Source organism: bacterium (assembly GCA_016716565.1).
Taxonomy (GTDB): domain Bacteria; phylum Bacteroidota; class Ignavibacteria; order Ignavibacteriales; family Ignavibacteriaceae; genus IGN2.
This window is the reverse complement of sequence record JADJWC010000001.1, coordinates 1-57,671: the sequence shown is the minus strand read 5'-3', so window position 1 is coordinate 57,671 and position 57,671 is coordinate 1. Positions and strand designations below refer to the sequence as shown.

Below are 57,671 nucleotides of genomic sequence, written 5' to 3'. Positions count from 1 at the left end.
CTTCCCAAAGAAAACAACGGGGCAGACGTGACTTCCGGGAAAAACTATCCTTAAATCTGTTATTTGCTCTTAACATATTCTCTCTCCACTCCGAAAGTAAATATCTGTTTCAAGATTATGGTGCTCTCATTTTTTATAAACTTAATTCTGAAATAATTAAGTCCTTTCACAATGAAGTAATCGGCAGAAATTGGAATCAACAGATTGGATGAACTACCTTCAGATTGATAATACAATTTGTCGTCTATGAATTTTATTTGAATTTTGCCATAGCTGTCCGCATATTCTTTGATCGTGTTTATATCAATGTTATCGTAACTCGCAGATAAACCGTCCAGAGCCCATTGGTATTTATCAATTGCTGTTTGTTCATTCGCAGTTTTCAATAATTTCTGCAAGGCATTTTTATAAGCTGTCGGGAAAGCATTTTCCGGTTCGACTTCAATATCTGGATTAATTCCAATTCCTTCCCAGGCGAGAGGATTTCCCGAATATATTTTTTTCCAGGCCGGAATTTGCAGAACGAAATTTTCATCAATAGCGATATGTTCAACCGGGTTTTCAGCGCCTTTGGTTTTCCTGCCGACGATTACAGTGTTCTTATTGAAATATTTTAAATGAGCGGTGAATGCTTCAGCAGCCGATGCAGTTACCTGAGATGTTAAAACATAAACAGGAATGTCAGTTAACTTACGACCAGTTACCTGTGCCGGTACAACTTCAGAATAAATAGTACTATCCAGTGTAGATTGAGTAGTGTTTAATACCAGCGGTTCTTTATTATCAATGAAGTATGCAAGTAAATAGACAACCATATCACCCCAGCCGCCGCCGTTTTCGCGCAGGTCGATAATCAATGCATTGCAATTGGAAAAATAGTTCATCGTAGCATCCGCAACTTTGGCAGCGTAATCCGTGGAAAAGAAAACACTAAGATTAAGATATCCAACATTGCCGTCCAGTATTTTCAGTTCCTTAAATCCATAGTTATTCCAGATTTCCGTTTTGGCTTCTTCTTCTGTATAGTCTGAACTGTTAGATGTTTCTTCCAGCAATGCTTTTGCCAAACCAGGGTTGTAAATAAGATCGAGATGCTTATCGCTGCTGAATGTTTCGAGATTGTTCGTCACCTGAGTTGCAAAATCGATCGGGGAATTAATCCCATCATAATATCTATCTGAAATTTGTTTATTCAACCCGCCAATTATTTTTTCAGATATTTCCGGAAAGGGATAAATTTTTTCAATTTTCTGTATTACATCAGTGAGGATTTTTACTTTCTCTGCGGAAGTTAACGTTTGTGCGTGAATCTGAACAGACAGGAAAATAAATAACAGGAAGAATGTTTTAAACTTCATAGAATCGACTCCCGGATTTTACCTTTTGTCCTTTTTAATTGAACCTGATAAAATATTCAATGCTAACTTCCCAATTCTTTCAAAAGAAAACAACGCGAGAAAATAATTTTTAACCCACGACTTCAGTCGTGGGAAAGAAACGCAGAACGAATTCCCGCAGAAACCGATTCATCGGTTTACTATACTTAGTCCATACTTCTCAGCAAACCTTGAAAACGGTTGAAACCGTTGAGAAATAATTTGTATTTCACTTTATACCCACGGATAAATCCGTGGGTTATAATTTGTACGTTACAAGTTAAGCAAAGCTAATAACTTCTGTATCTAACTTTCCCATTCTCCCAAAAGAAAACAACAAAAAGAGTGATTTTAATTTGGTGCACAGAATTTTATATTAACTAATAATATAATTATGATAAAGACACTTACAATTTTTTCGATTCTGCTGGTTACCCTGCCGTTATCTGCTCAGCATCAGGCACTGAACTATATGAGCAGAGGAAAATATGATGTGAGTTTTCAGGTTTTATCGTTGTATGATTCAAGCAGAACAACAGCCGATAATAAAAGTTACAGACCTGTTCAGGTGAGTGTCTGGTTCCCCGCACACCTTTCCGGAAAATCTGATCCGTTTACAAATGAAGATTATTTTATATTAAGTGCTGCTGAAACTCAATTTCAGGTTTCAAAATCAATGCAGGACAGCGCCATTATACAATATGAAAATCTTCTGCAGCAAAACGGAGTGAGCAATAAAACAGTCCGTGCCTGGTTCGATCTTCAAATGCTTGCAGATGAAAACGCCGTTCCTTTAAATGAAAAATTTCCATTGATAGTTGTTGCACAGGGTAACTATCACTCTGCTCATCACCAGGCTTTTTTGTGTGAATTCATTGCAAGCAATGGATATGTTGTTGCGACTACACCTTCTCAAACGAGAATATCCGGACCGATGACAGATGATTCGCAGGCTGTTGAAAGTGCTGAAGAACAGGTTAAGGATATGGAATTTGCAATCAGCTCACTTCACAGATTCACCAACATAGATTTTAATAATATCGCTTTAATAGGTCATAGTTTTGGCGGGCGGTCTGTTCTACTGTTACAAATGAAAAATAATAATGTCAGATGTCTGGTAAGTCTGGATGGCGGAATTGGTCTCGGTTCTGCGGTGGAGGACATAAAAAAATCACCCTATTATGATAGCGATAAAATGAATGTACCGCTTCTTCATTTTTATGAGGACACTGATGAATTTATCATTCCCGACTTCAGTTTGATAAATTCGTTTGACAGATCGGAAAGGTTCCTGGTAAAGATAAATGATTTTCATCATTACTATTTTTCGAGCATCGGAGTGGTTTCGGGGCAGCTGGATGGTTTTTCTCCCGACTCACAAAATCTTGCCGACAAATGCAAATTGATCTTTTATTTCACATTGGATTTTGTCGATGCGGTGTTTAAAGATGATGAAGAGGAGCTGATTAAACTGAAAGAAAAATTTTCTTCAGCCGCTGCCGGAAGCGAACTGATAGAATTTCAGCTTAAATAAGGTAAAGACGTCTGCAAGTTTTTCGCTAAAACAAATCTTCATCAAACATCCCAAATCTTCCCAAAGAAAACAACGGGAAAACAAGTTAGCCTAATCATTGTGTTCTATTGTAACAACTACATTTCCTTTTTTGTGACCGGACCCGACATATTTGTGCGCTTCAACAATTTGTTCCATCGGATAGGATCTGTCAATTATTGGTTTCAACTTGCCCGACTCAACAAGTTCTTTTAAGAAAATCAAATCCTTAGAATTATTATCAGGACCGCCACCAATCATTTTTCTGCCGGTTGTTATCGATTGCCATTTCATTTGAATTGTTACCGCAGGCACAGCGACAGCGTGCAGAAGAGTTCCGGTTTTTGTAAGAGATTTTATACAGTCTGAGAATGGAGTTTTACCGGCAACTTCAAAAATCACATCATATAACTCACCGCTTTTTGTAAAATCATCTTTGGTGTAATCAACAATTTTATCCGCACCGAGTGACTTTACCAACTCAATCTTATCAGTTCTGCAAACAGCAGTTACCTCAGCGCAGTAGTATTTCGCAATCTGGACTGCAGAAGTTCCTACGCTCCCCGACGCTCCGGTTATCAGAACTTTTTGTCCTTTTTGAATTTTTGCCTCCCTCATAAAATATAAAGCTGTCAGTCCTCCAAAAGGTATAGCAGCAGCTTCCTCGAAATTTAAATTTGCAGGCTTACCTGCTATTCCCACGAGCTTCCAATCCTCAGAAAGGCATAAGTACTGAGCGTAGCATCCGAATTGATGTCCCATCAATCCGAAAACAGGATCGCCGACTTTATACTTTGTAACATTTTTACCAACCGCTTCAACCACTCCAGAAAAATCCATTCCCAACACAGAATTTCTTGGTTTAGTAAGTCCAAGCGCAAACCGGGCAGGAAGCCAAAATGAAATTGGAACATTAAAACTCCGCACCCTGTAATCTGCAGCTGACACTGTTGTTGCGAAAACTTTTACAAGTATTTCGTTATTACCGGGCGTGGGTTTTTCTATTTCTTTAATTTGAAGAACTTCGGGCGGACCGTATTTAGTAGCCACAATTGCTTTCATAATTCACGTCAATTGATTTTTAATAATGATGAAAAACTAAAAGATAATCGTGGACCTGCAGAAGTTTTAAATCCAACTGCTTCTGCATTATTTAATGTTGATGCAAATTCTTTTTTAGAAACGTGAAATAATTTTGGCTCTACAATTAAGAACTCACCATTCTCTTTAAGAAAACTTTTCAAAGTTGTAAAAAGTTTATTTTTATCCGGGACTTCGTGAACCATATAAAACGCAAGAATAAAATCTACTTTTTCAGGTATAACGATTTTGTCTTCTTCACATTTAATTAATTGAATAATGTTTTCAAGAGATGTGCCCCGTATTTTATTCTTAATCTTTTGCAGCATTCCTTCCTGCAGATCAACTGCATAAACTTTTCCGTTCGCTCCAACCATTTTTGCTAACTCGACAGAAAAGAATCCAGGCCCGCATCCAATATCAAGAACCTTCATTCCTTCTTTAACAAAAGGAGAAAGTATTTTCTGCGGATTCTGCAACCATCTTCTTAATTTATTATCGAGTGAGTTCGCCAGTTCAACAGGGCAAACGCGGTTTTTGTCTTCTCTCATATTATGCTTTTAAAAATGTTTTCTCTTGGTAAACCTCCCAATTCTCTCAAAAGAAAACAACGGGGGGGAAAATAATTTTCATTAAATAAAGTAGGAACACAAAATTTTGTGTCCCTACGAATATGCTGTTAAGATAATAATAAGTCACGGTTTAATTTTGCACATCTTTGTTTGCTAATTGTAAATCGATTGTTTTTGACATTAGACAGAAAATAACCGAAGTTTCGTGAAGAAAATTTAATCGGGGGTTTTATGACGAGCAGAATATTATTATTCATTTGTGTTTCCTTAACAGGCATTTTACTTTTCAATTGTTCGGACGACGCGGAACCGACTCCACTGGAGAATATTTTGTACGGCACATATGACAACATGGGTGCAGACTACCAACCTGACAGTACTTCAAATAATGTCCTTGATGCTTCGTCCCCGGATTCAACATACCTTGTATTATTCCGAAATAAAACATTTATAATGAGGGTGAATTTATACGTAAACTCTCTGGACACATTAATAAGTATACAACAAAGCGGCAATTTTACATTAAAGAACACAAGATATATTGAACCAACGGGATATTTAAGTCCTTCGTACTGGATCGGGCAAATAGAATTTATTCCGGGAAATAATCTGAATTGGGGAGGTGAATTTGTAATGTACCCTCAGCCTCCATATGCTTTAAGGTTTAATGAATTAGTATTCATAGGTATTCCGGATTCCAAAGGGAGGATTGTAGTATATAGTTGGGTAAGGTAATTTTTATGGCTCCACAGTTGAACCATAAAAAAACCATTCCTCTGTTTTGTACTTCCCAATTCTTCCCAAAGAAAACAACGAAAAGGTCCTGCGAATGTTTTTTTATAAAATCGCTAATATTTTCTGTGCATAGTTAATTAATTCCAAATTACTTTTTACCGGTTCTCCGTTTTCCAGATAGATTGTGTCTTCCATTCCAATTCTGCTGTCGTACCCTCTTCTTTTTGCCTCCCGCAAAATATCCCACGAAACGGAATTAAATCCGTGTAATAATCGCGGAACTTCTACTCCGTTTTTATCCAACACTTCTTCTATTTCATTTATGCATTCAATAGCTTCCGGTAAATTTTCCGGTTCGGGCTCAATTAAAATTCTGAAGCAATCCTTGTACAAATCGCTTTCAACAAGTTTTTCAGCTGCTTTCTTTTCATTCAGTCCCGCTTCAATTTTTACTCCTTTCGATATCAGCAATTCAGCTATTTCAATTGCGTCATCTTCTATGATATTGACTGAAATAAAATCCGGGATGTTTTTCCATTCTTTGATATAACTTTTTCTTTTTGCCAGATCAGGTTCTATCCAATCACCTGAACTAATTCCTAATTGTATTTCGGGTGAAATCCCTTTTACCAAAGAAACCAGATTATTTACGTCATCAGGTTTTAAACTTTCATTACCATTTTCATCATAACAATGAATATGAAAAACTTTATGTCCGTTTTCAAATAAGAGTTTAACCTCATTCCCGATTTCATCAAGCGATTGAGGAATAAACTTGTTTTGCTTTTTAGGTCTGGCACCATTCAACGCGATTTTAATCAGCATAGTATCCTTTAAATTAATTTTTATGATTAAACTTCATCATTATTTCGAAAGATAACAATGAGGGGATTGAGATTTGTATAATTAACTTTCATCAACAAGCGATATAATTAAGTTGTCTTTAAATACATAAGTTGATTTTCCATTCATAATCAAAGTCTCTCCGGCTTTTAATCCATTAGGTAAATCTATTGCCAGTATACCGCGAAAGATTATTTCAATATTCAACATATCATCCGATTCAGTGTATGAGATAATTTTTTGTTCTCTTTGCTTAAACATTTTAACTGAATTGTTTGCAAGTTCCCTGAATTCTTCGATTCCTTTTGTACGAGCATTTTCTACACCATTTGAAATGTTCTTAAATTCAATATCAGAATGAAGATATGCCAGCATACTTTCAACATTAAATGAATTATATGCTTTAATAAAGTTTTTTACTATTTCAATTTTTTTCATCTGACTTCCTTTTTCTTTCCCCAAAAACCAACCGAAAATTATAAAAACACGACTGTTCAAAATAATTTTATCATCCGGTTTTGCTTTTAATTTTCAATTCATAATATTTGCACCCTCATTTATTCATTAACAATAGAACGATGGTGATTTATGCTGAATTACATAAAACATATGGGACTAAGGTCGTTCGGTATTGTGCGGATATTTAGTTAATAGTTTAACTCCCTGACTATCCGCTCATCTGGGCGGATTTAATCCATAAAAACAAAAAACAATTTCCTTTTCGCAGGAGTCGAATGACTTTGCATATTGGCAAATCATTTCCAACTGCAAAATGAGATTCTTCTAGTTAAAATATTTTTAAATAATTAATGAATAAAAATGTCAATAACAATAGCAGACACTTATTACTTGAAAGCGCTTAATTTATATCCGTATGATCTGGACCAGGTAATTGAAGCACTTAACTTTGCAATCAGTTATGACAAAGATCATGCTGGCGCACACTGCCTTTTAGGCAATTTGAATATGTACCAGTTAGGTAAAATCAGCGAAGCTGAAAATCACTTTGAAAAGGCATTGGCCAGCGATTTAAATTATGTCGAGACTTATTACTCTTATACCAATTTATTACTTCAGATTGGTGAATATGGAAAAGCGAAAAAGCTGATCAACTATGCATATAAAATTAAGGGTGTTAATGTTTCGAGGTTAAAACATAGTGAAGGATTGATTGCGGAGTTTAAAGGTCACTTACACAAAGCAAAAAAATACATGAAATTTGCTTATGACCGTTCATGCAATAAATTGGAGAGGGACTTCTTAAATGATGAACTCGAAAGGGTGAACTCAAAACTGAAGCCTCCGGATAAATCAAGCGCAAGTAAACGGGAGGGAAAATAATACCTCCCGGCTTTTTTAATGATTACTTTGAAAATGATATGGAAAAATTTGTTCATATAAATCTTGTTGATTCTACCCAATGATATTCTGGAAAACATGCAACAACGCTAAAATTCTTTAAACTTTTCTGACACCAATAATTTTCCCACGACACAATAATTGCCCCAGCTAAAATAATAGTTAAAATAAATTGCTTTCCTAATTGATTAATACTTATCTAAGTTTACTTACGAATTAATATTGTTTGTGTAAAATCTATTTTAGGGAGATAGATTGTGCAGATTTCTGAAAAACAACTTACGACTTATCTTGCTCTGTTTAATACTGCTGCACCTCGCCACGATATTCTACCCTTAACAACCAATCTAAAATCTTCCAGCAGAAACTTTTTAATTGTGAATCAGATATTTCTTATCCATAAGAAAGTTCAATAAAACAATACATACAATTTATAAATCATTTAAAAAAAGGCACCAAAATGAAAAACACAATTTTTGTTTTCATGTTAATCTTAACTTTTGGTCTTATGCAGGCCACTCAAGCTCAGTTTTTAGAAACCATTAAAAAGAAAACTGAAGAGACTGTTAAAAAGGAAATTGAAAAAAAGCCTGAAACAAAAGATGACCAACAGAAAGATTCCGATGAAAAATCCAGTAATGAAAGCAAAGAATCTGAGAAGCAGACCGGAAATAACAAAACAGATGAAACTCAAACCGGTGATGATGATCAGTTTAAAAGCTCAACGCAGTATGATTTTGTTCCCGGCGAGAACGTAATCTTCTTTGATGATTTCAGCCAGGATGCAGTTGGTGATTTTCCGGCTTTATGGACTGCTAACTCTGCCGGAGAAATTAATACTATCAATATTGCAGATGGTCATTGGTTCAACTTAAACAGTACCGATGGAAATTATTTTTATCTAAACGATATAAACTTCCCGAAGAATTTTATAATTGAATTTGATATCGTTCCTAAAAAAACGGGAGGACGAATTGCAGCAGGACTATTGCTTTACGGGGAAAGCAAAAGAAAAGAAATGGATAACAATCCGCATCCCGGTAATGGCGGTATAATGATTTCAATTGAAAAACAAAACTGGAATACCTGGGCGTATAAGGAAGGTGAGAAGGAAAAGATAACAGGGAATTCAAAAGTTAATCCGGTAGTAGCAGAAAAGGTAAATCATGTTATCATCTGGTTCCAGGGAAGAAGAGTAAGAATTTATCACCAGGAGGCCAAAGTACTGGATATGCCAACGAATTTATACGACGGTGTTAAACTCAGCAGACTTTGTTTCAGACTCAGTAGAGGAGCTTCATGCGGATCTTACATCTCCAATCTCAGAATTACCGATGCTGCGCCGGATATGAGAAGTAAGCTCATCACGGAAGGAAAGCTTGTCAGTTACGGAATTTATTTTGATGTGAATAAAGATGTTGTTAAATCAGAATCTTTCGGTACGATAAAACAGATCGCAGATGTTCTTAAAGAAAACGCTGGAGTAAAAATTAAAATCGTCGGACATACAGATTCGGATGGTGATGATAAATCCAATCTCGATTTATCCCAGCGCAGGTCAGCATCAGTTAAAAATGTTCTCGTAAAAGAATTTGGAATTGATGCGGCACGAATTGAAACGGACGGCAAAGGGGAAACCGAACCTGTCGCAAAGAATGACAGCGTAGTTAATAAAGCTCTTAACCGCAGAGTAGAGTTTTTAAAACTGTAGAAAGTTATTCTGAAGAAAAAAATATTTAAAATCTGCCACGGTTGAGCCGTGGCAGTGATTTTTTCTTAAGTTTTGATTCGACCATAACGACTTTAGAATCCAAAGCATGATAATTAAATCCAGCATCCATGGTCTGGTATCTATTTAGCAAACACCAGTCTTGCGCTTTCACCAACGCTTACTTTTATTACATCCCCATCAATAAAATTACCGGCAAGTAATTCCTGTGAAAGAGGATTTACCAGATATTTCTGAATAACTCTTTTCAATGGTCGTGCACCGTAAGTTACATCGTAACCAAGCTGAGCAAGCCAGTCTTTTGCTTCATCGGAAACGGAAAGGACTATCTCTTTTTCCTTCAGCATTTTTTGAACACGAAGAAGTTGTATGTCAACAATCTTTCTTATTTCAGATTTGAGCAACGGTTTGAAGAGAACTATTTCATCTATTCTATTTAAGAATTCCGGGCGGATTGTTTTTCTCAATAGCTCGTGCAATTGCTGGCGAAGCTCACCCATCAATGGTTCAACATTGTTTTCATTAAACAATTCCAGCTTATCCTGAATGTAATGCGAACCGATGTTTGAAGTCATTATAATAATAGTATTCTTGAAGTTGACTGTTCTTCCCTGGTTATCAGTTAATCTTCCGTCATCAAGAACCTGCAGAAGAACATTAAATACATCTGGATGAGCTTTTTCAATTTCATCAAGAAGCACAACCGAATAAGGTCTTCTGCGAACTGATTCGGTCAATTGCCCACCTTCTTCATAGCCAACATATCCGGGAGGGGCACCAATCAATCGGGAAACAGAAAACTTTTCCATATACTCACTCATGTCAATTCGTATCATTGCATGTTCGTCATCAAAAAGAGTTTCTGCGAGTGCACGAGCAAGCTCTGTCTTTCCGACACCTGTAGTTCCAAGAAAAATAAATGAACCAATTGGCCTATTTACATCCTGCAATCCTGAACGTGAACGACGAATTGCATTTGCAACTGCGGTAACTGCTTCATCCTGTCCAACCACACGATGATGAAGTTCATCCTCGAGTCGTAGTAATTTGCTTCGTTCACTCTCAAGCATTTTACTAACTGGAATTCCGGTCCATTTAGAAACTATCTCAGCAATATCTTCTGCATCGACTTCCTCCTTTAACATCTTCTTATCTTTCTGTGCATCGGCAAGTTTTTTGGTTTCTTCTTTCAATTGTTTTTCAAGACTTGTGATTTTTCCATAACGTATCTCAGCAACTTTACCGAGATTACCTTCGCGTTCATATCGCTCTGCTTCAAGTTTCAAGTTTTCAATTTCGCTTTTCATCGAACGTATCTTCTGGATTTTTTCCTTCTCAAGATCCCAGTGCATTTTTAGTTTTGTTCTTTCTTCATTCAGTTCACTCAATTCCTGCTGAAGCTCCTCCAATCTTTTTGCAGATGCTTCATCCTTTTCGCGTTTCAAAGCTTCTCTTTCAATTTCGAGTTGTTTTACTTTTCGTTCAAGAGTATCAAGCTCTTCCGGCATCGAGTCAATTTCAATTCTTAATTTTGATGCTGCTTCGTCGATCAAATCAATTGCTTTATCGGGAAGAAATCTATCGGTGATATATCTTTCTGAAAGCTGAGTTGCCCCCACAATAGCTGCATCAGTAATTCGTACACCATGATGAACTTCGTATCGTTCTTTCAATCCACGTAAAATTGATATGGTATCTTCTTCAGAAGGTTCATCAACCAGAACTGGTTGAAATCTTCTTTCAAGAGCAGCATCTTTTTCGATATGCTTTTTATATTCATCAAGAGTAGTAGCACCGATTGCATGTAACTCACCTCGAGCCAATGCTGGCTTTAAAATATTTGCAGCATCCATCGCTCCTTGTGTTGCACCTGCACCAACAAGTGTATGCAGCTCATCAATAAAAAGAATTATTTCTCCGTTTGATTCCTGGACTTCTTTAATTACCGCTTTTAATCTTTCTTCAAACTGTCCACGGAATTGTGTCCCGGCAATTAAAGCACCCATATCGAGCGCAACGATCCTTTTAGTTTTAAGATTCTCGGGAACGTCACCGGCTACAATACGATGAGCAATCCCTTCTGCAATTGCAGTCTTCCCTACTCCTGGCTCACCAATTAATACCGGATTGTTTTTTGTTCTTCTTGAGAGCACCTGGAGAACTCTACGAATTTCTTCATCTCTTCCTATAACCGGATCGAGTCTTCCCTGCTTTACCAAATCGTTCAAATCTCTTCCATATTTTTCAAGAGATTGGTATGTGTCTTCAGGATTTTGCGAAGTGACTCTTTGAGTTCCTCTTACAGTTTTTAATGCAGATAGAATGTCATTGTAAGTAATTCCATTATCGCGGAGTAATTGTCCTGCTTTCCCTTTATCATTTGAAAGTGAAAGCAGCAAGTGTTCTGTAGAAACATATTCATCTTTAAGATTGCGTGCTTCTTCAGCAGCAGTATCAAAAAGTTTTGCAAGATTCTGACTCATCTGTTGATTGCCCAAACCAGTTCCGCTAACTTTCGGAAAAGCTTCGAGCAGTACGTTAATTTTTAATTTAACTACATTAAAGTTGCCGCCGGTTTTTTTGATTATTGATTCAGCAACGTTTCCGCTTTCCTGAACAATTGATGCAAGAAGATGTTCCGGTTCAACAATCTGATTATTATAGTTCTGTGCAATTTCAATTGCCGTTTGAACAATTTCCTGTGCCTTTACGGTTAGTCTGTTAAAATTAAATGACATGTTCTTTTCCTGTTACTATCTTAATCTTTCCCAAGCCTTGATAATTCTTTAAATAATTTCTTTTCTTTTTCAGATAAATTTTTTGGCATAGTTACATGAACTTTCACAAATAAGTCTCCCCTCTCATTATCTTTTTGTAAACCTAATTTTTTAAGTCTCAATATTTTTTCTGATTCTGTTCCTTCCGGAATATTGATGCTTATTTTTTTCCCATCGAGAGTTTTGATTTCTTCCTTACCGCCTAAAATTGCTGTGTATAAATTCACATCCAGATTATAAAACAGCTCACCGTCCTGTATTTCATAAAATGGATGTTGGAGGACGTGAATATTTAAAAAGAGATCACCTTTAGTGCCTCCTTGTATTGAGGATCTTCCCAATCCTTTTATTCTGAGTTTCTGTCCATCAGAAGTTCCCGGGTTGATTTTTATTTTTAAAGTTTTCCCATCTATGCTGATTTGTCTTTCACTTCCGTTGAAAGCTTCTTCAAATGAAATGTGCAAATCAGCTTCGACATCAATTCCTTTTGGCTGATTTTGAAATCCTTGTGAATCAAATCCAGATTTTGCTTGTCTTCCTCTTCCTCCAAAAAACGATTCGAAGAAATCAGAAAATCCTCCGCCCATTCCACCAAATAAATCGCTAAAGTCTCCCGAGAATTCATAAGTAGTTCCGCCTCCTCTACTTGCACCTCCAAACTGTGAAAAGAAATCCTCAAATCCTCTTCCGGTTGATTGATATTGATTCCAGTTGGCTCCGAGAGTGTCGTACTTTTTTCTCTTTTCCGGATCGCTCAGTACTTCGTGAGCCTCAGTAATCTCTTTAAACTTTTCTTCAGCAGCTTTGTTATTTGGATTTTTATCCGGATGATATTTTAAAGCAAGCTTTCTGAAAGCTTTACTTATCTCTTCCTTAGAAGCTGTTTTTTCAACACCAAGTATATTGTAGTAATCTTTGAATTCCACTTTAACAACAATAAGTTTTTTCTATTACTGTAAAATAAAAAGGGTGACTATAAATCACCCTTTCCATTAACATACGTGATCTTTTCTTAGTTTACTTTTATCTCGATCTCTTTTGGTTTAATTTCTTCTGCTTTTGGAATAGTAATCGTTAGCTGACCATCTTTGAATTCGGCTTTGATCTTGTCTTCCTTAATTTCTTTTGGAAGATTGAAAGATCTGTAATACTTTCCATAAGTTCTTTCAATTCGATGACACTTTGTATCCTTCGATTCCTGTTCCTGAACTCTCTCACCACTGATACTCAGCTGTCCATCAGTAAAAGAAATTTTAACATCATCTTTTTTCATACCTGGAAGATCAGCTTTGATCAAGTAGTTATCTTTATCCTCAAAGATATCTGTTAATGGCATCCATACAGCATTTTCATAACCATTTTCAGAATCTTCTTTTTTTGAAAGACCAAATCGATCGTCAAATGATTTGAACATTCTGTTGAACTCTCTTTCAACATTTAAAAGCTCACGCACGGGATTAAATCTAATGATAGCCATAATATTACTCCTTATTTTGTTTTTGATATTTTATTTTGCATAATTATCTTAAGAGTAAATGAGTATAGACAATAGCCGTACCAACGAATAAGTGCAGGCATAAACATTTATTCTATAAGAAGTTATGGGGTTTTTCAAATGGGATATTGCTTGTCGCCATTTTGGCACAGTTTAAGAAATATAATCAAATATTGAATCAAAAAGCCATGATTATTATGCCATTTCAACGCACGACTTCTACTATATTTTTTATTAAAAGATAGAGTAAATTGTTAATATTCACAAAAATAATTATGTTTGCGCCCGTTTTTCTTAAATCAAATGAATATTCAAGCAAAAGAAGATACAATTATAGCAATTGCTACACCGCCCGGAGTAGGTGCAATTTCGATCGTCAGATTAAGCGGGCCTGATTCATTCAGAGCGGTCGATGCGGTTTTTTCTGGGAAAATAAAACTTGAAGATACAAAATCTCATACGATTCACTACGGTAACATTCTCGATGAGAATGAAATTGTTGATGACGTTCTTGTTTCGGTTTTCAGAGCACCCAATTCGTATACTGGAGAGGATAGTATTGAAATAAATATACATGGTAGCCCCTTTATCTCACAGAGAATAATATCTCTGATCATTAAAAACTCAGATGTTCGTCTTGCTGAACCTGGAGAGTTTACAAAGAGAGCATTTTTAAATGGCAGATTAGATTTAGCTCAAGCTGAAGCAGTTGCCGATCTGATAAACTCAAGATCATCTGTTTCCTTGATGGGGGCCAGATGTCAGTTAAATGGTCTTCTTTCCTTGAAAGTTGCTAATTTGAGAAAAATGTTGGTTGATGTTTCCTCATTTATTGAACTTGAGCTTGATTTTGCAGAAGAACAAATTGAATTCATTAAGAAAAATCAGTTGATTGAAAAAATTAGTGAGATCATTAGAGAAATTGATGAGTTATTAAAGTCCTACTCATATGGAAAGGTAGTTCGAGAAGGAATTAATGTAGTCATTGTTGGAGAACCGAATGTAGGAAAATCCTCACTATTAAATTATTTATTAAAGGAATCAAGAGCTATAGTGAGTAACATTCCTGGAACAACTAGGGATACAATACGCGAGGAAATTTCGATTGATGGTTTTTTATTTAAGCTGCATGACACAGCAGGTATAAGAGAGTCTGACCAAATAATTGAAAAAGAGGGAATTGAAAGGTCCAGAGAAGCAATACGCACTGCGGATTTAATACTATTTTTAGGGGATGTAAATGTTGGATTTTCGAAAACTTTGGAGAAAGTGATTTTCAAATTAAATTCAAATGCCAGTATCATCCGCGTTTTGAATAAAATAGATCTGGAGAATGAAAAGGCTTATACAGGAGATTTCAATATTTCTATCCTAGAGGATGCAGGTGTTTCTAATCTTCTTGAAGGTTTGAAGAATTACGCGAAGCAAGATGGTGTTTATACAGAGAAGGATGCTTTAGTTACAAATATCAGACATCATAATTGTTTATATAGAGCAAAGGAAAATTTGAATAATGCATTGTTAACTTTATCTTCAAATTTAAGCGGTGAATTTTATTCAAGTGATTTAAGAGCAGCGGAAGACGCTCTAGCTGAATTAATCGGGGAGGTCAGAGCAGATGATATTTTAGATAATATTTTTGCAGCCTTTTGTATTGGGAAATGATAGTTTCACGTGAAATTGAAGTCCTGAAGATTTGATAAGTTTCACGTGAAAGTGTTTATAAAACAATAGATTATGAAAAATAACAATTTCGATATTATAGTGATTGGCGGCGGTCACGCTGGTGTTGAAGCAGCTGCTTCTGCTGCTCAAATGGGATGTTCAGTTGCACTGTTCACAATGGATAGAAATGCTCTTGCCCGGATGTCCTGTAATCCAGCCATTGGAGGAACAGCAAAGGGTCATCTGGTTAGAGAAATCGATGCTTTAGGTGGGCTGATGGGTAAAATCGCTGATGAATCAGGCATTCAATTCAGAATGCTGAACAAATCGAAAGGTCCTGCTGTCTGGTCTCCCCGATGCCAATCTGATAGACGACTTTATTCTGAGGTGGCCGTCAGATACATAGGCACAACCAAGAGTATTTTTACTATTGAAGATTCTGTTTCTGAAATAATCATTGAAAATAACCTAACCAGAGGTATCATCACAGGTTCGGGAGAATTCGTCGCTTCAAAAGCTGTCATTCTTTCTGCAGGCACTTTTATGAATGCTATTATGCATACTGGACTCACAGCTACAAGAGGTGGGAGATTCGGCGAAGAGCCATCTCTCGGTATAACTCAGAGTCTTGTCAATATTGGTTTTATTTCTGGTCGATTAAAAACGGGCACACCTCCGAGATTGAGCAAAGGTAGTATCAACTTTGGTGTATTAGAAGAGCAGCGCGGAGATGAAATACCACAGCCGTTTTCACATTTCACTGATTTAAAAAACTTTCCCTCATTGCCCCAAGTAAGCTGTCATATCACTTATACTGATATTAGTGTGCATAAAATATTAGAACGGGGTTTTGATAGATCTCCAATGTTTACTGGTTTGATAAGCGGAGTTGGTCCACGATATTGTCCCTCTATTGAAGATAAAGTTGTTAGATTCGCTGACAAAGAAAAACATCAACTCTTTCTTGAGCCGGAAGGTATTGATAGTGATCAGATTTATGTAAATGGCTTTTCAACTTCACTTCCAGCAGAAATCCAGCTGGAATTATCTTGCTGGTCAGGTTAACGGAACTTCAGGATATGAGGAAGCTGCAGCTCAAGGACTAATTGCTGGAATTAATGCCGCTTTAAAAGTTCAGGGCAGAAAAGAATTCGTACTTAAAAGAAGTGAAGCTTATATAGGTGTGCTAATTGATGATCTTGTAACCAAGTCGACTGATGAACCCTATCGTATGTTCACATCCAGAGCGGAACACAGATTATTATTAAGACAAGATAATGCAGATAGAAGACTAATGAAATATGGGAAAGAATTTGGTCTAGTTGGTAAAGAAGATTCTGAAAAAGTTGGAGATCGTGAAAGAAAAATCTTTTCCGGAATTAAAGCATGTAAAAACTTAAAATTAAATGCAGCAAAGGTTAATGAATTTTTAAATGTCAAAGGATCTTCATTAATCGATTCGACCGAAACTATCGCAAATCTTTGTCGAAGACCGGAACTTTCTCTTCCGGAATTGTTGAGACTTGATGGATTCGATGATCATCAAGATATCAAACCATTGCTTACAGATGAATTGGTTATGCAGCAAGTCGAAATTGATTTGAAGTATGAAGGTTATCTTAAGCGACAGGAGGAAATGATAGCGAAGTTCGAGAAGTATGAAGATCATTTAATTCCTTTAACATTAAACTATTCTGACATAAAGGCTCTGTCAACAGAGAGCAAAGAAAAATTACAGAAGTATAAACCCCGTTCGATAGGTCAAGCCTCACGAATTTCCGGAGTTACACCTTCAGATATTTCTGTTTTATTGATATATTTAAAACGATAATTTTTATTTTTTTTATGGCTGATAAGCAGGACCAGTACCTAAAAGAACTAAATGTATTTTGCTGGGAAAATGGTTTCAACCCGGAACCTACCAGAACAGAACGACTCGCCTACTTCGCTCAGCTCGTCGTTGAGAAAAACAAAAAGATTAATCTTATCTCCAAACGGGATGTTGACTCGATCATTGAAAAACACGTATTCATATCAGCCTACATATCAAAATATCTTCCAGAAAAAGTAACTAAATTTTTAGACATCGGTACTGGGGGTGGATTTCCAGGAATTCCTCTGGCTATAATGCGACCTGATATCAGAGGAGTGTTAGCAGATTCAACTTTAAAGAAGGTTGAAGCTGTAAAAGACTTTATTGATAAACTCAAACTAAGCAATGTAATCTCTGAGAATCACCGTGTTGAAAGCGAGGAGTTTATTTCCAGACATGGTAATTCATTTGACCTGATTGTCAGCCGCGCTACAGTTCCTCTTATAATTCTTTTCAGGTACGCTATTCCGTTAATTAAAGAGAAAGCATTTTTATTTGCGATGAAGGGTGGAGACTTGTCGGAAGAATTTTCAAAAGCAGAATTGAAATATAAATCGTATATAAAAAAATCAACCGTATATGATCTTCACTATAAACCGACAAATATCAGAAATCAAAAAGGGAAGAAATTAGTTCTGCTTGAACTTCAAAAGTAAAATATCAAAGGAGATTCAATTAAAATTTTAACAGGGTTCAATTGATTGAGCCCTTTTTTGTTGTTATATGAAAGCCGAGACCTTAAAAAGATTAAGCACAGAGTCAACTTTTGATAAGCTTAAAAATAAACTTAATCAATCATCTGAAAACATAGTTTTCTGCTCGCAACTTAACGGTGCAGTAAAATCTTTTTTTGCTTTGGAGATTGCTAGAGACGAGAAACAGGTTGTTATACTACAACCCGATTCAAAATCTGCAGAAGAAACATTTGTAGAGTTGAATCTGATTGCTCAAGAAGAACAATTACTTCTTTGGGATGAATTTTCAACTGAAGTCATTCAGGAAAAACTGACTAAAATTTCCCGGATGAAAAAGTTGATTCTTATATCAACTTATGATCTTCTTACGCTTAAGCTTCCAGCACAAGAGCAAGTAAACAAATCAACAATGATTATCCGGACAGGTGGGGAGATCAAGTATGATGAATTGATAGAATATTTGAATTTACTCGATTACCAGCAAGATAAATTTGTTGAGGCACCGGGTGAATTCTCAGTAAGAGGTTCGATAATCGATTTTTGGTCTTATAGTGAAAATAATCCGGTACGATTAGAATTTGACGGAGATTTTTTAGAATCAATTCGTTATTTCGATCCAGAAAGCCAGCGCTCAATTGAGACTACCGAAAGTGTTTCTCTAGCTGGGGCAATAATCAAAACAGAAGAATTAACAGCTGATATTTTTGAATATCTTGATAATCCGGTAATTGTTGCTTCATCATTCGAACTTCAGAATAAAACTTTTAAACCTACCAAAACAGAACAAGCTGATTTAAAAGTATCAGATAAAAAAATCCCTTCTGATGAAGTTTACGAAGGGCAAGACTTTCCGGAATTTGAAAGCCCTTTATCTGAATCGGGCGATGATTCATTCAAAATTGATCTTGATGAACTTCTGCATAAAAAGAATGCTCGCTGGATACTTGAAGAAGAAATTGCCGCTTCACCGAGTCGAATAGATCTCGGCTTTTCTGAGGCACCAACTATCAACTCAAACTATCAGATTCTATTTAATGTTCTAAAGGAATATTCAGGAAAAAATTATGATGTGATTATAACATCAGAAAATGAACTTCAAACATCAAGATTGAAAGAACTTCTTTCAGAGTATAACGAAGAACTTGCAGAACTAATTACCGCTCAGAAAATTAAATTGGATACTTTCCCAATTAAAAAAGGATTTATTCATCACAAGGAAAAAATTCTTCTTCTTACCGATTATCAAATATTTAACAAACCGTACCGCTCAAAGCTTCCTTTAAAAAAGAAATACAGCAAGTCAAAATCCAAAGCAATTGCCTCAATAAAGTACGGAGACTATGTTGTTCACGAGAGCTATGGAATAGGTATGTATGCCGGACTTAAAACAATAAACATCGGCGATGCAAAACAAGAATCAATGAAACTGCTTTATAATGAAGGAGGAGTTGTATATGTAAATCTTAACTATCTCAATCTTGTAAAGAAATATTCATCAAATGAAAATATAAAACCAACTCTGTCAACTCTTGGGACAGGTGAATGGGAACGAAGAAAAACAAAGACGAAAAAGAAAATCAAAGAAGCAGCGAGAGAGTTGATTGAACTTTATGCAAAACGGAAAGCGACTAAAGGTTTTCAATTCAGTTCTGATACTATCTGGCAGAAAGAGCTGGAGGCAGCTTTCTTTTATGAAGATACTCCCGATCAGGAAAAAGTAACAAATGAAGTTAAGTCAGATATGGAAGCACCGAGTCCAATGGACAGACTTGTTTGTGGTGATGTTGGTTTTGGTAAAACAGAAATTGCAGTACGCGCTTCATTCAAAGCTGTGCAAGATGGTAAGCAAGTGGCGCTGCTCGTTCCGACAACAATTCTTGCCGAACAGCATTACAATACTTTTAAAGACAGATTAACTCAATTTCCTGTAAGAGTTGCTGCACTTTCAAGATTTCAAACGAAGAAAGAACAGGAACAAATTATAGAAGATCTCGGACAAGGAAATGTTGATGTTGTAATCGGAACTCATCGGCTTCTGTCGAAAGATATTAAGTTCAAAGATCTCGGGTTGCTGATGATTGACGAGGAACATCGATTTGGCGTTTCAGCTAAAGAAAACTTCGTGAGATTAAAATCAATGTTGATACACTAACGTTAACTGCAACACCAATTCCAAGAACATTAAATTTATCTTTGCTTGGTGCACGCGATCTTTCAATAATTGCGACACCGCCCCCAAACCGGCAGCCTATTTACACAACCGTTTCAACATTCGATATCACAAGAATCAGAGAATGGATTTATAATGAGTTGAAAAGAGGAGGGCAAGTTTACTTTGTTCACGATAGAGTTGAATCAATCGGCAAACTTGCTGATTATCTAAATAAACACATTCCTGACATCAAAACCGGAATTGCGCATGGACAAATGAAATCATCCCAGCTTGAAGAAGTGATTCACGGATTTCTTAGCAGAAAATATGATGTGCTTCTTTCAACAAAAATTATTGAATCAGGACTTGATATTCCAAATGTGAATACCATAATTATTAACAGGGCAGATAGGTTTGGACTTGCGGAACTCCATCAGCTGCGTGGAAGAGTTGGAAGATCAACCCGACAAGCTTATGCTTATTTTATTGTTCCATCTGTAAGTGGAATTACGAAAAAAGCAATGCGCAGGCTTCAGGCTATCGAAGAATACACCGAGATTGGTTCGGGATTTAATTTATCAATGCGTGATCTAGAAATTCGTGGTGCAGGAAATCTTCTTGGCAAAGAGCAGTCAGGTTTTATAAACGAAATCGGTTTTGATCTTTATATTAAAATGATTGATGAAGCAGTCGAGGAATTAAAGTATCAGGAATACCAGGAAATCTTCAAAACACTTCCACAGAAAGAAGACAGAACGGAACCGACAATCGATCCATATTTTGAAATTGGAATTCCGGAAACATATATGCCCGAGCAGATGGACAGGCTTAGTTTCTACACTGCACTATATTCGATTAAGACTTTGGATGAACTAGACGAATTAAAAGAAGAAATGGAAGACCGTTTCGGTCCGGTACCGGAATTGGTTAAAAGACTTTTACAAATAGCAGCCTTGAAATACTATGCATCATTTGCATTGTTTGAAAGAATAATTATGAATCGAAAAAATGTAACTGTTATCCTTCCAAAAGGGGAGAAAGAAGATTATTACAAAATTAAGTTTGTTGAACTAATGAGGTTTATCATCTCAAATCATAAGGACAATATCAAGTTTGAACAGAAAGATGAAACGATGAAGCTGGTTATCAAAAATAATTTTCAATTGCCCGAAAAACTTTTAGAATTTCTCATCGACTTCAGTAAGAACATCGGAAGACTGTTTGAAAATAATAATAAAAAAGAATCCGTTGTAAATTAGTATAATTTGCCTCTCGCATCATTACTTCCTAAGTTTGCTTTCAATTATCGTTTTAATTAATAATGGCCTTTAATAAAGAGAAACCATACAACGAACTTCCGCTTCTTCTACCGGATAGAAAAGTTTGGGAAACATTAGATGTTTACAAAAAGTTAGCTGATGCACGAGCATCGCTTGCTGAGCTTAAAGGCAGACTTCCGATCATTCCTAATCCGCTGATGCTGATAAACACTCTCGTACTGCAGGAAGCAAAAGACAGCTCCACAATTGAAAATATATTCACAACTAACGATGCTCTTTACAAAGCGTTCTCCTCCAATCTAACTAATGATGCATCTACAAAAGAAGTACTGCGTTACCGTGAAGCTATGTGGAACGCATTTACGAAAATGAAAAAATCTTCTGATTATTCTGAGAAGCTTGCCGTTGAGATTTTCAAAACTATTACAGATAAGAAAGAAGAAATCAGGAAAGTTCAGGTTTATATTGGCAGCAGTAATCACGTAGTTTATACTCCGCCGTCACCCGGAAATCATTTGAAAGAAAAATTAACTAACTGGTTTGATATCGCAATCAAAGAAAAGGGAGTTGATCCTCTTATCAAAATGGCAATGCTTCACTATCAGTTTGAAGCTATTCATCCCTTCACCGATGGCAACGGAAGAACAGGAAGAATTCTGAATGTATTATATCTCTGCAAAGAAAAACTTATTGATCTCCCGGTCATCTATTTATCAAAATTCATTCTCGATAATAAAAACAATTACTATAAATTTTTGAGAGAAGTTACCGAAAACAAAAAATGGGAAAGCTGGATTCTTTTCATGCTCGATGCAGTGAATGAAACAGCAAAACTAACTTTGCAAAAAGTGAACGCAATCTACGAAGAGTATCTGTCGGTAATTGAAAAAGTAAAAGATAAAGCTCCCGACATTTATACTCACGAATTGATCGAAGTTATCTTTAACCAGCCGTACTGCAAAATTGCAATACTTGAAGAAAAGAAAATTGCTTCACGGAACACTGCCAGCAAGTATCTCAGAAAATTGGAAGAACTCGGAATTCTTAAGTCCGAAGTAGTTGGCAGAGAGACACTCTACAAAAACATTTTGCTTTTCAACATCTTATCTTCGAAATAAAAGACACAAGTAAAAATTAAATGGATTTGTGCACGTTCAACTGCATATGCACAGCCGTTGTGCACATCTTCGGCTATATGCACAAATTGTTTTAATATTTGTGCGAGTAAAACAGAAACGCACAAATTATGTGCATATTTTGGGCGGTAAAGTGATGAATGAGAATTAAAAAGCGGACAATAGAATGCCCGCTTTAAATGGATAGCAAAAACTTATTTGATTCTTGTGTATTTAATTTCCATCATTTTCATTTCAGGTTTGCCGCCTTCTTCCATATACATCGTGAACATAGACTCATCATCGTTAATGTGCTGAATGATTTCCCGAACTTTATATTCACCTGTGAAACTCATGCCTGATCCAGCGTAGGTAAAAGTTTTTGTTGCTTCATCATAAAAGCCTTCGAGAACCATTCCGCCAGTGCTCATATTATCAACCCAGTAGCTGAAGAATTTTTTTGTTGCATTATCATAACCGGTTATTGCCGAGCCTTCGAAAGGCATTCCCATAAAATTTGCAGTCTCTTTTGAATGGAAATATCTTCCACCGAGCATTGATTCGCAAATTGATTTACCTTCAGTTACAGTTGGCGGCATATTCGGATCCATCCAGGATTTAATTTCAGTTTTCCATTCGCCAACACTTTTAGCTAATAAATCGTGCATAGCACCGGGAGTCATATATTCCTGCCATGCTTTCATCATTTCAGGATCCATTCCCATCTCATCATCCTGTGCAAAAAGTGTATGAGATGAAATTGCAAACATTGCTGCGATTATTAGAGCAAATAATTTATTCATAGAGCCTCCGATAGTTTGTTATTGATTAATATGTGGATTAATTGGTTCGAACTTTTATTACAAGCTTCTTGACATCAGAAATTTCTCCCGTACTTATTCCCGGCATATGGACATCTTCCGTGAAGAATATTGCAAACATACCTTCTGAAACTTTTGAGAAAGATTTATCTCCGGTGAAAAATGCAATATCATTTTCTTCTTTGTATGGTTCGAGAATTTGTTGCATACCAATTGGAGAATAACCCATCAATTCTTCTCCGCGGATAACAAATTGAACATCAATATATTTTCTGTGAGCTTCGAGCTTTCCCTCGGATTCTGGTTTTGTTTGATATTCGCTCACTAACGCGAAAATATTTTCACCATCAATCGGATATTTGCCAGCTGGAAGATTTTTTAAGTCAGTTGTTTTGATATACTCAAATGATTTGCGTATCCGTTCACTAATATTTTCGTAGAGAAATGAGTTTTCGATTTTATCAATTATCATCTGATTCTTAATTTCTTTGGATGTTGAATTTTGAACAGCAAAAATAAACCGGTCAGAATCAAATTAAAATTTATTAATGATGCACAGTGTGTAAAATCATATCGCATTCTGTAATTATTTATATTTGAAACAAAAATCGGAGAAAAAATGGCAAAAAATTCATCATTCGATATAGTTTCTGAAATTGATTTTCAGGAAGTTGATAATGCAGTAAACCAGGCAATTAAGGAAATCACTCAAAGATATGATCTGAAAGATTCTAAAACAGAGCTTGAACTGAACAAAAAGGATAAGCTTCTTACTTTAAATACAAAGGATGATTATTCCCGAAAGCAGTCAATAGATATCCTGCAGACAAAATTTATTAAAAGGGGGTTGTCAATTAAAGTAATGAAGCTTGAAGAGCCCGAGACAGCAGCCAGCGGAAGACTGCGGCAGAAAATTAATCTGCAGAGTGGAATATCCAAAGACAACGCGAAGATAATTACAAAAATGATAAAGGAAATGAACCTGAAAGTAAGTGCGCAGATAATGGATGAAAGAATCCGTGTGCAGGGAGCGAAGAAAGACGATTTGCAGATTGTTATTCAAAAAGTAAAAGAAGCCGATCTCGATTTTCCTGTTCAGTTTGTTAATTACCAGTGACCAGAAATTTAACAGTAGAAGTAATAGTTATATTGATATGAAAATTTTATTACTAGCATTCATTTTTATCTTAGCTTCTATTAATTCTTTGTCGCAAGTAGGAAGTCAGGTTTTTAAGGAAGCTTATCCAGTTATCGGATGGGATTCTTTGAAAACTATAATCGAAAAGCCTGAAAATTATCCAGAGAAACTGCGAAGAGCCGGAATAACTGGTAATCTTTTTCTATCCTTATTAATAGATACTACTGGTACGTTGGTACAAGTTGAACCAGCATTTGGTTATAAATCTGTGGCGAAACTAGATAGTTTGAAATACTATCACTTAATATTACAAGTAGAGAAAATATTAATTCCAATACAATGGATTCCCTGTTATTTAGATGATAAACCAATAACTCAAAAAATTTATCGTTCGTTTAACTTTATTATGATTGATGAAATAGATAAAGGTTTTAACATTTTAGCTCCCAAGATTTATTTCGAAAAAAGTCATTAATTATCACTATAACCAACCGATTAAGCCGAACGCTTCAATACAAATTTGTCTTGTAAATTAGCGCCAAATATTTGTCTTGCAACAAAAAATAATCCTCGCAAAATTGAAACTAAATTTTTACAGGTTAGTCTAACCAGTCAAATTAAAACTTGGTTTAGTAGAGTAAAACGGGAGATAAAAAAAGTTTATGAGCATTCCGGAGAGGTAGATTTTCCCATCAAAGTGTAATCTTCTCACTTCTAAAAATTCTTACGACATTCAAAACCATATGTGACAGATATTCACGTCGCTGTCCTGTGCAATAATGACGGATTGAATTCGTATATAAAGCCGGATTGAATAATTTCCTCCGGCATGATAATTGAAACCGAAAGCAATATCCAGGAACAAATGATGCATTATAACCACGTATGAAAATATTTTTACTGGCTTTTATTGGAGTTTTTACTCTCCTGTCAGGTTCTGCGTCCAACAGTGCGCCCAGTGGACAAAAGATAAATTCAAGCAGCGATATCATTTCAGATGAAGATTATAACCAATTACTTATTACGAGTCTTTACACGGATTGCAAGCTGACGGATAAATTAGATTTTAATGTTTTTAAGCTCGCACTGGATGGCTACAACTCTATTGATGCACCGAATAAAAATCTGCTTTCAATAATAGATTATTCAAAACCATCAAATGAAAAAAGATTTTTTATTATTGATATCGAAAATCATAAGCTGCTGTATCAAACATTAGTTGCTCACGGAAAAAAATCAGGTTTTCTGAATGCAACAAAATTTTCGAATAAAATCGGATCATATAAAAGCAGTCTTGGATTTTTTAGAACCGGCAATTCATACTCTGGCATAAGAGGTTATTCGTTAAAGCTAGAAGGATTGGAACGAGGAATAAACGACAATGCCGGTTTGAGAGGCATAATTATTCACGGTGCAAATTATGTAGATGAAAGAATTGCCAATGGAAACGGAGTTATCGGACGAAGCTGGGGTTGTCCTGCTGTTTCTAAAAAATTATCAAAGGAAATAATTAATTTGCTTAAAGGCGGCAGTCTTCTTTTCATTTATGCTGATGATGAAGTTTATAAAGAGAAATCACTGATAGCCAACCTCAATACAAACACAAATTCTAACCTGAATTAATACACTTCCACTCTTTTCATAAAAAACATTCTTTCGCGATGCTTTCGTGATAAACCTGATCTAATTTTGACTTGTTCGAATTGCCAACTGGAATTATTTTATCATAAAAATTGTTAAAAGAAATGTTATGAAAAACTTATTAAGCATATTATTAGTTGTAGTACTGTTTACAACAGGTTGTTCGCAAAGTGAGGAAGAAAAGGTGAGTCAGTCAGTTACTGACAACAATACAAAGCAAGCCGCAGAAAGGAAAGATTCAAATATGGATAGCTCGGGAAATAAATATCAAAAACCATCTGACGAAGAATTAAAGAAAATGCTAACCGATGAGCAATACAAAGTAACTCAGTGTGAAGGAACCGAGTTTGCATTTAAGAATGAATACTGGGATAATCATCGTGCAGGAATTTATGTTGATATTGTTTCCGGCGAACCGCTGTTCAGCTCAAAAGATAAATTTGATTCGGGCACAGGCTGGCCAAGCTTTACACAGCCGATTGATCCGAAATACATTGTGAAGAAAAAGGATCTTTCATACGGCTGGAATAGAGTAGAAGTAAGAAGTAAAAACGGGGATTCACATCTCGGTCACGTTTTTGATGACGGTCCTGATCCAACCGGATTACGTTATTGTATAAACTCTGCATCCCTTCGTTTCATACCAAAAGAAAAAATGGCAGAAGAAGGATACGGAGAGTTTCTTTCGTTAGTTGAATAGAAATTGTTTACCCCGAACCTGCCTGTCCGGCAAGCAGGCTTGTTTCAGGATCTTTAGCCCCCTGATGTCATTCCGGCTTGTCTGGAATCAGACATTTTTTAGATTTCTGCTTCTGCGGGAATGACATAGTAATTCTACTGTTTCATTCTAAACATTTCTAAAAGCTGAATAAACATGTATTCAACTGATTAATTGTTTTTATGACATATTGAACACCTACGGTGTTCTAAGTTTTTTGCTATTTTCTACAAACATATCGCTCCTACGGAGTGAAAGCAGATTCTAGAAAAACTCCGTAGGAGTTAAATATTTATAGCCACAAATCGCCCCAAACAATCCGAACCCCGTAGGGGTTCAATAGATTTGAGAGTATATATAAATCGCCCTTTCGAAGACATAAAGTCCGCGGCTGCCAGTGTTCAATAAAGGTGAGATTCCGAAATGAATTCGGAATGGAAATCCAATTGACACTCTCTCAACTTTGAATTAGTTTTCTACTGTGATTTTTGTCCAATGGGTCAAAATGATCATTCAACCCACACATTGTTTTGTCTATTCTCAATCCTCAACGAGGACTTACAATTCTATAACCCTTTTTGAAATTATTAATAATTTTTTGAGGAGTAGTTATGAAAACGAAAAAAGTTTTCTTCGCTGCATTCTTCCTGATATGTTTTTTTCCTGTGCTGTTGATTGCACAAAATATCAGTGTTCATGAATTTATTGGTAAATCAAAATCCGATGTAATAAAAACATTCGGTAACCCTGTCCATCAGGATAACGGCAATCCTGATATGATGTGTATGTTTTATCAGACCAAGACGGTGCGAATGATTTTTGTTTCGAATAAAGATGGTGTTTACCAGTCTGAAGCAACTGCAAATTACGATACCGAAGCAAAAGCAAGAAGTGTTTTACTGGATATCCTAAAAAATTCCAAAGCTGATGGTTTTGCCGTAGATTCTATTTCAGTAAATGATTTTCAGATACATAAAACCGGTGCGAAAGCAGATCTTCAGTTGACTGAAAACAAAATCACAAAAAATTTTGATGTGAGCGTAAAAGCACACAAGTCTGAAGATTAGTAACTTCAGCAAATTAGTAGGGAACAATATGATTAGCATTTGAGATTAGACGGTTAACGCCATTCGCTGCGTCAGTTTTTTTTTTTACGTTTAGCAAGCAACCTATTTGGTTTCTAATTTTTAAATAATTTTTCACGGCACAATTCTTCCTTCTAATTTTATAGTGAGGTAAGAATTATGGTGCTTTTAAATAAATTATTTCTTTTATTCCAGTATGAAAGTTTGCAAATTTTCATACAGGGACTTCTCTCCAGGGATACATATCCAACCGGTTTTACATAGCTTGAGTAAACAATTGTTGTCTCTTTTCCATAAAAATTTATAAATAAAATATTTAATAAAATGATTCGAAAACTTGTTTTAATATTAACCCTGCTTCCGGTTATTTGGGTTTTGGCACAGTCAAATACAATACAGGAAATGAAACATAACCCAAACTACGAAGTTAAGATAGATGCAGACAGCACAGCAGTGATATACAACAAGCAAACAAACCTGCGCTGGTTGAAAAGCATAAAGACTTACACTGAGCCTGAGAATTTAAGAGAGGCAGATCTAATAATAGACCTTGATACATTAAACCTTGTTTACTGGGAAAACCTTTACAGGCAATGGGGACATATAGATGCTGCTAATCCTGACCTTGATGCAAAATATATTGTAGCAGATGCAAATAAGAACGGTAAAAATGAAATTTATTCTATTCATTCATCCGATTCTGCTTTTTTCAGCGCTACAATTTATGAGAATGTAATTGACTCTCTTTTTAATTATACGATCGAAATTAGGGATTCACATAACATAATTTATGACCTTGGTGATATTACAAATAATGGTCTTTTTGATATTATCTGCAGGAAGATAGGTAATCAGTTATACTTCTATAGCCAAAATATTAGCACTGATTACATAGAACAGTTGAATTTCATCTACAATCCATTTCCGCCAGTTTGCCAGCCAAATGACGTAACCTTTTATGATCTTGATTCTGATGGGATACAGGAAATTATTTATTACTTAGTTTCTGGTCCGGTAGATAGCGCTTGGACTCAGTGCAACCACGTTGCAAGATATAATCCGGTATTTAATAATTATGAACTTATTTATTATCACAGACCAACTCCAAACTGGTTCACATTTGGATTTGCAACAGGAGACTTTGATAATGACGGAAAGAATAATTTCAGCACAGGCAGCATTGACGGGAATTATTTCATTTATGAGTATGTATCCGGTGATGATGTTAATGTTGAATATCAAATGCAGCTCGAAACACTGAATGCATTTCTTTCAGTTATGAGTGAAGATATGAACGGAAACGGGAAAAATGAGGTGTGGATTGGCAGCGATTTCGCAAGCAGCCTTTATGGCGGCGTTACAAGAGTATTTGTACTCGAACCGTCAGGAAATGGAACATACCAAGTAGTTTACCAGATAGATATACGTGGACTGTTCTCGGGTATTTACGGAAGAATAAGATATGTTGATGTTGACGGAGATGGAATTAAGGAAATATTTCTGAATAACGGTTCTTTGGTATTTTGTTTTAAGTATAGCCCGCAGAGAAATTTCTATCTTGATTTTATTATAGACACCTGGGATTATAGTCAATATGATTATGATGGAACTGATGTGGCTGATCTGGATTCAGATGGGATAACTGAATTCATAATGCAGAAGCATCTAAATCCAGGATATATCTTTAAATCTATCTTCTGGAAACGAGATGAAACAGTTGGTGTGGGAACTGACGATTATTTTGTCCCTGAAGAATTCAATTTGATGCAGAATTACCCGAACCCATTCAATCCATCGACAACAATCAGGTTTGCTCTTCCACTTGAAACAAAGGTTAATATTAAAGTTTATAACATACTTGGAAAAGAGATAACAGAACTCCTTAATGAAACCCGCATAAGCGGTGAATATGAAATTGCCTGGAACGGAACAGCTAAGAATGGCGACTCCGTTCCATCAGGAATTTATTTCATTACAATGATTGCTGATGAATTCAGCAAAACTATTAAATCTATTTTAATTAAATAATTAGCCTCGATTAAATATCGGGCCCAAAGGAGTTAACAATGAAAAAGTATCTCATGATATTGTTCTTAATTTTTATTTCATCCGCCGCTTTAGCACAGTGGACAGGTGAGATAAATCTTTCACAATTCACAGTTCAATCACAAAGTCAGTTAAATGCTTGTGTTGATGCTAATGGAATACATTTAGTATACTGGAGAAATGGCGGTATTAAGTATGCTCGTGCAAATTATAATGGCTCTACAGTTTATTATTACGACAGATTAATTGAATCTGAAGGTGCCAACTGTGATTTAGTGAATGTTGTTTCTGTAAATAACAGCACGCTTTATGCAATATACAAAAAGAACAATACGATCAACGTAAAGCGCAGTGTAAACCTGGGAAGCAGTTGGTCGCAATATAATTATTGGAATATGACGAATTCAGGGTGCGATAAGATTGTAGCTTACAGTGATGGTGCTGATATTCACATTGGCTGGACTGAAGGTGGTCATTCTCACTATATAAAATATCAATCTTCTCAAAATCAATGGACACATTATAAAAATGTAACAGAGAATGAATATGGTGGTGGTTATGATCCTGATCTAACATGCTCATCAAATGAAATACATTATTTTTACAAAGATGGTTCGCATGATTCACATTCCAGGGATAAAACCAAGATCAACACCAATTGGGAAAGTCCGCAATACATCCCGTTTGATGGCACATCCATACAATATCATAAACCTGTCATTGCCAATAATAAAGTTAACGCTGCCCTCAGAGTTTATTACAGCAGTTTCTATTTCAGTGGTGCATTTATATCAAACTCAGATCGTCCGTTTGATCAAGGTTTCTGGAATGAGAATGTTTGGTTACGTGAATCAGAGATTGGTTACGAAACTGAATCTGAAAGTACACAGGACAATAAGATTCATTTTATTTACTACGATAAAAATGACTACAAGTGGGAACACAGGTATATTTCTAATTCAACTTTATCCGGTCAGATAGGTGAGATAACTTTGGTTGCATCTCCCTCATCAACACTTATAGCAAATTCCAATGATTTATATTTATTAGCTCTTGGATCAATAGACTTTCCATCTTGGATAAGATTACAACGTTATGATGTTGCTCCTGCACCACCAACTGGATTAACAATCACAAAAAGTGTCAATAATCATCCATTACTTTCCTGGAATGCAAATCCAGAACCGGATAGGTATCAATATATTGTTCAAAAAGATGCCGGAGAACTTGGTTGGATAAATCTTATTCAAACTTCTAATCTTCAATATGAGGATCCAAATGAGAGCTATTGTACTGCTGTTCCCCCAGCAGTATGCCCGGATGGTCATTGGGTTTATTACAGGTTAAAAGCAGTCGATTTACAATCTCACGTATCAGATCCTTCGGGTAATGTTGGTACTTATGTCTTAGGAGGTAATCCATATAAGATTGGCGGCGAAGGAAACAACGAGCAAAAGCCGGATGAATATGCTTTATCACAAAACTATCCCAATCCTTTCAATCCAACTACAACAATAAACTACGCAATAAAAACGGCAGGAGAAGTAACACTAAAAGTTTATGATATGCTTGGAACGGAAGTAGCTTCTTTAGTAAATGAAATTCAAGAAGCAGGTAAGTATTCAGTAGAGTTTAATGCTTCCAACTTACCAAGCGGAATTTACTTTTACACATTAACCTCAGGCAACTTTATGGAAACTAAGAAATTAATTCTGCTTAAGTAACAACTTCTTAAAAAAAGGCGAACTGATTCGGTTCGCCTTTTTTATTTCGCTGAAGAACTTTAACGTTACACGCCATTCGCTGCGTCAGTTATTGTTTTACATTTAACAAGCAACCTATTTGGTTTCTATTTCCTAAATAATTTTTCACGGCACAATTCTTCTTACTTATTATTTAGTGAGGTAGGAAGTATGGTGTTTTTAAATAAATTATTTCTTTTATTCCGGTATGAAAGTTTGCGAATTTTCATACGGGAACCACTCTCAAAGGATAAATATCCAACCGGTTTTACATAGCTTTACAAGAAAAAGATTATTAAAATCTAACAGTATAATTTCTTTCCCTATAAAATATCGGGTAAAAAGATGAAAGTTGAATTATTAGTTTGTTTATTGTTGATTATAGTAGTGAGCACTTCACGCGCACAGCAAAGTCGTGAAGAAAAACTACAACAATTAAAAAAGCGTGGTGACATAAAAATAACCGAAGTTGAAAAAGAGATATTAAAATTAGAATACCCAAACGGTAAATTACTTTACAAAAACATTTCTGATTACCAGTATCTAGCATCAAGTATCCAACAACCAGTTTACTCCCCAACTTACGACAGCACAATAATAGACCTTACAACTATTGATACATCTCTTTATTACCAGAAATACAACTTTTTGCAGGAAGTAAAAGTAGGAACTGATAATACCAAACCACCTTTAGTAGCTGATATGAACAACAATGGACTGCCAGAAATTTACGGGCAGATGAAAGACTATACTTCTGGTTTTAGTGATTTAGTAGTAATGGAAAAGAATACACAAGGAAGTTTTGACTCTGTTTATAGATATGACAGCACAAGTTCAGCGAGAACAGTTATTTTTGATATTGATAAGGATGGACGGGATGAGCTGTACCTTCACAGGTTTCCTCCCGACACCAATTACCCTGGGTCTAGCTACTTGTTCTTCAAAAAACCAACTGATACATCACTAGCAACTGATTTATCTTTTATCTTTTATCCTTACCCGGTCCCAGGACAGACCCAGCTTAATAACAATACGTTTGGCGATTGGGATAGTGATGAATTTACCGATCAAATTTTTATAAGACATTGCTGTCCTAATAGTGTGTTCATTTATGAATATAACCCTTCAACTAATAATTTTGATTCGGTTTCTTATTATGATCCCTCACAATATGATCTTTATTTCTCAGGTTTTGCAATTGGGGATATAAATCAGAATGGAAAGACAGAATTTTTTGCGGGAAGTGTAAACGGTAAGGTTATTGCAATAGAAAACTGCGGTGATAATTGTTATAACTTTATCTGGCAAGGTTCTGTTGAAACAAATAACGCTTACCTTTATGCTGTAACAAACGATCTTGACGGCAACGGTAAAGCGGAAGTTTGGATTGGCGGATATCATTTCTGGGAAGGAGAAGCGATAACAAGAATAACAATATTTGAAGCAAGTGGTAATAATTATGTGGCAGTTGGAAAGATTGATATAATAGGTGCGTTTAACTTTTACGCAAAAAATATGCAGGTTTTGGATGTTGATAAGGACGGTAAAGAAGAAGTAATGATGTGCATCGAACAGCACGTGTTAATAATAAAGTTCAGCGGCAGACAGAATCATCATACTTATGAAGTTTTTTATATAAAGCGTAATGATCTTGCTTTCAGCGGGAGAAACTCTGTTTTTTACGGAGCGACTATGTATGATATTACCGGTGATGAAAAGGAAGATATAATAATCCATCTTGATGATATCATTACAAATGTGGGAATGAGATTATTTACTTTTATTTATAAAGCTGATTTTTCTGTTGATGTAAATGAGCTGGATCCTTTGCCTGGAAATTTTAATCTATATCCAAATTATCCTAATCCTTTTAATCCTGCAACTAACATTAGATTTAACATTCCGGAATATTCATTTGTTTCAATTAAAGTATTTAACGTATTAGGGAAAGAAATAAAAACGCTGTTAGAAAAAGAATTATCTCCCGGCAGCCACACGATTGACTGGGAAGCTAAGGATAGTAATAATGAATTACTTCCTTCAGGGGTGTATTTAATAAGGTTAACAGCAGGTAAATACACTCATTCTGTTAAAGCAGTATTGCTTAAATAATTTTATAAAGAAAAATAAAGGATTAATAAAATGAAAAAGTTTATGATATGCTTGGAACGGGAGTAGCTTCTTTAGTAAATGAAATTCAAGAAGCAGGTAAGTATTCAGTAGAGTTTAATGCTTCCAACTTACCAAGCGGAATTTACTTTTACACATTAACCTCAGGCAACTTTATGGAAACTAAGAAATTAATTCTGCTTAAGTAAATTTATTTAAAACATAAAGCCGGAGCTTAACACTCCGGCTTTCTATTGTAATTTCTGCTAATTACCTGTGCAAAGTGTTCAACCATTAAAATTTTAGCGATTCCCAGTTTAAATTAATAGCATAAAATTTGCTTCAAATGAAAGATGAACAACAAATTATTAAAAATCACATTACTATTATTTACCACTATGTTTTTCGCTTTCTCCTGCGAAGATGATCCGGTAACAAATAATAAGAACAATAACAACGGATCTCCATCAGACAGTGTAGAAGCAGAAGTTCATCGTCTTGTTAATGAACATCGAACCGGAATGGGATTACCAGCACTCGAGTGGAATGAAACTATTGCCAACGAATGCAGACAACACAGTCAGGATATGGCAAGCACACATACTTTGAGTCATGATGGTTTTAATGATAGAATTAATAAAATCGGTGAAACAATTTCGTGGAGCTGGGCAGGGGAGAATGTTGCATATAATTACAGTGCAGAAGCTGTGGTTACAGCTTGGTTAAATAGTCCCGGACATAAAAGCAATATTGAAAGCAACTCAAATCTAACTGGCGTTGGCGTTACTTATGATGGAAGTACGATCTACTTCACTCAGATTTTCATTCTGAGTAATAATTAATGAAATGTTTTCTCGATAATTTTTCTGACTTTGTCAGAAAAAAACTCGAAAACCAACAAGACAAAAAGGTTCTCGAGTAATGAAATGTATCGAGAGAACCTTTTAAGACAACTTCATTAAACTTCTACCAAGGGATGTTTTTGGCAACGCACTGAATGACAACCTTTTTGTATTGCTAATTCTCTGCAAGATTAAATATCTCATCAAGCTCATAAATTATTATTTGATCGTTATCATCCTGAGTTGCTGAAACTATCATTGCATTTGCAACTTTTTCTCCTTCGATAGGTCTCTGGTTTTTCAGGAAAGGAAAAATTGGGACCACAATCTTCAGAATATTTTCAGCAGCCTTTTCTCCGAATCTTTTTTCGTCTCGTTCACCCAGCAAAAGAGAAGGTCTGAAGATTCTGATTTTATGAAATTTAAGAAGCTTAGCTTTTTCCTCTAACTCTCCTTTGATTCTAATATAAAAAAGTTTTGAATTTACATTTGCACCGGAGGAAGAAACAAGAAAGTAACTCTTCACTCCATTTTCAGAGGCAGCTTTTGCAAATTCATATTGATAAGTAACATCAACTTTATACTGGAGAGTAGTACTTTTAGCTTTTCGGATTGTAGTCCCTAATGCGGAGAATAATTCATCACCAACAATCAAGTTTTTCCATTTCTCGATCTCATCAAAATCAATAAGATGTTCTATTAGTTTGGGCTGGTTTATTCCAGTTGACCTTCGGGCAAATATTTTTATGATTTGGTATCTGTTATCAGCTAAAAGTATGTTTACGAGAGATTTACCAATAAGTCCAGTTGCACCAATTACAATTGCTGTTTTCATTACGTACCTTGCCCCAATTCATAATCAACAACTCTTCGCTCGTACCGGACTTCACTCAACCATTTTTTTATTGCTTCATGATCGGGATGAATTTGATATTGATGCAGCGCTTCTTTGTTTTCAAATTCAGAGTAGAGAACAACGTCACAAGAATCTTTTTCATTGCTGAAATCGAAACCAACTTCGATCCTAAACAAACCATCAACTTTGTCTTTCATTGCAAGTAATTTTTCTTTCAATATCTGTGCATTAGTTTGTTTATTGTTTCCGTAAGCGCTTTCATTCAATCGCCAGAACACAATGTGTTTGATCATAATATTCCTTTTGTAAAAAACTATTGTTTAATCGGACTAACTTATTTCAATGCAGGTACGAATAATTCTTTTGCTTCATTCTCACCACCCGTGAATGTTCTCATATTTTCAGGGATGTGTCCATAATCGCTGAATGCATCTAATTTCATTTTTCCATCCGGCAGAACACGTATGATGGTCAGACTGCAATTTGTAATGCTCATTTGAAGCCAGGACATTGTGTCAACATTTAAAACTTTTGTAACAAAATATCTGATAACATTTCCGTGACAAACAATTATATCATTTCTATCATTTTCATCAGGTGAAGAAATAAAGTATTTAGCAAAAGCTTTTTCGATATTATTCTTGCATTGGACCAACTCTACAGAATCGGTTTCAGACATTACGTCTTTTCTCCAGGTTGGCGGCGTGCACTCACTAATTAATTCATCTTGTGCTAACGTCAATTCTGGAAATTCTTCGTTTACTATGATAGCCGTTTGTCTTGCACGTGTCATTGTGCTGCTGGTCAGGGAGGTAAACTCAATTGACATTGCTTTCAATCTTGCGGAAAGTAATCTTGCTTGTGCGATACCAAGAGGTGTCAATTCGTTCCCGGTGAATTCATCTGATTCATCTGTTTGATTATAATCTCCATGACGAATAAGATAAATTGTTCTGATCCCTTTTTGTTCTTCTGAAGAAATCTTTGAATAAGTATTAAATGGAAGAATAAGTAGTAGTAGGGAAATAATCCCGATGAGATGAATGATTTTCAAAGTGTTACCTCTTTTGGAATCTGTTTATTTTTTTTATAAAGACATATCCTCCTTTAGTCGCTCCCCAAACCTGGTTTCCATTTTCATCAAAGCCACGATCCCACGTTAACATTTTATCCTTATCAATCATAACCTCAGAAGTGGCATAACTTGCACCGCGCAGATCGCTTTTGCAGTTTTTATCAATTGATCCTCCTTCAAAGTATCCATCGTCGGTTCTGTGGAGAACAACATCGCAGCCTGCTTTTATTAAAAGCGAGTCAGGAGTCAATCGAAGTAAAGGAAATTCTTTTTTATAATCTCCGGCAAACCTCAACGGATTTGGGATAGAGTAAACTATGCTTTCAATTTTTCCATCGCTTCTTTGTTTGATTTGATAAACTCTCTGCCGGTAAGGTTGGTCTTTTGTTTCTGATGCTGCCTGCTCAATATAAATCCATGGACCGTCTGTTCTGTCTTCCCAGATCTGAACCATTTCAATTTCAATATTAAAATAGCTGCTGTCCTTTTCTGCCTGCTCTTTGCTTGAGAACGAACCGACCATATAATCAACCAACGTCTCAACATCTCTTTGAGAATATATATTGATTGATAATATAAGAGTAAAAAGAAATGTTAATATTGACCGCATAAATTTAGTCCCGTGAAAAATGTTATCGATACACTTAAGTTAAAATATTGATTTTAAAATTCTTTTGTACAGAAAATTTTAAATGTGACTTTTACCTACTCAATTAGTTATTTTATATATAGATTAGTAAAAAACATATTACTTGCTGGCAAAGTATTTGCAACAGCAGTTTAAATGTAAGTATCAAAACTCAATAGTAATTATCAAAGGAGAGAGAAATGAAAAAATTATTTTTGATATTAGTTGTTTTATCATTTTATCTGTCAACCGATCTGTATTCGCAAATATCACTTCAAGTCGGAGGTGGACTCGGATACATTTCCCCTACGGGAGATTATGGAGGATCAACAATTGATTTTTATAATGGAACCAAATACGGAATAAGCAGCGGATTTAATTATCACGCAAAAGCAAGAGTTGGTTTGTTAGGATTTAATCTATTCGGAATAATAGAATATTCTGACATCAACGGAGATGGTGAAAGTGGACCGGGTCAAGGAGAAATTGAGAATAGTCATAGTATTTTTTCAATTAAAGCTGGTCCGGAGTTCAATCTTTCACCGCCGCTTTCTCCGGTTGGTTTTTATCTCGATGGATTTATTTCGGTTAATACGTTCAGCGGAACTGTTAAGTTTCAGGGAGTAGCACAAGTACCAAGCGGAGAATACGATTTAGGAAGCGAGACAAGATTTGGAGTCGGTGTTGGCGGCGGAGCTCTGCTGGATTTTATACCGGTAGTTACTATTGATGTTGGAGTTCATTATAATCTTTATAATGTGTTCGGTCAGCAATACACAGGAACATCAACTAATCCGAGAAGACTTGATTCGTACACTTCTCTGAATGATGAAAAAGATCCGTTATTCGGAACGGATGAAGACATATTTATTATTGAAAACACTCGTGCAATAAATGCATGGCAGTTTACGCTAACAGCTATGATTGGAATTTAATCTGACTCACTTACCAATTCATTCGCTCTTTTAATGAAGTGATGTGGGCGAGATGATGATTCCCGTGCCAGGCGTAGTGGCATACTGTCTCATTCAGCTTTTTTAAACCTGATTCCGGATGCAGGAACTCTTTGTTTAGTTCTTTTTCAGTAAGCTGTTTTAAAAGTTCCGTCCATCTTTGATGCAAGGAACTTATAAGGTTCAGGGAAACATCAATATTGACTACTTTTGAATCAGGAAGATCCGCCCAGAGTTTTTCATCATAAGGTTTGATCATCGGTTTATCTTCAGTCAGCGCAAGTTTAAAGCGAATGTAGGAATTCATATGACTGTCAGCAATATGATGAACAACCTGTTGGATAGTCCAGCCCTCAGGGCGATATGGAGTTTGCAGCTGACTCAGACTTAATCCTTTAACTGCTTCAGATAATTTCTGCGGAAGCATCTCAATTTCTTTAATGGAATTCTTGATTGAAGTTTTATCGATACTGTCTTCAACTTGGTATCTTCCAATCGGGTATTTCAATTTTTCAAGATTCATATAGCCTCCTTGTAATTTTAACGATCATTTGATCGTCAACTGAAGTACTCTAATTCATTGGGACTTCGATAAATAATATCTTTGAATTCTCGTTGGCCGCAATCGAAAGCTCATCTGTATCCCATATTCCAATTCCATCTCGCCTGGATAATGATTCGTCACCGATAGAAATTTTTCCATCAATAAGAAATATATAAACACCATTTCCTTTTGTGTGGATTTTGTAATTAATAGAATTGTCTTTTCCAAGATCGATCAATGCAAGATAGGCGTCCTGGTTTAACCATAAGTTATCATCCTTCTTCTCTGGCGTAACAATAAATTGAAGCTTGTTTTTTCTTTCTTCTGAATCGAAAAACTTCTGATCATATCGTGGTGTGTGACCTTTTTTGTCAGGGAAAATCCAAAGCTGTAAAAGCTTTGTCGTTCCATCCTGAAGGTGATTAAATTCAGAATGACGAATTCCCGTTCCAGCCGACATTATCTGAACTTCATCTGGATAAATTACTCCTTCACCTCCGGTACTGTCTTTATGAGCAACAGCTCCTTCCAAAGGAACGGTAACAATTTCCATATCATTATGCGGATGAGTTCCGAATCCTTGTCCACCTTCGATTTCATCGTCATTTAAAACACGAAGCATTCCGAAGTTAACACGGTCGCGCTCGAAGTAATCGCTAAAGCTAAATGTATGATATGTTTTCAGCCAGCCGTAGTCAAAATGTCCCCTCGTGTTTGCTTTGTGAACAATCGTTTTCATCTTTACACCTTTCTATTATGAACAAAATCAAGTAATTAAAAGTTTTTTAAAGATAAGATACCTTTTTGATTTGTTCGATTCGTAGTCAAAGTTAAATGTGTTTAGAATCACTCAATGTCTTTTATAAAAGTAACCAATCTTCCGGCTTCTTCGAAACCTACGCTAGTATGAAAATCATAACTTAATTTATTATCAATGTAAGCATCCGAGCCAACCTGTTTACATCCTTTTTCCTTCAGCCATTTTTCTCCTTCGAGAAGAAGCTGTTTGGAAATCCCGAGCTTTCTGTATTCTGGCTTAACATAAATTCCCTCCACATAACCGGTAGGATTTGATGTTGAACCTTCTACATAATCACTTCTGATTGATAAAAAGATAAATGCAGCGATATTGTTATCAACAGATAAGAATAAAATTTTAAACTTTTCAGACTGCAATGCACCCAGGAAAATTTCTTTAAGATCGCTGACATTATAATCGATTCCCCATAAATCCATCGCCATCTTTAGAAAGTCGTTCAAATGTTCACTTTTTGCTTTAAATATTTTATTCATAAATAAAATAGCCTATGCAGCAAGCTCTCTGTTGTATTTATTTCTGTACTGAATTGGTGATAATCCGGTAATTTTTTTAAATGTTGTTCTGAAAGCTTTGTTGTCAGAGTATCCGACTTCGTACATAACTTCGTTTATATTTTTTCTTGCAGATTCCAGATTTTTTTTGGCAGCTTCAATCTTTACTCGCTGAATATACTCTACTACTGTATTCGCCGTTGCTTTCTTAAATCTCCGCTCAAGATTTCTTCTGCTGAGTGCAAACATTGTTGCGAGCTGGTCAACAGTTATTTTATTCTGAAAATTATTCTCGATATAATCCTGCGCTTTTTTTATTGATTCATCTTCGTGTTCTTTCTGTCCGATAAAAATTGTAAAAGGAGATTGGCTGTTACGCTGAATATCAATCTGAAATGCTTTTGCACAAAAAACCGCTGCTTCTCTTCCGGCATATTTTTCAACCAGATATAATATTAAATTTAAAGATGAATAAGCACCCCCACTTGAGTAAACTCCATTTTCATCAGTAATGATTTTATCCTCAAGGAGTTTTACATCCGGAAACATTTTCCGAAAAAAATTTGCTGCGAGCCAGTGTGTTGCACATTTTCTCCCGTTCAATATTCCCGTCGATGCCAGTAAAAATGCACCAAGACACAAGCTGGCAACCTCCGAACCGTTTTTAAAATGCTTTAATATCCAGGGGATAAAATCTTTATTTTCTTCTATTGCCTTGCTCAAATCTCCGTACATCGCCGGAATGATTATCAGGTCTGTTTTCTTGATTTCATTAATTCTGCTGGTTGATATTGTATACAACCCGTCATTCAACTGTGATTCCTCCGAAAGTCCTACAAGCTGAATTTCAAAAAACGGATGTTGACCCCGAGATTGGAGGTATTGGTTTACTTCGGTGAATACCTGTCTTGGTCCTTCGATATTTCCGAGAATCGCACCTTTTGTCACAATAATTGAAACGTGTTTCATAATTTTAATGTCTGTTTGAAAATAATTGACGATTATTAATTATGTGTTGAAATTATATAAATGTAATGTCGCATTCAACCCCGCAGATTGCCGTATTTGCACCTTATACATGCAGAAAAAATCAATATATATTTGCACATTCATTGCCAATTGTTGTTGAATATTAACTATTATGAACTAAATAATTTAAATAAAAATCTAAAAGGAGTGCTATGAAATCAATCAATCCCTATTTAAACTTTCCCGGGAACACCGAAGAAGCATTTAATTTCTATAAGAAAGTATTCGGCGGTGATTTTGCCGGCGGAATATTTCGCTTCAAAGATACACCCGATTCTGATAAGCTGAGTGAAGGTGATCGCCAAAAGGTAATGCACGTTGCTCTCCCGATGGGCAGTGAAAATATGATAATGGCCACCGATGCTCTTGAATCTATGGGATTCAAAGTTACTTTCGGAAATAATTTTTATATCGCGATCCATACTGATAGCAAAGAAGAAGCAGATAAACTTTTCAAAGGACTTTCAGAAGGTGGTAAAGTCGAAATGCCGATGGCTGATCAGTTTTGGGGCGATTATTTTGGTTCATTAGAAGATAAGTTCGGTGTTCGCTGGATGGTAATCTATTCTGCTCCGAAAGAAAATCAATAATTAATTGAAATAATATCAATGAGAAAATTAGTCTTTGCCATCAATATTACTATTGATGGCTTTGCTGATCACACGGCAGGTATAGCCGATGATGAGTTGCATGACTTTTTTACAAATTTTCTGGACACAATAGACGTCTCTCTGATGGGTCGGAAAACTTATCAGCTTATGGAAAGTTATTGGCCTAATGCACATCAAGATCCAAATGCAACTAAAAGCACGATTGATTTTGCAGATAAGTTTAATGCAATGAAGAAAATAGTTTTTTCAAGCACCCTTACAGAAGTTAAATGGAAAAATTCTCGTTTAGCCAGTGAAAGTCTGCTGAAAGTCGTTTCCGATTTGAAGAATCAAAATGGAAAAAATATATCCGCCGGAAGCTTGAGCATCGCTAACCAATTATTTAATGCAAATCTCATTGATGAATTCTGGTTTTTAATCCATCCGGTAGTTTTAGGAAAAGGTAAAAAATTGTTTGATGGGCTGGATATTAAAAATCAACTTCAACTAATTGATATCAAAAAATTTGATTCGGGTGTTGTGGCTCTTCAATACAAAAACTCTAATTGATTTTTACCTATAAATAAAAATAAAGGAATTTATTATGCAAAAGATAACTCCATTTCTCTGGTATGACAGCAACGCTGAAGAAGCAGTGAACTTTTACGCATCATTATTTAAGAATTCTAAATTTGGTAAGATAACCCGTTATGATGATGCAGGTCAGCAGCTACGGGAAGATCTGCAGGTTCTGTAATGACGATTGATTTTCAACTTAATGAATTGGATTTCGCAGCGATAAATGCAGGACCTGTTTTCAAATTCAATCCTTCCATTTCATTTTTTGTTGTATCTAAGGATGAAAAGGAAATCGAAAGGCTCTGGAAAAAATTTTCCGATGGAGGAAAAGTTTTAATGGAATTAAGCAAATATGATTGGAGTAAAAAGTATGGCTGGATTGAAGACAAGTTTGGTTTATCCTGGCAATTAATATTTGCAGAAGGTGAAATAAAACAGGAGATTGTTCCATCTCTTCTCTTTGTTGATAAGGCTTTTGGAAAAGCTAAGGAAGCAATTAAATTTTATACATCTGTATTTAAGAATGCAAAGACAGAGAGTATTTATAAATATCCTGATAACGAAAAAGCAATAATGTACGGTGATTTTAGTTTGGAAGGCAATTTATTTGCAGCAATGGATGGAACGGGCGAACATGGATTCCAATTTAATGAAGCAATTTCTTTTGTGGTAAATTGTGAAGACCAAAAAGAGGTTGATTATTACTGGAATAAACTTACTGCTGATGGTGGAGCAGAAAGTATGTGCGGCTGGTTGAAAGATAAATTTGGTGTCTCCTGGCAGATTACACCAAAAATTTTACTCAAATATATATCAGATAAAGATCCCCAAAAATCTCAGGCCGTTATGATGACGATGCTTCAGATGAAAAAAATTATTATTTCCGATTTGGAAAAAGCATACAATGGTAATTAACCCAAAGAAAAGGATTACAAATGAACAAAATAAAAATCAACATAGAAACATTAATATCTGCAGATGTCAAAAAAGTTTGGGACTGCTGGACGAAGCCTGAACACGTAACTAAATGGAATTTTGCTTCTGATGACTGGCATTGCCCAAGTGCTGAAAATGATTTAAAGGTTGGTGGAAAATTTAAAAGCAGAATGGAAGCCAAAGACGGAAGTTTTGGCTTTGACTTTGAAGGAGTTTATGACGAAGTCGTTGATCATAAGAAAATTTCTTATACAATGCCGGACTCAAGGCAGGTGATCACGAATTTTGTAAATCTTGGAGATAACATAAAAGTTATGACAACTTTTGATGCCGAAAATGAAAACCCTGTTGAGATGCAGAGAGCTGGCTGGCAATCAATTCTGGATAATTTTAAAAAGTATGTTGAATCGAATTAACTTTTGGAGATAATATGAGAAAACTTATAATGTGGAACATCGTTACACTCGACGGTTATTTCGAAGGAAAGCAAAACTGGGATTTATCTTTTCATGAAAAGATTTGGGGATCGGAACTTGAAAAACTAAGTCTTGAACAATTACACTCAGCAGACTACTTGGTTTTTGGGAGAGTGACCTACGAAGGAATGGCAGCTTATTGGCCAAAAGCAGAAGGAGAGATTGCTGAGATCGCTGAATTAATGAACAAAATCCCGAAACTCGTTTTTTCTAAAACCTTGAAATCGGTTGACTGGAATAATTCAATCCTGATTAAAGAGAATGCTTCTGCTGAAATTTCTAAACTGAAAGCACAAGGCGGTGGAGATATGTATGTATTTGGCAGCGCTGACCTTTCTGATACTTTTATTAATGATAATCTTTTTGATGAATATCGCATTGGAGTAGCTCCAGTTATTTTAGGCAGCGGAAGACCTCTTTTCAAACAAGGTATTTCTTCCAGAAATTTATCATTGATTTCAACACAACAGCTTTCGAATGGTGGCGTTGTTTTAAAATTCAAAAATTAATTTGAATTTAGCTTTACAATACAAAGAATGAATTTTTATTATTAAGGGAAAAAATGGCTAAAACGAATTTCAAAACTGTTGATGAATACATAAGTACTTTTCCTAAGGACATCCAAAAAATCCTTGAGCAGTACGGCAGGCAATTAAAAAATCCGCTCCCGAAGCTCAGGAAACAATAAATTATCAAATCCCGACATTTAAGCTGAATGGTAACCTGGTTCATTTTGCTGCTTTTAAAAATCACATAGGTTTTTATCCAACTCCTGCTGGCATTGAAAAATTCAAATCGGAATTATCAACGTATGAATCGGCAAAAGGTTCTGTTCAGTTTCGTTTGGATAAACCGATGCCTTTATCTTTAATAAAAAAAATTGTTAAGTACAGAGTAAAAGAAAATTCCATAAAAACTATGAAGAAGCATTAAGGAGGATAATCATGCAAAAACTAAAATTTTCAATCGAGATAAACGCGCCTAAAGAAAAAGTATGGAACACCATGCTTGAGGACGCTACTTATAGGTTGTGGACGACACCTTTTAGTGAAGGCTCATACTACAAAGGAGATTGGAGTAAGGGATCAAAAATAATTTTCTTAGGTCCTAATCCCGAAACAGGCAAAGAAGGTGGTATGGTAAGTAGAATAGCAGAAAATAAGCTCTATGAATTTATCTCTATACAACATCTCGGTATTATAAATGACGGAATTGAAGACACAACCAGCGATGCTGCAAAAGATTGGGTGGGTGCTCTTGAGAATTATACATTTAAAGATAAAGATGACTCAACAGAATTATTAATTGAACTTACCGGTGAGATTCCCGATGAATTCAAAGAGATGTTCGCGGGTATGTGGCCCAAAGCACTTCAAAAGCTGAAAGAAATTTCAGAAAAATAATTTTGTATTAATTTATCAATCGACTTATTAAATTAACTCAACAGCTAAAATTGAACGAAGAAGCTAAAATCGAAATTCAGAATAGCACAAATAAAGAAAATTCAAATCTGAGCTCACTTTGGATCGAGCTGAAAGATGCAATTCGCGGAAGCGAGGCTGACTACACAGAAATAAAAATCGGCAAAGCAATTTTTCTTCTCGCTGTTCCGATGATCCTGGAATTAATAATGGAATCAACTTTTGCGGTAGTTGATATTTTTTTCGTCGGAAAACTTGGTCCATCCGCAGTTGCAACGGTTGGTTTAACAGAAACGTACTTGTTTCTTCTTTACTCAATCGGAATGGGATTGTCAATGGCTGTGACAGCTATTGTTGCACGAAGAATTGGCGAGAAGGAAAAAGAGAAAGCAGGCATCAGCGCTGTACAATCAATTTTTCTTGCCATACTAATTTCACTACCTTTTTCAATCGCAGGTATATTTTATTCGAAGGAATTACTTGCCTTGATGGGTGCTGATCAGTGGGTTCTTGAAAATGGTTATTGTTATATGCAATGGATGCTAGGTGGTAATGTGGTTATTATGCTTCTGTTCATTATCAATGCAATATTCAGAGGGGCGGGCGATGCTGCAATTGCAATGCGTGTTCTATGGATAGCAAACGGAATTAATATTGTTCTCGATCCGGTTCTAATTTTCGGTTGGGGTCCTTTTCCTGAAATGGGAATTGAAGGAGCTGCTGTTGCTACAAATATCGGTAGAGGGATTGGAGTACTAACGCAACTCTATTTCCTCTTTAAAGGAGTAAAGCATATTAAAGTACTTCGTTCTCAACTCCATCTTAAATGGCAGGTTGCTTTGCAAATCATAAAAACTTCGCTTGGCGGAATAGGACAGATGATTATTGCAATGACTTCGTGGATTTTTATTATGAGGATACTCGCCGAGTTTGGAAGTGAAGTGGTTGCGGGAACTACAATCGCTATGAGAATTATGATGTTCACAATGATGCCAGCGTGGGGAATGTCAAATGCAGTTGCAACGCTTGTTGGACAAAATCTCGGTGCTAAAAAACCTGAACGTGCTGAACGGTCAGTCTGGATAACAGGATTATGGAATATGGTTTTCTTAATTGGTGTTGCCGTAGTTTACTTTTTCAAAAGCGAATCACTTGTCGGAATCTTTACCGATGATGCTGAAGTCATTTCTGTTGGCGGTATATGGCTGAAAATAGTTTCTTATTCTTATTTCGTCTATGGATGGTGGATGGTTGCATCGCAGGCTTTCAACGGAGCCGGAGATACGATTACTCCAACTAAAATTAATTTCTTTTTCTTCTGGTTACTGGAAATCCCGCTTTCATATTTTATGGCAACTACACTGTCAATGGAATACATAGGAGTTTTTTGGGCAATATTTATTGCTGAAACCGCAGTTGGATTATTTACATTGTGGTTGTTCACACGTGGTAAATGGAAAAATGTCATCGTTTAGCAATCAAAGTGGTAAAGGAATCCAAGGCACAGTATATTTAATAATTATATAACACAAGTTGTAACATGACGCACAACGTGTAATACTATAATCTTTTATTTTGGATTAGAATAATTTAAGAGCTGTTCAATCCTTTCCATTAAATCTGGAACAATATTCATCGCTGGATTTTCAAATTTACTCTTACTATCAAATTATAAAAGTTGATTCAGCATATTTTGATTTCTGAATAGTTCCTCCGTTTCAGATAAAACACACATAACAGAATTTTAGTTTTTCTTACTAAGGAGTAAAACCATATGTCGTTTACGAAGAGCAATTACCTTCGAACCAAACTGTTGATCGGAATTTTGTTTTTAATTTCAGGATTCATCAGAGGACAAACAACGGCCCCTGACAGTGCGCTTCAAATCATCCTGGAAAATTTGGAAGGCAGACCAATCTCACTTTCAGAGATAACCGATCTCGCAATGAAAAATTCTACTTCGCTGGGAAAAGTAAATACACTTTATATGGCAGCCGAAGGAAATCTTACAAGAGAAAGAGGCTACTTCGATCCGGGACTTTATTTCAATCTTTATTATAGTGATCTGGATATCCCAACTTCTTCTTTCTTTGCAGGAGCTGACGTGCTGCAGACAAAAGAAACCACAGCTCAAACAGGATTGACATTAAATCTTCCAATAGGAACGGAATTGGAACTGGGATTAAGTACTTACAGCTTGAATTCAAATTCACAATTTGCATTTTTGAATCCTGAGTATAACGGATTCGGAAGTCTTAGTTTCCGGCAGCCGCTGCTTGAAGGGTTTACTTCAAACGGGCGGAAAGATCTCACCTTCGCTGAGCTTCAGTACGACGTTGCAAAAGCAATTTATGATCAGGAAGTAATCAATATTATCAGTGAAGCTGAAATTGCTTACTGGAATCTTTATACGGCGGAAAGAAATTACGGTGTTCAAAAACTTGTCAGGGATCGTGCAAAAGATTTTTTAATTGAAACTCAGCTTCGTGAAGAAGCTGGTTTGGTAGGACCAGAGCAGGTTGCGAATGCAAAAACATTTCTTGCTGAGCAGGAGATACTTTTTATTGATCAGGAAGAAGAGCTTGATAATCAGTCCGATTTTCTTGCAACTTTAATTGGAACCAGGCCAGAACCAAATTCGTCCAGATTTAAAACAACAGAAACTCCTCCCTCAGAATTTCCTATTGAACCGGTTGATGCACTGATAGACTATGCGTTACAAAGTAATCTTCAGTTGAAAGCAGTTCAGGATGAGATTGAAGCATCGAATACACTTGTCGATGCAGCAGCCTGGAATGTCTGGCCTTCACTCGATCTTCTTGGATCAATTTCAAGTTCAGGACTAGGCGGCGATCCGCAGGATGTAATTTTTGGAACCGATACCCTTGCAACAACAACGAGCGGGAGTTATGGTGATATGCTGAACCAGTTATTCAAGAGGGATTATCCCGGGTGGAGCATCGGGGTTGAATTTAGTTTGCCAATTGGTCTTCGAAGTGATATTGGAGAAAAAGATCGTCTTGAAGCCTTATCCGAAAATGTTGAGCAACGATATATTGAACTTAGCCGTGAGATTGAAAAATCAATTCGGAAAGCTCATCGTGAATTGATGCATGGAAGCAGTCGTCTTCGTGCTGCAGAAGATGGAGTTGAAGCTGCACAGGAACAGGTACGTATAGGAAGAATTGAATTTCAGAATGGACGTACCACTGCTTTTGAACTTGTTCGTCTTGGTGAAGATTTCGCAAAAGCACAACGCCGTTATTCTGAAGCACTGGTTCGTATTGTAAATGCTGTTGCAAAGTTGAAGCAGCTTACTTCAGGTAAATATCCTGAGAACACAAATAATTAAAAGGAGTTTTTGTATGAAGAACATTAAAAATAAAAATCTTAATCTATTACGATTATTAAATCGATACTGGTTGATAAGTTCAATAACAATTTTTCTAACTATTCTTATAATAAGCTGTGGAGATCAGAGTTCTGCTGGCGGACAGTTCTCAATGCCGCCAATGCCAGTTGAAGTTGCGCAGGTTGTAAAGCAAGGTGTCAGCGAAAGGTTTGAAGCAGTCGGCACAATTGAAGCTATCGAAGAGATAACAGTAGTATCTGAAATAAGCGCAACAGTGGTTGATATTCCATTTACAGAAGGCAGTCAGATTTCAAAAGGAGAATTAATTGCTCAGCTTGATGATTCACAACTTTCAGCGGAAGTCTTAAGTGCAGAAGCACTTTATGCACAAAGTTTAGCAACTTATAGCAGGGTGAAAAAAGTTGTTGAGCAAAAGGCAGGAACACCTCAGGATCTTGATGACGCTCTTGCATCATTAAAAGTATCAGAAGCAAATCTGAAGCTGGCACAAGCACGGCTTGATAAAACAAGGATCGTAGCCCCGTTCAATGGAATGATTGGATCGAGACGAGTTAGTGTTGGAAGCTTTGTAAGAACAGGCGATGCAATTACAGAGCTTGCTAACCTTAATGAAATTCGCATCACATTTTCTGCGCCTGAAAGATTTCTTGCTGAATTAAAACGAGGTTCTGAAGTTGTTGTTTACTCGCCAGTTTATCCGGGACACGAAGTGAAAGGAAAAATTATTGCTATCGAACCGATCATTGATTCAGATACAAGGACCGCAAGGATTGTTGCAAGAGTTCAAAACCCGGGACAGAAATTCCGTCCGGGAATGTCCGCAAATGTTTCCGTTGTTTTAACTGAAAGACCTGAAGCATTAACTATTCCAACCGAAGCAGTTTTTGCAAATGGAAATCAATCATTGGTTTATATCGTGAATGCTGACAGCACTGTTGCGCCGGCACCGGTGACATTGGGAACACAATTATCCAAAGTTGTGGAAGTTGTCGGCGGTCTTCAAGAGGGAATGAATATCGTAACAGCCGGCCATCAAAAACTTTTTCCCGGCGCTAAAGTTATCCCGGTTAATTCTCAGCAGCAACAACAACAATGAATGATGGTATTAAAGACAAAACAGTTTTTTGCATAAGGAGTTTTTATGAAACTAAGTAAAATTTCTATCGAACGACCGGTACTGGCAACAGTGATGAGTCTGGTGATAGTTCTTTTTGGGATTATTTCATTTACACAATTACCTGTTCGTGAATATCCCGATATTGATCCTCCGGTAGTTTCAGTAGTTACTTTATATCGTGGTGCGAGCGCAAGTGTTGTTGAAACTGAAATAACCGATGTATTGGAAGAACAATTCGCAACTCTTGAAGGAGTTAAGACAGTAAAGTCTTCGAGCAAAGAAGGCGGGTCAGTCATCACAATTGAATTCGAACTTGATCGTGATGTAAATGAAGCCTCAAATGATGTTAGGGACAGAGTATCAAGAATCAGAGGAACTCTTCCTGCAGAAATTGAAGATCCGGTAATTTCAAAAGTTGATGCGAATGCTCAGCCGATAGTTTGGCTTGCGCTATTCAGCGAAACACACTCAACACTTGAACTCTCTTATTTTGCTGACCAGGTATTGAAGGAAAAGATTCAGCGTCTGTCAGGAGTTGGCGGTGTGTTTCTTGGAGGTGAGCGTCGGTATGCAATGAGAGTATGGATTGATCCATTAAGAATGGCTGCACATAAATTAACCACATCGGATATTGAGTTTGCAATAAGAACTGAGAATGCCGAAATTCCGGGAGGCAGAGTTGAAGGAGAAACTCGTGAGTTTACTGTAAGAACCAGAGGCGAGCTTGCGACTCCTGAAGAATTTGGAGCCATTATTGTTTCTCAGCAGGGAAATAATATTGTACGTCTCCGCGATGTTGCAAACGTATCAATTGGTGCAGAGGATGAAAGAACTATTGCCCGATGGAACGGAAAACCTTCTGTGGGACTTGGTATAATTAAACAGTCGAGGGCGAGCACTGTTGATGTTGCTAAAGTAGTTAGAGAATCTTTACCTGAATTGAGAGAACTTTTGCCGGCAGGTGTAAAACTTGAAGTTGCATACGATAGTTCTGAATTTATTATCGAATCGATCAACGAAGTACAGGAAACATTAATAATTGCGCTGTTGCTGGTAATGCTTGTTGTTCTCGCGTTCCTTAAAAGTTTCCGCGCTACAATTATTCCCTCACTTGCAATTCCCATTTCGATTATCGGCGCATTGGCTGCTGTTTACTTCTTTGGCTTTACAATTAATATTCTGACATTGCTGGGATTTGTGCTTGCCATAGGATTAGTTATTGACGATGCGATAATCGTACTCGAAAATATTTATCGTCACATGGAAATGGGAAAAACCAGATGGCAAGCCGCAATTGACGGAAGTAAGGAAATTGGTTTTGCAATTATCGCAACAACAATTTCGCTTGTTGCCGTGTTTGTTCCGCTTGCTTTTTTATCGGGAAATGTCGGAAGACTATTCAATGAATTTGGAGTTGCAGTTGCTGTAGCAGTTTTAATATCAGGTTTTGTTGCTCTCAGTCTCACACCGATGATATCATCGCAAATTCTCCGGCCATTACATGGAACTGGAAAAGGCTGGGCATCACGCTCATTCGATACTTTCTTTGAAAATCTAAATAAGGTTTATGAAAAATTAGTTAGAGGTGCATTACGTCACCGTGTTTTGTCAGTGGCTTCAGCTGTTGTCGTTTTAATTCTCGCTTACTTTTTATTCAAAATGCTTCCGAGTGAATTGGTCCCTGTTGAAGATCGTGGTTTTGGATTTGGAATTGTAATTGCGCCTGAGGGGGCCACAATCGAATATACGGATACCTATGTAAAGGAAATTGAAAAAATATTACTTGCTCTTCCTGAACACGAGGGATTATTCACAGCAACGGGTTTGGGTTTTGAAGGACCGGGAAGTGTAACCAACAGTTTTATATTTTTAAACCTCAAGTCACGCGGCGAGAGAGAAAAATCTCAACAGCAAATTATTCAGGAACTATTTCCTCAATTACTTGCGATACCCGGTGTTCTCGCTTTTGTAATTAATCCGCCAAGTATTGCAGCTGATTTTACACTTACTCCGGTTCAATACGTTCTCCAGGGAGATAGTTACGAAGAATTGAACAATGCTGTTAACATAATGATGGGTGAAGCATCTCAACTCGGATATCTTATCAACCTGGATACAGATTTAAAGTTGAATAAACCACAACTTGATATCCATATTGATCGGGAAAGAGCTTCGGGACTTGGTGTTTCCGTTGCTGACATTGGTTCAACTCTGGAAACATTTTTAGGTGGAAAAGTTGTTTCTGATTTCAAGCGAGGAACAAAACAGTATGATGTGATACTGCAGGTGAGACCCGAAGATCGTTCCACTCCGGATGCAATACGTAATCTGTACATCAGAAGTAAAGGTGGTTTGGTGCAGCTAGCAAATGTTGTATCGGTCGAAAAAACAGTTGCCCCGAAAGAATTGAATCATTATAACCGTGTGAGATCAGCAATAATCTCCGCAAGCCTTGTACCAGGTGTTGCACTTGGTCAGGCACTTGATGATCTTGATAGAATTGCACAAGAAAAATTGCCATCTGATATAAAGCGTGATTATGCAGGCGAATCACTTGAATATAAATCATCAAGTTCAGCTCTGTATTTTATGTTCCTGCTTGCTTTGATATTTATTTACCTCGTGCTCTCAGCACAGTTTGAAAGTTTCATTCATCCGTTGACAATATTACTTTCGGTCCCACTTGCTGTGTTTGGTGCGCTACTAACCTTATTCATTTTTGGCGAGAGTTTAAACATTTATTCTCAAATCGGATTGATAATGCTAATCGGTCTTGTAACAAAGAACGCAATTCTAATTATTGAATTTGCGAACCAACAGCATGAGAACGGATTAAGTTTTACTGAAGCTGTTGTGCAGGCAGCTACAATTCGATTAAGACCAATATTGATGACTTCCTTCGCAACAATTTTTGGTATTCTTCCGATTGCTATTGGCCTCGGTGCCGGTGGTGAATCAAGACGGCCGCTTGGATTGGTTGTTGTTGGTGGCATGCTTTTTTCAACATTCCTGACTCTGGTAATTGTGCCCGTTGTTTACACTTTGCTTGCTCGTTTTACTAAATCAAAAGAAAAAGTTAAAGAGGTAAAATCAATTGATAATAATGAAATTGAAAAGAAGTATGATCCGATAACTGTCAGATAGCTAAAATCATCTTTATGAAATAATAAATAGTAATGAGCAAGAACAAAAAAGTTGTAGAAAAATATATTGAGGGTTTTAACAAATCTGATCACAGGATGATATTATCCTGTTTGACAGATGATATTGAATGGATTCTCCCAGGAGTATTTCATCTGAAAGGTAAAGAAGCCTTTGATAAGGAAATTGAAAATCCCGCTTTTGAAGGAAAGCCAGTCATTGTTGTTACGAGAGCTATTGAAGAAAATAATGTTGTCATCACCGAAGGAACAGTTCGCGCAAAGAAAAAAGATGCTGATTTCATCAACTTAGTATTCTGTGATGTTTTTGAAATGAAAGATAACCTGATCAATCGATTAACCTCCTATTTGATGGAAGTAAAGTAATAAATACTATCATCGCCATTAAAATTTGAAATATAAAAGTATCTCATAAACTTTTCAGAGATAAAATGAAATTCTATTTGTTAATTCTTTCATCACTGTTGTTATATTCTTGTAATCATCAGAGATCAACTTCCGATTTTTATATGCCGGCTGAATTTGAAGAACAGGAAGCCGTCTGGCTTGGCTGGCAAGGTTACGAATCATATTATCAGGTTGGCGCCGATATGATAGAATCATTGCTGCCTTATGTTCAGGTAAAGGTTGTAACTGAATCAGACAGTATTTTACAGGTATGTAAAAACTATTTGACTCAAAGAGAAATTGATACAGCAAAAATAAAATTCTATGTAATTCCGGATAATGAATTCTGGATTAGAGATCACGGGGCTACGTTTACTGTAAATAAAAATGGCGAAATACAAGCTGTAGACTTTAACTGGAATACATATGGTATTCGCTCCTGGACGATGGAGATACATGATAACGATGAATCAAAAGCAGATAGTCTGATGAATATTTGGTTTGCAGGAAGCAAAAGAGAAAAAGTTGATAGTATTATGGCAGCTAAAGACAGTATTCCGGTAATTAAATCATGGGTATTTATTGAAGGCGGCACAATCGAAGTAAACGGAAAAGGAACTTTGATTCTTAATGAACCTCTGACTATTTCCAGAAATGAAGGCGCATCAAAAGACAGCATTGAAAAAGAATTTAAAAGAGTTCTTGGTGTAACAAATATTATCTGGCTTCAACACGGACTTGCAGAAGACCCGCACATATGGCGGACAATTACTGATAAATATGTTGGACTTGGAACTGGCGGACATACTGATGAATACGTAAGATTCGCTGATGAAAATACAATTCTCCTGGCCTGGGTTGATGAATCAGAAAAAGATAAGAATGCATTAAACAGAATTAATTATGATAGAATGAGTATCAATTATGAAATCTTGAAGAATGCAAAAAATGAAAATGGTTATTCATTTAAAATTGTTAAAGTTCCCTTGCCTGATATTATAGCACAACCAATAATAATTTTAGAGGCAGATGAATGGGATGATTCTTATAATATTCCAATCTCTGCTTTTAAGAAAAGCGATGGCTGGATGGTTGGCGATACTGCTTATCGTGTAGCTGCGTCAAGCTATCTTAATTTTTACGTAACCAACGGCGCAGTGTTACTTCCGACATATATTAAACAAGGCTCTTCTCCACAAAAAGAAGAACAAATAAAAAAAATATTCGCTGAGGTTTTTCCCGGCAGAAAACTAATTTTTATTGATGCAATGGCTCTGAACTGGTCAGGTGGTGGTATTCACTGCGGAACACAGCAACAGCCGAAAAGAAAAAAGGAGAATTAGATTGAATTTAAAGTTGTTATTCTTAATTCTGATTTTGTTTTGCTCATTAATGACATTTGGACAACAAGAAGCTGATGCTTCAAAAGAAAAAATAATTATGGTTGTGCTTGCACACCCGGATGATGAAACCGCCATGGGTCCCGTTCTTGCAAAATATAGCGCTGACAATAAAGTATATCTTATCCTCGCAGCAGATGGAAGATATGGAACCCGTAAACACGCAGGAATTCCGGCAGGAGATTCTCTGGTACAAATACGAAAACTCGAAACTATTTGCTCCTGCAATGCATTAGGGATTGAGCCGCCGATATTCTTGGGATTTCATGATGGGTTGGGTTCAAGAGATGGACTTGGCGAATACTTTATGCAAACAGTGAAACTTAAAGAAAAATTAAAAATAACTATTGAAGAAATAAATCCTGATGTGATAATAACTTTCGGTCCCGACGGAGATACAGGTCATCCCGACCACCGCGGAATAAGTGATATCACAACAGAAATAATATTACGTGAAGGATGGTATGAAAGATATCCGCTTTACTTTGTAGGCTTTCCAAATGATGAAACAGATACATCATCCGCAAGTGCCGACTTAAACTCAGTTAATGAAAGATATCTGAACGTAAGAATTAAATACGATGAAGTAGACAGAGAAAAACATTTTGAATCTATAAGATGTCATAAAAGTCAGTGGACAGAAGAAGAAATGAATGAGTGGATAGAAATAGAGAAAAGCAATGCTTCGTACACTGCATACTTCAGAAAGTTTGTTATACATACAAATGTTGTTGATGATATATTTGATTAGCAGTTCAAGGTATGACTAAGAAAATTGTAAACCCTGCCGATGTTAAAAAACTTATTTTAACTCACAAACTGTTTGCAAAGATTAAAGACAAATACGGAGTTCCTCCCAACTGGCAAAGACAGGAGGGCTTTGTATCACTGTGCAAAATAATTTTAGAGCAGCAAGTCAGCCTTTCCTCCGCTGAAGCACATTTCAAAAAATTGAATAGTTATTTGTCAGAGTTTTCACCAACTGAAATTCTGAATCTTACCGACGCAGAAATGAGAGCTTGTCAGATCAGCCGACAAAAAGCAAAATATTTACGTGCGTTATCACAAGCTGTAATAGATAAAGAATTAAAGTTTGATGAGCTATCTGGAATGGATGTAAATGATGCAAGAACAAAATTAACAAGTATAAAGGGAATAGGTAATTGGACAACAGATATTTATTTAATGTTTTGTTTGGAGAGCAAAGATATATTTCCTCTTGGTGATATTGCACTAATCACAACAATCAAAGAGCTAACTAGAATAAAAACGGAAGAAGGGATAATTCGATTCACGACAAAATTAAGGCCGCTTCGATCATTAGCCGCATATTTTTTATGGTACTATTATCTGAAGAAAAGAAAAAGAATCTGAAATTTTGTCTTGTGAAAGTTTATAGCATATAGTATTTTAATGACCATATATATTAATAAGTTGTATATTATATAAAAAGTAAGTAATGGTTATAATATGTCTGAATTCAGTTTTAAGAGAAAAAAATATAACAACCCTGTTGAGCTTTCTCTTGATGTTATAGGAGGTAAATGGAAGATACCTATCATCTGGAGATTGAAGGATGACCCTAAAAGATACGGCGAACTCAGAAAATCTCTTCAGAAAATAACTCATAAAATGCTAACACAGCAGCTGAGGGAATTAGAAGAAGCAGAAATAATATCAAGGAAAGTCTACCCTGAGGTGCCTCCTAAAGTCGAATACAGCCTGACACTTCTGGGAAGATCTGTAATCCCGGTTATTGACCTTCTAAGAGAATGGGGTGAAGAATATCGGGGCGTTTTTCCCAAAAATTAAAAAAGCTAAAGGTTGAGAACCAAACCATCTGCATCTTCGTCTATAGTTAATAATAAAATCAATTTTTTCACTGTTACACATTGGTTATTTTACAAAGTAATTTATTCTTGAATATACCAAAGGTAGATGATGTCCATTTACAGAGAACAAAAAAAGCTCCTTGAATTACTGAGGAAATATGAGCGTAATTTTACTCGTCAGGAATACGATGAATATAAACTCTTCATCAAAAGAGATAAAGACGATGACGAATTTGATACAGTTTCTATGAAACGCCTCAAGGATCTTCACGATAAATACCACAAACCCGTCGACACCTCGAAGTATGATAAATTCTTCAAGAAAAGTTCTGACGAAGATTCCAACAAATGAATTTTATTCTACAGTTTTCATTGTATACAAATCCAATTGTAGCTAATTTTGGCTTTCTTTTTCTAATGAGGAGATAATGAACCTTAAACTTTTACATAGAATATATGCTGCCGGAGTATTTTTAATTACACTGGTAGTTTACTGGATGACCGTTCAACCGTCGGTTTCGTTCTGGGACTGCGGTGAATTCATAGCTGCCAGCTACTATTTACAGGTTCCGCATCCACCCGGAGCTCCATTCTTTCTTATACTAGGAAATATTTTCTCAAAGATTCCTTTTTTTGAAAATGTAGGTTTTAAAGTAAACCTGATATCAGTTTTCTCGAGCGCATTATCTGTTTTATTCCTCTATCTGGTTGCAGTAAAGCTCATCAATATTTTTAATGGAAAGAAGCCTGAAAATTTCTCTGAAGCATTAGCAACATACACTGCTTCTGCAATTGGTGCACTTTCACTCGCATTCAGCGATACTTTCTGGTTCAATGGTGTTGAAGCAGAAGTCTATGCATTCAGCACATTATTAGTTGCTCTCATAATATATTTGATTATAAGATGGTATGAACGAGCGGACAATAAAGACAGTGAAAAATACATTCTCGGTATAGCATATCTTGTTGGTTTATCAATTGGTGTTCATCTTATGAGCGTTCTTACGATTGTTCCTGTTGTAATGATTATTTTCTTCAGAAAGTATTTAGATGATGAAGAGGCACTGAAAAAAACCGGCTACATTTTACTAGGTCATGCCGGAATTATTTTGCTGCTTGCTGTAATCTGGTGGGCAGGTGAAACCAGTGCCACTCCTCCAACCGGAGACGAATACAAAGATTTTGATACAAAATTTAAATTGATGGTTGCCGGAATCAGTGTGGTTGTAATGGGAATATTCTGGAAAAAGGTTTTCAACAAGAATTCATTTTATCTCCCGATCATTATTGGCGGTGTTGCGCTGTTCGCAACCTACCCCGGAGTAGTAAAGCTTTTACCTTCTGTGATGACAGCAATCGGGAAAGAAAATATTGTGGTTGAAATTTTAATTTTCGCTGTAATACTTGCAATTCTTGGTTATGCTGTTCATTATTCGGTAAAGAATAGTAAACCAACACTGCATACAATTTTTATGTCCGCAATTTTCATTCTGATGGGATTCACTACCTTCTCTATGGTTATAATCAGGGCAAATCAAAATCCACCAATGAACGAAAATGAAC

General features: G+C 36.1%; 52 protein-coding genes and 4 pseudogenes. 38 read left to right on the top strand and 18 right to left on the bottom strand.

Annotated elements, in window-relative coordinates; all coding sequences use genetic code 11:
• Positions 1-59: 59 nt before the first annotated feature.
• Positions 60-1,358: a S41 family peptidase gene (locus IPM14_00280; GenBank protein MBK9096559.1), complete on the bottom strand. Its 1,299-nt coding sequence runs from the start codon at positions 1,356-1,358 to the stop codon at positions 60-62.
• A 412-nt stretch (positions 1,359-1,770) separates the two neighbouring features.
• Between IPM14_00280 and IPM14_00275 the strand changes: the two genes are divergently transcribed.
• Positions 1,771-2,910: a dienelactone hydrolase family protein gene (locus tag IPM14_00275; GenBank protein MBK9096558.1), complete on the top strand. Its 1,140-nt coding sequence runs from the start codon at positions 1,771-1,773 to the stop codon at positions 2,908-2,910.
• 90 nt (positions 2,911-3,000) lie between these two features.
• On the opposite strand, the gene IPM14_00270 is transcribed toward IPM14_00275, so the two are convergent.
• Both IPM14_00270 and IPM14_00265 read right to left on the bottom strand, forming a co-directional pair.
• Positions 3,001-3,990, bottom strand: a complete 990-nt coding sequence (locus IPM14_00270) for an NAD(P)-dependent alcohol dehydrogenase (GenBank protein MBK9096557.1) — start codon at positions 3,988-3,990, stop codon at positions 3,001-3,003.
• An 8-nt stretch (positions 3,991-3,998) separates the two neighbouring features.
• Positions 3,999-4,559: a class I SAM-dependent methyltransferase gene (locus IPM14_00265; GenBank protein ID MBK9096556.1), complete on the bottom strand. Its 561-nt coding sequence runs from the start codon at positions 4,557-4,559 to the stop codon at positions 3,999-4,001.
• Between the two features lie 252 nt (positions 4,560-4,811).
• Here IPM14_00265 and IPM14_00260 point away from each other — a divergent pair, with 252 nt between their 5' ends.
• Positions 4,812-5,315 carry a hypothetical protein gene (locus tag IPM14_00260; protein MBK9096555.1) on the top strand — a complete coding sequence of 168 codons (504 nt, stop codon included), beginning with the start codon at positions 4,812-4,814 and terminating at the stop codon, positions 5,313-5,315.
• A gap of 102 nt (positions 5,316-5,417) precedes the next feature.
• On the opposite strand, the gene IPM14_00255 is transcribed toward IPM14_00260, so the two are convergent.
• Together IPM14_00255 and IPM14_00250 are read right to left on the bottom strand one after the other, a co-directional pair.
• A complete protein-coding gene (locus tag IPM14_00255; protein MBK9096554.1) occupies positions 5,418-6,140 on the bottom strand; it encodes a 3-keto-5-aminohexanoate cleavage protein in 723 nt (240 codons plus the stop codon).
• Between the two features lie 81 nt (positions 6,141-6,221).
• Entirely contained in the window at positions 6,222-6,596 is a 375-nt protein-coding gene (locus IPM14_00250; protein MBK9096553.1) for a nuclear transport factor 2 family protein, read from the bottom strand.
• A gap of 381 nt (positions 6,597-6,977) precedes the next feature.
• Between IPM14_00250 and IPM14_00245 the strand changes: the two genes are divergently transcribed.
• Both IPM14_00245 and IPM14_00240 read left to right on the top strand, forming a co-directional pair.
• On the top strand, positions 6,978-7,499 hold the full coding sequence (locus IPM14_00245; protein ID MBK9096552.1) for a hypothetical protein: 522 nt from the start codon (positions 6,978-6,980) through the stop codon (positions 7,497-7,499).
• A 478-nt stretch (positions 7,500-7,977) separates the two neighbouring features.
• The gene (locus IPM14_00240) at positions 7,978-9,228 is read left to right on the top strand and encodes an OmpA family protein (GenBank protein ID MBK9096551.1); all 1,251 of its coding nucleotides are present in this window, start codon (positions 7,978-7,980) and stop codon (positions 9,226-9,228) included.
• 140 nt (positions 9,229-9,368) lie between these two features.
• On the opposite strand, the gene clpB is transcribed toward IPM14_00240, so the two are convergent.
• The 3 genes from clpB to IPM14_00225 form a co-directional block, all read right to left on the bottom strand.
• The gene (gene clpB / locus IPM14_00235; protein MBK9096550.1) at positions 9,369-11,984 is read right to left on the bottom strand and encodes an ATP-dependent chaperone ClpB; all 2,616 of its coding nucleotides are present in this window, start codon (positions 11,982-11,984) and stop codon (positions 9,369-9,371) included.
• Positions 11,985-12,004: 20 nt separating this feature from the next.
• Positions 12,005-12,949 carry a J domain-containing protein gene (locus IPM14_00230; protein ID MBK9096549.1) on the bottom strand — a complete coding sequence of 315 codons (945 nt, stop codon included), beginning with the start codon at positions 12,947-12,949 and terminating at the stop codon, positions 12,005-12,007.
• A gap of 86 nt (positions 12,950-13,035) precedes the next feature.
• The gene (locus IPM14_00225) at positions 13,036-13,500 is read right to left on the bottom strand and encodes an Hsp20/alpha crystallin family protein (GenBank protein MBK9096548.1); all 465 of its coding nucleotides are present in this window, start codon (positions 13,498-13,500) and stop codon (positions 13,036-13,038) included.
• 321 nt (positions 13,501-13,821) lie between these two features.
• Between IPM14_00225 and mnmE the strand changes: the two genes are divergently transcribed.
• From mnmE to IPM14_00200, 5 genes and pseudogenes are all read left to right on the top strand, one after another.
• Positions 13,822-15,183 (top strand): tRNA uridine-5-carboxymethylaminomethyl(34) synthesis GTPase MnmE, encoded by a 1,362-nt coding sequence (mnmE, locus tag IPM14_00220; protein ID MBK9096547.1) that lies wholly within the window; start codon positions 13,822-13,824, stop codon positions 15,181-15,183.
• 72 nt (positions 15,184-15,255) lie between these two features.
• Positions 15,256-17,014 (top strand): annotated as a pseudogene (locus tag IPM14_00215) (tRNA uridine-5-carboxymethylaminomethyl(34) synthesis enzyme MnmG).
• A gap of 14 nt (positions 17,015-17,028) precedes the next feature.
• Positions 17,029-17,712 carry a 16S rRNA (guanine(527)-N(7))-methyltransferase RsmG gene (gene rsmG / locus IPM14_00210; protein MBK9096546.1) on the top strand — a complete coding sequence of 228 codons (684 nt, stop codon included), beginning with the start codon at positions 17,029-17,031 and terminating at the stop codon, positions 17,710-17,712.
• 67 nt (positions 17,713-17,779) lie between these two features.
• Positions 17,780-21,162 (top strand): annotated as a pseudogene (gene mfd, locus IPM14_00205) (transcription-repair coupling factor).
• A gap of 62 nt (positions 21,163-21,224) precedes the next feature.
• Positions 21,225-22,301, top strand: a complete 1,077-nt coding sequence (locus IPM14_00200) for a Fic family protein (GenBank protein MBK9096545.1) — start codon at positions 21,225-21,227, stop codon at positions 22,299-22,301.
• A gap of 212 nt (positions 22,302-22,513) precedes the next feature.
• Here the strand turns inward: IPM14_00200 and IPM14_00195 are convergent, their stop codons facing one another.
• Both IPM14_00195 and IPM14_00190 read right to left on the bottom strand, forming a co-directional pair.
• The gene (locus IPM14_00195; GenBank protein MBK9096544.1) at positions 22,514-23,101 is read right to left on the bottom strand and encodes a DUF1579 domain-containing protein; all 588 of its coding nucleotides are present in this window, start codon (positions 23,099-23,101) and stop codon (positions 22,514-22,516) included.
• A gap of 37 nt (positions 23,102-23,138) precedes the next feature.
• Positions 23,139-23,591, bottom strand: coding sequence for a YhcH/YjgK/YiaL family protein (locus IPM14_00190; GenBank protein ID MBK9096543.1), 453 nt, complete (start codon positions 23,589-23,591; stop codon positions 23,139-23,141).
• Between the two features lie 147 nt (positions 23,592-23,738).
• Here IPM14_00190 and IPM14_00185 point away from each other — a divergent pair, with 147 nt between their 5' ends.
• The 10 genes from IPM14_00185 (at position 23,739) to IPM14_00140 (ending at position 34,440) form a co-directional block, all read left to right on the top strand.
• The gene (locus tag IPM14_00185) at positions 23,739-24,236 is read left to right on the top strand and encodes a YajQ family cyclic di-GMP-binding protein (GenBank protein MBK9096542.1); all 498 of its coding nucleotides are present in this window, start codon (positions 23,739-23,741) and stop codon (positions 24,234-24,236) included.
• A 37-nt stretch (positions 24,237-24,273) separates the two neighbouring features.
• Positions 24,274-24,732, top strand: a complete 459-nt coding sequence (locus tag IPM14_00180; protein MBK9096541.1) for a hypothetical protein — start codon at positions 24,274-24,276, stop codon at positions 24,730-24,732.
• A gap of 410 nt (positions 24,733-25,142) precedes the next feature.
• Positions 25,143-25,880 (top strand): murein L,D-transpeptidase catalytic domain family protein, encoded by a 738-nt coding sequence (locus IPM14_00175; protein MBK9096540.1) that lies wholly within the window; start codon positions 25,143-25,145, stop codon positions 25,878-25,880.
• A gap of 127 nt (positions 25,881-26,007) precedes the next feature.
• Positions 26,008-26,598, top strand: a complete 591-nt coding sequence (gene msrB / locus IPM14_00170) for a peptide-methionine (R)-S-oxide reductase MsrB (protein MBK9096539.1) — start codon at positions 26,008-26,010, stop codon at positions 26,596-26,598.
• Positions 26,599-27,227: 629 nt separating this feature from the next.
• Positions 27,228-27,683 carry a hypothetical protein gene (locus tag IPM14_00165; GenBank protein MBK9096538.1) on the top strand — a complete coding sequence of 152 codons (456 nt, stop codon included), beginning with the start codon at positions 27,228-27,230 and terminating at the stop codon, positions 27,681-27,683.
• A gap of 393 nt (positions 27,684-28,076) precedes the next feature.
• The gene (locus tag IPM14_00160) at positions 28,077-29,729 is read left to right on the top strand and encodes a T9SS type A sorting domain-containing protein (GenBank protein ID MBK9096537.1); all 1,653 of its coding nucleotides are present in this window, start codon (positions 28,077-28,079) and stop codon (positions 29,727-29,729) included.
• Between the two features lie 413 nt (positions 29,730-30,142).
• A complete protein-coding gene (locus tag IPM14_00155; protein MBK9096536.1) occupies positions 30,143-31,471 on the top strand; it encodes a T9SS type A sorting domain-containing protein in 1,329 nt (442 codons plus the stop codon).
• Positions 31,472-31,834: 363 nt separating this feature from the next.
• On the top strand, positions 31,835-33,601 hold the full coding sequence (locus tag IPM14_00150) for a T9SS type A sorting domain-containing protein (GenBank protein MBK9096535.1): 1,767 nt from the start codon (positions 31,835-31,837) through the stop codon (positions 33,599-33,601).
• A 47-nt stretch (positions 33,602-33,648) separates the two neighbouring features.
• Positions 33,649-33,807, top strand: a complete 159-nt coding sequence (locus IPM14_00145; GenBank protein ID MBK9096534.1) for a T9SS type A sorting domain-containing protein — start codon at positions 33,649-33,651, stop codon at positions 33,805-33,807.
• A gap of 144 nt (positions 33,808-33,951) precedes the next feature.
• On the top strand, positions 33,952-34,440 hold the full coding sequence (locus tag IPM14_00140) for a CAP domain-containing protein (protein MBK9096533.1): 489 nt from the start codon (positions 33,952-33,954) through the stop codon (positions 34,438-34,440).
• A gap of 175 nt (positions 34,441-34,615) precedes the next feature.
• Here the strand turns inward: IPM14_00140 and IPM14_00135 are convergent, their stop codons facing one another.
• The 4 genes from IPM14_00135 to IPM14_00120 are packed head-to-tail and all read right to left on the bottom strand — an operon-like array spanning position 34,616 to position 36,981.
• On the bottom strand, positions 34,616-35,275 hold the full coding sequence (locus tag IPM14_00135) for an NAD-dependent epimerase/dehydratase family protein (GenBank protein MBK9096532.1): 660 nt from the start codon (positions 35,273-35,275) through the stop codon (positions 34,616-34,618).
• Positions 35,275-35,589, bottom strand: coding sequence for a Dabb family protein (locus IPM14_00130; protein MBK9096531.1), 315 nt, complete (start codon positions 35,587-35,589; stop codon positions 35,275-35,277). The genes IPM14_00135 and IPM14_00130 overlap by 1 nt, the downstream gene beginning before the upstream one ends.
• Positions 35,590-35,630: 41 nt before the next feature.
• Positions 35,631-36,350 carry a histidine phosphatase family protein gene (locus IPM14_00125; GenBank protein MBK9096530.1) on the bottom strand — a complete coding sequence of 240 codons (720 nt, stop codon included), beginning with the start codon at positions 36,348-36,350 and terminating at the stop codon, positions 35,631-35,633.
• A 4-nt stretch (positions 36,351-36,354) separates the two neighbouring features.
• Entirely contained in the window at positions 36,355-36,981 is a 627-nt protein-coding gene (locus IPM14_00120; protein ID MBK9096529.1) for a chromophore lyase CpcT/CpeT, read from the bottom strand.
• Between the two features lie 218 nt (positions 36,982-37,199).
• On the opposite strand from IPM14_00120, the gene IPM14_00115 reads away from it, so the two are divergent.
• Positions 37,200-37,934 (top strand): outer membrane beta-barrel protein, encoded by a 735-nt coding sequence (locus IPM14_00115; protein MBK9096528.1) that lies wholly within the window; start codon positions 37,200-37,202, stop codon positions 37,932-37,934.
• Between the two features lie 10 nt (positions 37,935-37,944).
• Here IPM14_00115 and bstA read toward each other — a convergent pair whose 3' ends face one another.
• The 4 genes from bstA to IPM14_00095 all read right to left on the bottom strand — a co-directional run bounded on the left by bstA (position 37,945) and on the right by IPM14_00095 (position 40,776).
• Positions 37,945-38,475, bottom strand: coding sequence for a bacillithiol transferase BstA (bstA, locus tag IPM14_00110; protein MBK9096527.1), 531 nt, complete (start codon positions 38,473-38,475; stop codon positions 37,945-37,947).
• Between the two features lie 49 nt (positions 38,476-38,524).
• Positions 38,525-39,235, bottom strand: coding sequence for a pirin family protein (locus tag IPM14_00105; protein MBK9096526.1), 711 nt, complete (start codon positions 39,233-39,235; stop codon positions 38,525-38,527).
• A gap of 107 nt (positions 39,236-39,342) precedes the next feature.
• Positions 39,343-39,789, bottom strand: a complete 447-nt coding sequence (locus tag IPM14_00100) for a GNAT family N-acetyltransferase (protein MBK9096525.1) — start codon at positions 39,787-39,789, stop codon at positions 39,343-39,345.
• A 12-nt stretch (positions 39,790-39,801) separates the two neighbouring features.
• Positions 39,802-40,776, bottom strand: a complete 975-nt coding sequence (locus IPM14_00095; GenBank protein ID MBK9096524.1) for a helix-turn-helix domain-containing protein — start codon at positions 40,774-40,776, stop codon at positions 39,802-39,804.
• A gap of 212 nt (positions 40,777-40,988) precedes the next feature.
• On the opposite strand from IPM14_00095, the gene IPM14_00090 reads away from it, so the two are divergent.
• The 18 genes and pseudogenes from IPM14_00090 to IPM14_00005 all read left to right on the top strand — a co-directional run.
• Entirely contained in the window at positions 40,989-41,426 is a 438-nt protein-coding gene (locus IPM14_00090) for a VOC family protein (protein ID MBK9096523.1), read from the top strand.
• A gap of 18 nt (positions 41,427-41,444) precedes the next feature.
• Positions 41,445-41,996 (top strand): dihydrofolate reductase, encoded by a 552-nt coding sequence (locus tag IPM14_00085; protein MBK9096522.1) that lies wholly within the window; start codon positions 41,445-41,447, stop codon positions 41,994-41,996.
• A 34-nt stretch (positions 41,997-42,030) separates the two neighbouring features.
• Positions 42,031-42,920 (top strand): annotated as a pseudogene (locus IPM14_00080) (VOC family protein).
• A gap of 20 nt (positions 42,921-42,940) precedes the next feature.
• Complete coding sequence (locus IPM14_00075) at positions 42,941-43,357, top strand: SRPBCC family protein (GenBank protein MBK9096521.1); 417 nt, start codon at positions 42,941-42,943, stop codon at positions 43,355-43,357.
• Positions 43,358-43,371: 14 nt separating this feature from the next.
• Positions 43,372-43,926 carry a dihydrofolate reductase gene (locus IPM14_00070; protein ID MBK9096520.1) on the top strand — a complete coding sequence of 185 codons (555 nt, stop codon included), beginning with the start codon at positions 43,372-43,374 and terminating at the stop codon, positions 43,924-43,926.
• Between the two features lie 53 nt (positions 43,927-43,979).
• Positions 43,980-44,350: pseudogene (locus tag IPM14_00065) on the top strand (DUF1801 domain-containing protein).
• 11 nt (positions 44,351-44,361) lie between these two features.
• Positions 44,362-44,820, top strand: a complete 459-nt coding sequence (locus tag IPM14_00060; GenBank protein MBK9096519.1) for an SRPBCC domain-containing protein — start codon at positions 44,362-44,364, stop codon at positions 44,818-44,820.
• A 107-nt stretch (positions 44,821-44,927) separates the two neighbouring features.
• A complete protein-coding gene (locus IPM14_00055) occupies positions 44,928-46,313 on the top strand; it encodes an MATE family efflux transporter (protein ID MBK9096518.1) in 1,386 nt (461 codons plus the stop codon).
• 299 nt (positions 46,314-46,612) lie between these two features.
• Complete coding sequence (locus tag IPM14_00050; GenBank protein MBK9096517.1) at positions 46,613-48,190, top strand: TolC family protein; 1,578 nt, start codon at positions 46,613-46,615, stop codon at positions 48,188-48,190.
• Positions 48,191-48,203: 13 nt separating this feature from the next.
• Positions 48,204-49,307, top strand: coding sequence for an efflux RND transporter periplasmic adaptor subunit (locus IPM14_00045; GenBank protein ID MBK9096516.1), 1,104 nt, complete (start codon positions 48,204-48,206; stop codon positions 49,305-49,307).
• Between the two features lie 45 nt (positions 49,308-49,352).
• On the top strand, positions 49,353-52,472 hold the full coding sequence (locus IPM14_00040; protein ID MBK9096515.1) for an efflux RND transporter permease subunit: 3,120 nt from the start codon (positions 49,353-49,355) through the stop codon (positions 52,470-52,472).
• 32 nt (positions 52,473-52,504) lie between these two features.
• Positions 52,505-52,855 carry a nuclear transport factor 2 family protein gene (locus IPM14_00035; GenBank protein ID MBK9096514.1) on the top strand — a complete coding sequence of 117 codons (351 nt, stop codon included), beginning with the start codon at positions 52,505-52,507 and terminating at the stop codon, positions 52,853-52,855.
• Positions 52,856-52,998: 143 nt separating this feature from the next.
• Positions 52,999-54,219 carry an agmatine deiminase family protein gene (locus tag IPM14_00030; protein ID MBK9096513.1) on the top strand — a complete coding sequence of 407 codons (1,221 nt, stop codon included), beginning with the start codon at positions 52,999-53,001 and terminating at the stop codon, positions 54,217-54,219.
• Position 54,220: 1 nt separating this feature from the next.
• On the top strand, positions 54,221-55,027 hold the full coding sequence (locus IPM14_00025) for a PIG-L family deacetylase (GenBank protein MBK9096512.1): 807 nt from the start codon (positions 54,221-54,223) through the stop codon (positions 55,025-55,027).
• Between the two features lie 11 nt (positions 55,028-55,038).
• Complete coding sequence (locus IPM14_00020) at positions 55,039-55,650, top strand: DNA-3-methyladenine glycosylase 2 family protein (protein ID MBK9096511.1); 612 nt, start codon at positions 55,039-55,041, stop codon at positions 55,648-55,650.
• A 96-nt stretch (positions 55,651-55,746) separates the two neighbouring features.
• On the top strand, positions 55,747-56,088 hold the full coding sequence (locus IPM14_00015; protein MBK9096510.1) for a helix-turn-helix transcriptional regulator: 342 nt from the start codon (positions 55,747-55,749) through the stop codon (positions 56,086-56,088).
• Positions 56,089-56,217: 129 nt separating this feature from the next.
• Positions 56,218-56,460: a hypothetical protein gene (locus IPM14_00010; GenBank protein MBK9096509.1), complete on the top strand. Its 243-nt coding sequence runs from the start codon at positions 56,218-56,220 to the stop codon at positions 56,458-56,460.
• Between the two features lie 76 nt (positions 56,461-56,536).
• Positions 56,537-57,671, top strand: a 1,135-nt coding sequence (locus IPM14_00005) for a DUF2723 domain-containing protein (GenBank protein ID MBK9096508.1), incomplete at its 3' end; no start/stop codon positions are given.

Excerpts from the sequence above, each read along its gene's own strand:
- IPM14_00240 (MBK9096551.1), top strand. The coding sequence starts at position 7,978 with ATGAAAAACACAATTTTTGTTTTCATGTTAATCTTAACTTTTGGTCTT.
- IPM14_00030 (MBK9096513.1), top strand. The coding sequence starts at position 52,999 with ATGCCGGCTGAATTTGAAGAACAGGAAGCCGTCTGGCTTGGCTGGCAA.
- IPM14_00045 (MBK9096516.1), top strand. The coding sequence starts at position 48,204 with ATGAAGAACATTAAAAATAAAAATCTTAATCTATTACGATTATTAAAT.
- IPM14_00155 (MBK9096536.1), top strand. The coding sequence starts at position 30,143 with ATGACGAATTCAGGGTGCGATAAGATTGTAGCTTACAGTGATGGTGCT.
- IPM14_00150 (MBK9096535.1), top strand. The coding sequence starts at position 31,835 with ATGAAAGTTGAATTATTAGTTTGTTTATTGTTGATTATAGTAGTGAGC.
- IPM14_00180 (MBK9096541.1), top strand. The coding sequence starts at position 24,274 with ATGAAAATTTTATTACTAGCATTCATTTTTATCTTAGCTTCTATTAAT.
- IPM14_00250 (MBK9096553.1), bottom strand. The coding sequence starts at position 6,596 with ATGAAAAAAATTGAAATAGTAAAAAACTTTATTAAAGCATATAATTCA.
- IPM14_00090 (MBK9096523.1), top strand. The coding sequence starts at position 40,989 with ATGAAATCAATCAATCCCTATTTAAACTTTCCCGGGAACACCGAAGAA.
- IPM14_00255 (MBK9096554.1), bottom strand. The coding sequence starts at position 6,140 with ATGCTGATTAAAATCGCGTTGAATGGTGCCAGACCTAAAAAGCAAAAC.
- IPM14_00120 (MBK9096529.1), bottom strand. The coding sequence starts at position 36,981 with ATGCGGTCAATATTAACATTTCTTTTTACTCTTATATTATCAATCAAT.
- IPM14_00010 (MBK9096509.1), top strand. The coding sequence starts at position 56,218 with ATGTCCATTTACAGAGAACAAAAAAAGCTCCTTGAATTACTGAGGAAA.
- msrB (MBK9096539.1), top strand. The coding sequence starts at position 26,008 with ATGAAAAACTTATTAAGCATATTATTAGTTGTAGTACTGTTTACAACA.
- IPM14_00265 (MBK9096556.1), bottom strand. The coding sequence starts at position 4,559 with ATGAGAGAAGACAAAAACCGCGTTTGCCCTGTTGAACTGGCGAACTCA.
- IPM14_00140 (MBK9096533.1), top strand. The coding sequence starts at position 33,952 with ATGAACAACAAATTATTAAAAATCACATTACTATTATTTACCACTATG.
- IPM14_00135 (MBK9096532.1), bottom strand. The coding sequence starts at position 35,275 with ATGAAAACAGCAATTGTAATTGGTGCAACTGGACTTATTGGTAAATCT.
- IPM14_00075 (MBK9096521.1), top strand. The coding sequence starts at position 42,941 with ATGAACAAAATAAAAATCAACATAGAAACATTAATATCTGCAGATGTC.
- IPM14_00085 (MBK9096522.1), top strand. The coding sequence starts at position 41,445 with ATGAGAAAATTAGTCTTTGCCATCAATATTACTATTGATGGCTTTGCT.
- IPM14_00145 (MBK9096534.1), top strand. The coding sequence starts at position 33,649 with ATGCTTGGAACGGGAGTAGCTTCTTTAGTAAATGAAATTCAAGAAGCA.
- IPM14_00275 (MBK9096558.1), top strand. The coding sequence starts at position 1,771 with ATGATAAAGACACTTACAATTTTTTCGATTCTGCTGGTTACCCTGCCG.
- IPM14_00100 (MBK9096525.1), bottom strand. The coding sequence starts at position 39,789 with ATGAATAAAATATTTAAAGCAAAAAGTGAACATTTGAACGACTTTCTA.
- IPM14_00035 (MBK9096514.1), top strand. The coding sequence starts at position 52,505 with ATGAGCAAGAACAAAAAAGTTGTAGAAAAATATATTGAGGGTTTTAAC.
- IPM14_00060 (MBK9096519.1), top strand. The coding sequence starts at position 44,362 with ATGCAAAAACTAAAATTTTCAATCGAGATAAACGCGCCTAAAGAAAAA.
- clpB (MBK9096550.1), bottom strand. The coding sequence starts at position 11,984 with ATGTCATTTAATTTTAACAGACTAACCGTAAAGGCACAGGAAATTGTT.
- IPM14_00050 (MBK9096517.1), top strand. The coding sequence starts at position 46,613 with ATGTCGTTTACGAAGAGCAATTACCTTCGAACCAAACTGTTGATCGGA.
- IPM14_00270 (MBK9096557.1), bottom strand. The coding sequence starts at position 3,990 with ATGAAAGCAATTGTGGCTACTAAATACGGTCCGCCCGAAGTTCTTCAA.
- rsmG (MBK9096546.1), top strand. The coding sequence starts at position 17,029 with ATGGCTGATAAGCAGGACCAGTACCTAAAAGAACTAAATGTATTTTGC.
- IPM14_00195 (MBK9096544.1), bottom strand. The coding sequence starts at position 23,101 with ATGAATAAATTATTTGCTCTAATAATCGCAGCAATGTTTGCAATTTCA.
- IPM14_00280 (MBK9096559.1), bottom strand. The coding sequence starts at position 1,358 with ATGAAGTTTAAAACATTCTTCCTGTTATTTATTTTCCTGTCTGTTCAG.
- IPM14_00095 (MBK9096524.1), bottom strand. The coding sequence starts at position 40,776 with ATGAAACACGTTTCAATTATTGTGACAAAAGGTGCGATTCTCGGAAAT.
- IPM14_00245 (MBK9096552.1), top strand. The coding sequence starts at position 6,978 with ATGTCAATAACAATAGCAGACACTTATTACTTGAAAGCGCTTAATTTA.
- IPM14_00115 (MBK9096528.1), top strand. The coding sequence starts at position 37,200 with ATGAAAAAATTATTTTTGATATTAGTTGTTTTATCATTTTATCTGTCA.
- IPM14_00020 (MBK9096511.1), top strand. The coding sequence starts at position 55,039 with ATGACTAAGAAAATTGTAAACCCTGCCGATGTTAAAAAACTTATTTTA.
- IPM14_00200 (MBK9096545.1), top strand. The coding sequence starts at position 21,225 with ATGGCCTTTAATAAAGAGAAACCATACAACGAACTTCCGCTTCTTCTA.
- IPM14_00185 (MBK9096542.1), top strand. The coding sequence starts at position 23,739 with ATGGCAAAAAATTCATCATTCGATATAGTTTCTGAAATTGATTTTCAG.
- IPM14_00190 (MBK9096543.1), bottom strand. The coding sequence starts at position 23,591 with ATGATAATTGATAAAATCGAAAACTCATTTCTCTACGAAAATATTAGT.
- IPM14_00070 (MBK9096520.1), top strand. The coding sequence starts at position 43,372 with ATGAGAAAACTTATAATGTGGAACATCGTTACACTCGACGGTTATTTC.
- bstA (MBK9096527.1), bottom strand. The coding sequence starts at position 38,475 with ATGAATCTTGAAAAATTGAAATACCCGATTGGAAGATACCAAGTTGAA.
- IPM14_00165 (MBK9096538.1), top strand. The coding sequence starts at position 27,228 with ATGAAAACGAAAAAAGTTTTCTTCGCTGCATTCTTCCTGATATGTTTT.
- IPM14_00175 (MBK9096540.1), top strand. The coding sequence starts at position 25,143 with ATGAAAATATTTTTACTGGCTTTTATTGGAGTTTTTACTCTCCTGTCA.
- IPM14_00105 (MBK9096526.1), bottom strand. The coding sequence starts at position 39,235 with ATGAAAACGATTGTTCACAAAGCAAACACGAGGGGACATTTTGACTAC.
- IPM14_00015 (MBK9096510.1), top strand. The coding sequence starts at position 55,747 with ATGTCTGAATTCAGTTTTAAGAGAAAAAAATATAACAACCCTGTTGAG.
- IPM14_00040 (MBK9096515.1), top strand. The coding sequence starts at position 49,353 with ATGAAACTAAGTAAAATTTCTATCGAACGACCGGTACTGGCAACAGTG.
- IPM14_00130 (MBK9096531.1), bottom strand. The coding sequence starts at position 35,589 with ATGATCAAACACATTGTGTTCTGGCGATTGAATGAAAGCGCTTACGGA.
- mnmE (MBK9096547.1), top strand. The coding sequence starts at position 13,822 with ATGAATATTCAAGCAAAAGAAGATACAATTATAGCAATTGCTACACCG.
- IPM14_00225 (MBK9096548.1), bottom strand. The coding sequence starts at position 13,500 with ATGGCTATCATTAGATTTAATCCCGTGCGTGAGCTTTTAAATGTTGAA.
- IPM14_00260 (MBK9096555.1), top strand. The coding sequence starts at position 4,812 with ATGACGAGCAGAATATTATTATTCATTTGTGTTTCCTTAACAGGCATT.